General features: G+C 56.3%; 57 protein-coding genes and 1 pseudogene (2 of these 58 running past the window's edge). 34 read left to right on the forward strand and 24 right to left on the reverse strand.

Annotated elements, in window-relative coordinates; all coding sequences use genetic code 11:
• The 3 genes in view from FBX99_RS03590 to FBX99_RS03600 are tightly spaced (each overlapping or abutting the next) and all read left to right on the forward strand, a layout consistent with a single transcriptional unit that may run on beyond the window.
• Positions 1-789, forward strand: partial view of a CitMHS family transporter gene (locus FBX99_RS03590; RefSeq protein ID WP_144922273.1) — the 3' portion only. It extends 504 nt beyond the left edge of the window; only the last 789 of its 1,293 coding nucleotides appear in the window; its start codon lies beyond the left edge, outside the window; its stop codon occupies positions 787-789.
• Positions 790-2,154, forward strand: coding sequence for an acyclic terpene utilization AtuA family protein (locus FBX99_RS03595; RefSeq protein WP_144922276.1), 1,365 nt, complete (start codon positions 790-792; stop codon positions 2,152-2,154).
• Positions 2,151-2,477, forward strand: a complete 327-nt coding sequence (locus FBX99_RS03600) for a hypothetical protein (RefSeq protein ID WP_144922279.1) — start codon at positions 2,151-2,153, stop codon at positions 2,475-2,477. The genes FBX99_RS03595 and FBX99_RS03600 overlap by 4 nt, the downstream gene beginning before the upstream one ends.
• A gap of 607 nt (positions 2,478-3,084) precedes the next feature.
• Here FBX99_RS03600 and FBX99_RS03605 read toward each other — a convergent pair.
• The gene (locus tag FBX99_RS03605) at positions 3,085-3,570 is read right to left on the reverse strand and encodes a hypothetical protein (protein ID WP_256662446.1); all 486 of its coding nucleotides are present in this window, start codon (positions 3,568-3,570) and stop codon (positions 3,085-3,087) included.
• Positions 3,571-3,941: 371 nt separating this feature from the next.
• Between FBX99_RS03605 and FBX99_RS03610 the strand changes: the two are divergent.
• The 20 genes and pseudogenes from FBX99_RS03610 to FBX99_RS03705 all read left to right on the forward strand — a co-directional run.
• A pseudogene (locus tag FBX99_RS03610) lies at positions 3,942-4,363 on the forward strand (DDE-type integrase/transposase/recombinase); the annotation flags it as partial.
• A 124-nt stretch (positions 4,364-4,487) separates the two neighbouring features.
• On the forward strand, positions 4,488-4,793 hold the full coding sequence (locus FBX99_RS03615) for a hypothetical protein (RefSeq protein ID WP_144922282.1): 306 nt from the start codon (positions 4,488-4,490) through the stop codon (positions 4,791-4,793).
• Positions 4,774-6,084: a diaminopimelate decarboxylase gene (locus FBX99_RS03620; protein ID WP_145130637.1), complete on the forward strand. Its 1,311-nt coding sequence runs from the start codon at positions 4,774-4,776 to the stop codon at positions 6,082-6,084. Before FBX99_RS03615 ends, FBX99_RS03620 begins: the two co-directional genes overlap by 20 nt.
• Positions 6,085-6,094: 10 nt before the next feature.
• Entirely contained in the window at positions 6,095-7,003 is a 909-nt protein-coding gene (locus FBX99_RS03625) for a hypothetical protein (protein ID WP_145130640.1), read from the forward strand.
• Positions 7,004-7,005: 2 nt separating this feature from the next.
• Positions 7,006-7,983: a 3-oxoacyl-ACP synthase gene (locus FBX99_RS03630; protein ID WP_145130642.1), complete on the forward strand. Its 978-nt coding sequence runs from the start codon at positions 7,006-7,008 to the stop codon at positions 7,981-7,983.
• Positions 7,980-9,590 carry a class I adenylate-forming enzyme family protein gene (locus FBX99_RS03635; protein WP_144922294.1) on the forward strand — a complete coding sequence of 537 codons (1,611 nt, stop codon included), beginning with the start codon at positions 7,980-7,982 and terminating at the stop codon, positions 9,588-9,590. The genes FBX99_RS03630 and FBX99_RS03635 overlap by 4 nt, the downstream gene beginning before the upstream one ends.
• Positions 9,568-9,822: a phosphopantetheine-binding protein gene (locus tag FBX99_RS03640; RefSeq protein ID WP_144922297.1), complete on the forward strand. Its 255-nt coding sequence runs from the start codon at positions 9,568-9,570 to the stop codon at positions 9,820-9,822. Before FBX99_RS03635 ends, FBX99_RS03640 begins: the two co-directional genes overlap by 23 nt.
• Positions 9,823-11,376 (forward strand): AMP-binding protein, encoded by a 1,554-nt coding sequence (locus tag FBX99_RS03645; protein WP_144922300.1) that lies wholly within the window; start codon positions 9,823-9,825, stop codon positions 11,374-11,376. It abuts the gene before it with no gap.
• On the forward strand, positions 11,345-12,862 hold the full coding sequence (locus FBX99_RS03650; RefSeq protein WP_144922303.1) for an AMP-binding protein: 1,518 nt from the start codon (positions 11,345-11,347) through the stop codon (positions 12,860-12,862). The genes FBX99_RS03645 and FBX99_RS03650 overlap by 32 nt, the downstream gene beginning before the upstream one ends.
• Positions 12,863-12,958: 96 nt before the next feature.
• Positions 12,959-13,390 carry a VOC family protein gene (locus FBX99_RS03655; protein ID WP_256662448.1) on the forward strand — a complete coding sequence of 144 codons (432 nt, stop codon included), beginning with the start codon at positions 12,959-12,961 and terminating at the stop codon, positions 13,388-13,390.
• Positions 13,387-14,514 carry an acyl-CoA dehydrogenase family protein gene (locus tag FBX99_RS03660; RefSeq protein ID WP_145130644.1) on the forward strand — a complete coding sequence of 376 codons (1,128 nt, stop codon included), beginning with the start codon at positions 13,387-13,389 and terminating at the stop codon, positions 14,512-14,514. Before FBX99_RS03655 ends, FBX99_RS03660 begins: the two co-directional genes overlap by 4 nt.
• A complete protein-coding gene (locus FBX99_RS03665) occupies positions 14,511-14,999 on the forward strand; it encodes a hypothetical protein (RefSeq protein WP_144922308.1) in 489 nt (162 codons plus the stop codon). The genes FBX99_RS03660 and FBX99_RS03665 overlap by 4 nt, the downstream gene beginning before the upstream one ends.
• Complete coding sequence (locus tag FBX99_RS03670) at positions 15,000-15,821, forward strand: alpha/beta fold hydrolase (protein WP_144922311.1); 822 nt, start codon at positions 15,000-15,002, stop codon at positions 15,819-15,821. It begins immediately after the preceding gene.
• Positions 15,805-16,803, forward strand: coding sequence for a 3-oxoacyl-[acyl-carrier-protein] synthase III C-terminal domain-containing protein (locus FBX99_RS03675; RefSeq protein ID WP_144922314.1), 999 nt, complete (start codon positions 15,805-15,807; stop codon positions 16,801-16,803). Before FBX99_RS03670 ends, FBX99_RS03675 begins: the two co-directional genes overlap by 17 nt.
• A gap of 28 nt (positions 16,804-16,831) precedes the next feature.
• Positions 16,832-17,950 (forward strand): acyl-CoA dehydrogenase family protein, encoded by a 1,119-nt coding sequence (locus FBX99_RS03680; protein ID WP_145130646.1) that lies wholly within the window; start codon positions 16,832-16,834, stop codon positions 17,948-17,950.
• Positions 17,947-18,801 (forward strand): hypothetical protein, encoded by an 855-nt coding sequence (locus tag FBX99_RS03685; RefSeq protein ID WP_145130647.1) that lies wholly within the window; start codon positions 17,947-17,949, stop codon positions 18,799-18,801. The genes FBX99_RS03680 and FBX99_RS03685 overlap by 4 nt, the downstream gene beginning before the upstream one ends.
• On the forward strand, positions 18,798-19,745 hold the full coding sequence (locus FBX99_RS03690) for a 3-oxoacyl-ACP synthase (protein WP_144922323.1): 948 nt from the start codon (positions 18,798-18,800) through the stop codon (positions 19,743-19,745). Before FBX99_RS03685 ends, FBX99_RS03690 begins: the two co-directional genes overlap by 4 nt.
• Complete coding sequence (locus FBX99_RS03695) at positions 19,735-21,042, forward strand: cytochrome P450 (protein ID WP_144922326.1); 1,308 nt, start codon at positions 19,735-19,737, stop codon at positions 21,040-21,042. Before FBX99_RS03690 ends, FBX99_RS03695 begins: the two co-directional genes overlap by 11 nt.
• Complete coding sequence (locus tag FBX99_RS03700) at positions 21,026-22,096, forward strand: MupA/Atu3671 family FMN-dependent luciferase-like monooxygenase (RefSeq protein WP_144922329.1); 1,071 nt, start codon at positions 21,026-21,028, stop codon at positions 22,094-22,096. Before FBX99_RS03695 ends, FBX99_RS03700 begins: the two co-directional genes overlap by 17 nt.
• Positions 22,097-22,110: 14 nt before the next feature.
• Positions 22,111-22,767 (forward strand): GIN domain-containing protein, encoded by a 657-nt coding sequence (locus FBX99_RS03705; protein ID WP_144922331.1) that lies wholly within the window; start codon positions 22,111-22,113, stop codon positions 22,765-22,767.
• A 55-nt stretch (positions 22,768-22,822) separates the two neighbouring features.
• Here the strand turns inward: FBX99_RS03705 and FBX99_RS03710 are convergent, their stop codons facing one another.
• From FBX99_RS03710 to FBX99_RS03735, 6 genes are read right to left on the reverse strand one after another with little or no spacing between them, the layout of a single operon-like run.
• Positions 22,823-23,506 (reverse strand): 4'-phosphopantetheinyl transferase superfamily protein, encoded by a 684-nt coding sequence (locus FBX99_RS03710; RefSeq protein WP_256662449.1) that lies wholly within the window; start codon positions 23,504-23,506, stop codon positions 22,823-22,825.
• The gene (locus tag FBX99_RS03715; RefSeq protein ID WP_144922335.1) at positions 23,451-24,776 is read right to left on the reverse strand and encodes a PAS domain-containing sensor histidine kinase; all 1,326 of its coding nucleotides are present in this window, start codon (positions 24,774-24,776) and stop codon (positions 23,451-23,453) included. The genes FBX99_RS03710 and FBX99_RS03715 overlap by 56 nt, the downstream gene beginning before the upstream one ends.
• Entirely contained in the window at positions 24,769-26,235 is a 1,467-nt protein-coding gene (locus tag FBX99_RS03720) for a sigma-54 dependent transcriptional regulator (protein WP_306085245.1), read from the reverse strand. Before FBX99_RS03720 ends, FBX99_RS03715 begins: the two co-directional genes overlap by 8 nt.
• Entirely contained in the window at positions 26,232-28,661 is a 2,430-nt protein-coding gene (locus FBX99_RS03725; protein ID WP_145130649.1) for an ABC transporter permease, read from the reverse strand. Before FBX99_RS03725 ends, FBX99_RS03720 begins: the two co-directional genes overlap by 4 nt.
• Position 28,662: 1 nt before the next feature.
• Positions 28,663-29,454: an ABC transporter ATP-binding protein gene (locus tag FBX99_RS03730; RefSeq protein ID WP_256664006.1), complete on the reverse strand. Its 792-nt coding sequence runs from the start codon at positions 29,452-29,454 to the stop codon at positions 28,663-28,665.
• The gene (locus FBX99_RS03735; protein ID WP_144922341.1) at positions 29,426-30,676 is read right to left on the reverse strand and encodes an efflux RND transporter periplasmic adaptor subunit; all 1,251 of its coding nucleotides are present in this window, start codon (positions 30,674-30,676) and stop codon (positions 29,426-29,428) included. Before FBX99_RS03735 ends, FBX99_RS03730 begins: the two co-directional genes overlap by 29 nt.
• A gap of 428 nt (positions 30,677-31,104) precedes the next feature.
• On the opposite strand from FBX99_RS03735, the gene FBX99_RS03740 reads away from it, so the two are divergent.
• Entirely contained in the window at positions 31,105-31,650 is a 546-nt protein-coding gene (locus tag FBX99_RS03740; protein WP_144922345.1) for an AraC family transcriptional regulator, read from the forward strand.
• A 213-nt stretch (positions 31,651-31,863) separates the two neighbouring features.
• Here the strand turns inward: FBX99_RS03740 and FBX99_RS03745 are convergent, their stop codons facing one another.
• From FBX99_RS03745 to FBX99_RS03765, 5 genes are read right to left on the reverse strand one after another with little or no spacing between them, the layout of a single operon-like run.
• Complete coding sequence (locus FBX99_RS03745; protein ID WP_144922348.1) at positions 31,864-32,919, reverse strand: alpha/beta fold hydrolase; 1,056 nt, start codon at positions 32,917-32,919, stop codon at positions 31,864-31,866.
• The gene (locus FBX99_RS03750; RefSeq protein ID WP_144922351.1) at positions 32,909-34,261 is read right to left on the reverse strand and encodes an MATE family efflux transporter; all 1,353 of its coding nucleotides are present in this window, start codon (positions 34,259-34,261) and stop codon (positions 32,909-32,911) included. Before FBX99_RS03750 ends, FBX99_RS03745 begins: the two co-directional genes overlap by 11 nt.
• On the reverse strand, positions 34,258-34,902 hold the full coding sequence (locus tag FBX99_RS03755; protein WP_145130651.1) for a hypothetical protein: 645 nt from the start codon (positions 34,900-34,902) through the stop codon (positions 34,258-34,260). Before FBX99_RS03755 ends, FBX99_RS03750 begins: the two co-directional genes overlap by 4 nt.
• Entirely contained in the window at positions 34,895-35,155 is a 261-nt protein-coding gene (locus FBX99_RS03760) for an acyl carrier protein (RefSeq protein WP_144922357.1), read from the reverse strand. The genes FBX99_RS03755 and FBX99_RS03760 overlap by 8 nt, the downstream gene beginning before the upstream one ends.
• Positions 35,130-36,197: a 3-oxoacyl-[acyl-carrier-protein] synthase III C-terminal domain-containing protein gene (locus FBX99_RS03765; protein WP_256664005.1), complete on the reverse strand. Its 1,068-nt coding sequence runs from the start codon at positions 36,195-36,197 to the stop codon at positions 35,130-35,132. The genes FBX99_RS03760 and FBX99_RS03765 overlap by 26 nt, the downstream gene beginning before the upstream one ends.
• Before the next feature lie 633 nt (positions 36,198-36,830).
• On the opposite strand from FBX99_RS03765, the gene FBX99_RS03775 reads away from it, so the two are divergent.
• Complete coding sequence (locus FBX99_RS03775) at positions 36,831-38,003, forward strand: Bd3614 family nucleic acid deaminase (RefSeq protein WP_144922360.1); 1,173 nt, start codon at positions 36,831-36,833, stop codon at positions 38,001-38,003.
• An 88-nt stretch (positions 38,004-38,091) separates the two neighbouring features.
• Here the strand turns inward: FBX99_RS03775 and FBX99_RS03780 are convergent, their stop codons facing one another.
• Complete coding sequence (locus FBX99_RS03780) at positions 38,092-38,562, reverse strand: Lrp/AsnC family transcriptional regulator (protein WP_024777205.1); 471 nt, start codon at positions 38,560-38,562, stop codon at positions 38,092-38,094.
• A gap of 124 nt (positions 38,563-38,686) precedes the next feature.
• Here FBX99_RS03780 and FBX99_RS03785 point away from each other — a divergent pair, with 124 nt between their 5' ends.
• Positions 38,687-39,895 (forward strand): methionine gamma-lyase, encoded by a 1,209-nt coding sequence (locus FBX99_RS03785; RefSeq protein WP_144922363.1) that lies wholly within the window; start codon positions 38,687-38,689, stop codon positions 39,893-39,895.
• A 371-nt stretch (positions 39,896-40,266) separates the two neighbouring features.
• A complete protein-coding gene (dapA, locus tag FBX99_RS03795) occupies positions 40,267-41,142 on the forward strand; it encodes a 4-hydroxy-tetrahydrodipicolinate synthase (RefSeq protein WP_145130653.1) in 876 nt (291 codons plus the stop codon).
• Between the two features lie 86 nt (positions 41,143-41,228).
• Here the strand turns inward: dapA and FBX99_RS03800 are convergent, their stop codons facing one another.
• Positions 41,229-41,453 carry a DUF2188 domain-containing protein gene (locus FBX99_RS03800; protein ID WP_144922372.1) on the reverse strand — a complete coding sequence of 75 codons (225 nt, stop codon included), beginning with the start codon at positions 41,451-41,453 and terminating at the stop codon, positions 41,229-41,231.
• A 17-nt stretch (positions 41,454-41,470) separates the two neighbouring features.
• Positions 41,471-41,629 (reverse strand): hypothetical protein, encoded by a 159-nt coding sequence (locus FBX99_RS28830; RefSeq protein WP_178111852.1) that lies wholly within the window; start codon positions 41,627-41,629, stop codon positions 41,471-41,473.
• Between the two features lie 276 nt (positions 41,630-41,905).
• On the opposite strand from FBX99_RS28830, the gene FBX99_RS03805 reads away from it, so the two are divergent.
• Positions 41,906-43,189 carry an OprD family porin gene (locus FBX99_RS03805; RefSeq protein WP_145130655.1) on the forward strand — a complete coding sequence of 428 codons (1,284 nt, stop codon included), beginning with the start codon at positions 41,906-41,908 and terminating at the stop codon, positions 43,187-43,189.
• Here the strand turns inward: FBX99_RS03805 and FBX99_RS03810 are convergent.
• Both FBX99_RS03810 and FBX99_RS03815 read right to left on the reverse strand, forming a co-directional pair.
• Positions 43,186-43,383, reverse strand: coding sequence for a hypothetical protein (locus FBX99_RS03810; protein ID WP_144922377.1), 198 nt, complete (start codon positions 43,381-43,383; stop codon positions 43,186-43,188). The two genes, FBX99_RS03805 and FBX99_RS03810, sit on opposite strands and share 4 nt — an antisense overlap.
• Before the next feature lie 2 nt (positions 43,384-43,385).
• Positions 43,386-44,432, reverse strand: coding sequence for a DNA-binding protein (locus FBX99_RS03815; protein WP_145130657.1), 1,047 nt, complete (start codon positions 44,430-44,432; stop codon positions 43,386-43,388).
• A gap of 196 nt (positions 44,433-44,628) precedes the next feature.
• On the opposite strand from FBX99_RS03815, the gene FBX99_RS03820 reads away from it, so the two are divergent.
• Positions 44,629-45,639 carry a tyrosine-type recombinase/integrase gene (locus tag FBX99_RS03820; protein WP_145130659.1) on the forward strand — a complete coding sequence of 337 codons (1,011 nt, stop codon included), beginning with the start codon at positions 44,629-44,631 and terminating at the stop codon, positions 45,637-45,639.
• 100 nt (positions 45,640-45,739) lie between these two features.
• Here the strand turns inward: FBX99_RS03820 and FBX99_RS03825 are convergent, their stop codons facing one another.
• The 3 genes from FBX99_RS03825 to FBX99_RS03835 all read right to left on the reverse strand — a co-directional run bounded on the left by FBX99_RS03825 (position 45,740) and on the right by FBX99_RS03835 (position 48,005).
• Entirely contained in the window at positions 45,740-46,105 is a 366-nt protein-coding gene (locus FBX99_RS03825; protein WP_144922386.1) for a DUF5329 domain-containing protein, read from the reverse strand.
• A 126-nt stretch (positions 46,106-46,231) separates the two neighbouring features.
• Positions 46,232-46,912 carry an HNH endonuclease gene (locus FBX99_RS03830; RefSeq protein WP_144922389.1) on the reverse strand — a complete coding sequence of 227 codons (681 nt, stop codon included), beginning with the start codon at positions 46,910-46,912 and terminating at the stop codon, positions 46,232-46,234.
• 301 nt (positions 46,913-47,213) lie between these two features.
• Positions 47,214-48,005, reverse strand: coding sequence for a LuxR C-terminal-related transcriptional regulator (locus FBX99_RS03835; RefSeq protein WP_145130661.1), 792 nt, complete (start codon positions 48,003-48,005; stop codon positions 47,214-47,216).
• A gap of 136 nt (positions 48,006-48,141) precedes the next feature.
• Here FBX99_RS03835 and FBX99_RS03840 point away from each other — a divergent pair, with 136 nt between their 5' ends.
• From FBX99_RS03840 to FBX99_RS03855, 4 genes are all read left to right on the forward strand, one after another.
• Complete coding sequence (locus FBX99_RS03840; RefSeq protein WP_145130663.1) at positions 48,142-49,245, forward strand: polyamine ABC transporter substrate-binding protein; 1,104 nt, start codon at positions 48,142-48,144, stop codon at positions 49,243-49,245.
• A gap of 95 nt (positions 49,246-49,340) precedes the next feature.
• Positions 49,341-49,631, forward strand: coding sequence for a hypothetical protein (locus FBX99_RS03845; protein WP_145130665.1), 291 nt, complete (start codon positions 49,341-49,343; stop codon positions 49,629-49,631).
• Positions 49,576-50,016, forward strand: coding sequence for a c-type cytochrome (locus FBX99_RS03850; protein WP_145130667.1), 441 nt, complete (start codon positions 49,576-49,578; stop codon positions 50,014-50,016). The genes FBX99_RS03845 and FBX99_RS03850 overlap by 56 nt, the downstream gene beginning before the upstream one ends.
• Before the next feature lie 101 nt (positions 50,017-50,117).
• Complete coding sequence (locus FBX99_RS03855) at positions 50,118-51,362, forward strand: hypothetical protein (RefSeq protein WP_145130669.1); 1,245 nt, start codon at positions 50,118-50,120, stop codon at positions 51,360-51,362.
• A gap of 167 nt (positions 51,363-51,529) precedes the next feature.
• Here FBX99_RS03855 and FBX99_RS03860 read toward each other — a convergent pair whose 3' ends face one another.
• From FBX99_RS03860 to FBX99_RS03875, 4 genes are read right to left on the reverse strand one after another with little or no spacing between them, the layout of a single operon-like run.
• A complete protein-coding gene (locus FBX99_RS03860; RefSeq protein WP_145130671.1) occupies positions 51,530-52,363 on the reverse strand; it encodes a hypothetical protein in 834 nt (277 codons plus the stop codon).
• A 32-nt stretch (positions 52,364-52,395) separates the two neighbouring features.
• The gene (locus FBX99_RS03865; protein ID WP_144922404.1) at positions 52,396-53,385 is read right to left on the reverse strand and encodes a PAAR-like domain-containing protein; all 990 of its coding nucleotides are present in this window, start codon (positions 53,383-53,385) and stop codon (positions 52,396-52,398) included.
• A gap of 1 nt (position 53,386) precedes the next feature.
• Positions 53,387-54,418, reverse strand: coding sequence for a hypothetical protein (locus tag FBX99_RS03870; RefSeq protein WP_145130673.1), 1,032 nt, complete (start codon positions 54,416-54,418; stop codon positions 53,387-53,389).
• Positions 54,415-55,509, reverse strand: a complete 1,095-nt coding sequence (locus tag FBX99_RS03875) for a DUF2169 domain-containing protein (protein ID WP_178111850.1) — start codon at positions 55,507-55,509, stop codon at positions 54,415-54,417. The genes FBX99_RS03870 and FBX99_RS03875 overlap by 4 nt, the downstream gene beginning before the upstream one ends.
• Before the next feature lie 365 nt (positions 55,510-55,874).
• Between FBX99_RS03875 and FBX99_RS03880 the strand changes: the two genes are divergently transcribed.
• Positions 55,875-56,578, forward strand: the start of a protein-coding gene (locus FBX99_RS03880) for a type VI secretion system Vgr family protein (protein ID WP_144922413.1). 1,498 nt of this gene lie beyond the right edge of the window; 704 of the gene's 2,202 nt are visible here — the first part of the coding sequence; the start codon lies at positions 55,875-55,877; its stop codon lies off the right edge, out of view.

The raw sequence follows: 56,578 nt of genomic DNA on the forward strand, positions 1-56,578 counted from the left end.
GTGGCCGACTTGTTCCAGCCGCTGATTCCGGTGCAGATCGTTGGCCTGACGTTCGTCTTTGCTTGCGCCTGGTTCCTCGGCCGTCGCGAAGAAAAACGCCTGGGGTTAGGCGCCGGGGCAGGGGTTGAGGTGATACCGCAGCGGGTATTGTCCGAGGCCGAAATCGCCTTGCGCAAACCACGGCTGTTCTGGATCAACCTGATACTGACCGTGGTGGTGATGGGCGTGATGATTGCCGGCGTGGTGGATCCGGTGGTGATGTTCATGCTCGGCACGGTGCTGGCGCTGTGCATCAACTATCCCAACGTCGACGCCCAACGGGCACGCATCGACGCCCATGCGAAAACCGCCCTGACGATGGCCAGCATTCTCCTGGCCGCCGGGGTCTTCACCGGCATCATGCAGGGCAGCGGCATGCTCAAGGCCATGGCCGAGGTGGCCGTGGCGCAGATTCCCGCCGGGCACGGCAAGTTGATTCCGATGGTCGTGGGGTTCATCTCCATGCCGCTGAGCCTGCTGTTCGATCCCGACTCCTTCTACTTTGGCGTGATGCCGGTAATAGCCGAAGTCGGCCGTGCCCTGGGTGTCGATCCCCTGCAAGTGGCCCAGGCGTCGCTGCTGGGTGTTCACACCACCGGGTTCCCGGTCAGCCCACTGACCCCGGCGACCTTCTTGTTGGTGGGGCTGTGCAAGATCGAACTGGCCGATCATCAACGTTTCACCATTCCTTTTCTGTTCGCCGCCTCGGTGCTGATGACGGTGACGGCGCAGCTCATTGGAGTCTTTTGAATGAAAACCTTACGCATCGGCTCCGGTGCCGGCTACTCCGGGGATCGCATCGAGCCGGCGATTGAACTGGCCGAGCATGGCGAGCTGGATTATCTGGTGTTCGAATGCCTGGCCGAACGTACCATTGCCCTGGCGCAACAAGCGCGATTGCTCGATCCGCAGGCCGGCTTCGATCCGCTGTTGAGCGAGCGTATGTATCGGGTGCTGCCCTTTGTCGGTCGTGGTGCCGATGGCCGGCGCCGGCGCTTGCGTGTGATCACCAACATGGGCGCGGCCAACCCATTGGGCGCGGCGCGGGAAGTGCGGCGCATTGCCGAACGACTGGGGTTATCCGGGCTTAAAGTCGTTGCGGTCAGCGGCGACGATGTGCTCGCGACCCTACTGGCCGATCCAGCCCGGACGCTGGACAACGGCATGATCCTGGCTTCATTGGGCGATCGCCTGATCTCGGCCAATGCTTACCTGGGCGTGGAAGGCATCATCGCGGCTTTGCAGGCCGATGCCGACGTGGTCATCACCGGTCGAGTGGCAGATCCATCACTGTTCCTCGCGCCGCAGATGTTCGAGTTCGGTTGGGCCGCGGACGACTGGTCACGATTGGGCCGCGGCACCTTGGTCGGGCACTTGCTCGAATGCGCAGGCCAGATCAGCGGTGGCTACTTTGCCGATCCTGGGTTCAAGGATGTGCCGGACCTGGCACGACTGGGATTTCCCTTCGCCGAAGTGGACGCGACAGGCCATGCGGTGATCAGCAAAGTCCCAGGTTCAGGCGGGCGCATCGATACCGCGACCTGCACCGAACAGATGATCTATGAAGTGCACGACCCCGCGGCATACCTCACACCGGACGTCACTGCGGACTTTTCCGAAGTGTCGTTTACCCTCCAAGGACCGGATCGGGTGCAGGTCCAGGGCGCCGATGGCCGGGAGCGACCTTCATCGCTCAAAGTGTCAGCGGGTTATCTCGACGGGTGGATCGGCGAAGGCCAGATGTCCTATGGCGGACCGGGTGCCTTGGCGCGAGGCAGATTGGCGCGGGAAATCGTGCTGGAACGCTTGAAGCTGACGGGCGTGGTCTATGAGGAAATCCGCGCCGAGTTGATCGGCGTCGATGCCTTGCACGGCACTGAGCTGGGTTCCCGACTGGACGGTGAGCCTTGGGAGGTACGCCTGCGGGTCGCGGCCCGTTGTACCGATCGCGCCGAGGCCGTGCGGATCGGCAACGAAGTGGAAACCCTCTACACCAACGGCCCTTACGGCGGTGGCGGAGCGAGCAAATCCGTGCGTGAAGTGGTAGCAGTGGCTTCGCTGTTGCTGCCACGGGACGCCGTCAGCGTACAGATTCATTCGGAGGACGCACAATGAGTCGTCTTAAACTGCGTGACCTGGCCCATTCCCGTACGGGAGATAAGGGCGACACGTCCAATATTTCCGTGATCGCGTTCCACGCCGAAGATTATCCACGCCTGTGCGAATGGCTGACGGCGGAGCGGGTGGCCGAGCATTTCGCAGAACTGCTACCCCCCCATGGACCAGCGATACAGCGCTATGAACTTCATCGGGTGTACGCGCTCAACTTCGTCTTGCCCGGTGTCTTGCGCGGTGGTGTCACCCGTTCGTTGGCACTCGATGCCCATGGGAAGGCGTTGGGGGCGGCGCTGCTCGACTTGGATATGCCGAGCGGTTGAGCCGGTTTTCAAGGTTGTCGCTTGGCGTCTGTCGAGACAACGCTGTCCAAGGTATCCGCACCGGGAACCTTGCTCGGCCCCCACGACCGCTCGCTGCGACATTTGAACTTCACACCCTTACGGGGCGTTATGTCCCTGGCTTTCGCCATACACAACTCTTTAGTGGCATAGGTCGGCTCCGTTTTACGCACGTCCACGCAGCCTTCGTCACCCCTGCAGAGGGTCATAACCATAACGTATACGGTCATCATCCTGATGTTGCTCCCATAGAAGCAATGCAATTGAAGTGTCTTGCAAAAGCCCGGGAAGGCTTAAGCGAGTAGCAGTGACAAGCGGATGATGATCCTTCCTTCGAATCTCCAGCAACGGCGTTTTAATACCTTCCGTCGGGAAAACGTCACTTTTTCGAGCACTGATGATTGTGGACGAAACAGGCGCCATTATGTTGGCGTTTTTCTACAGGCGAGCGGTTAACTGCTATGGGGAATCTGCAGCCATGCCTGGCATCTCGTGATCGCACAACTCTCTGTATCCGAAGGAAAACCCAGGCAATTCGGGGCAGGGTAGAAGGACTGCAGAACTCGTTTCCGCGCGCAGTCAGCCAGCGTTAGGGCGCCTCAAAGTTTTCGTAGGCCAGGGAGATCGAATCGCTCCTTGGGTAGCTGACATACACCATCTCGCCATAATTGCTGGCAACCAGTACATAGGGCCACTTGCCGTTTGCCTTTCGCAGTTGCTCGTACAAAGGGTAAAAGAAATCCTTGGTCTGACCCTGCGGATCGTACGGGACTTCACCCAGAAAGATCGGATAGCGCCCACCATTGCATAGCTGGACCCGTTCCAGCTTGATACCGTTTTTTTCCAGCACGGTTCGCGCTGGATGCTGCCAGATGTTGAGGTCGACATCCTCACAGTTGCTGGCTTTTTGAGTGTAGAGCTCAGTGTCCTCGAGGGCTGGGTACGCCATGGCCTGGCTGCACAAGAGGAATAAAGCCAGGGGCAAGAAACGCTGCATCATGATGGTCCGAATGAAGGAAACGATTGTAGGTGCTTTTTGCCGGTTCCAAGGTTCAAAGCTGGACAAGGCTTGCACGGACTTTCTCGCCGAACAAGAGCTGAGCCGGTAGCGTGTGAGTTGAATCTCAAATGTAGCGACATGTCGAGGTACTCGGCGTTCTGAATGGAAATCCAGCTAATGCTGGGACGATGGAGGCTCATATAGGGTCGGGGTTGGTAATATCTTGTTACGCATAATGTATATTATGTTAAACCAGATGCTATGTCAGATATGTTCATGACTTGTCCACTTCCACTAACCCCCGGTCGGTTTTGCACAAAACCCCGGACGGTGAAAAATCAGCCTCTTGCGTTACCATCCTCACATCCTTCCTTAGAGGTGGTCGAGTCTGCATTACGTCGCTGGGTTAACCAACTCCAGCAGGAGCGCAACGGCGTGACTCCGCAGCGACGGTGGAGCGGCCTGACATTCCGAACATCTTGAATCGAGAGTTTGATGTTCCGGCACCGAATCAAGTCTGGTGTGGCGACATCACCTACATCTGGGCCCAACGGAAATGGCATTACCTGGCTGTCGTTCTGGATCTCTACGCACGCCGAATTGTGGGTTGGGCGCTGTCAAACAAGCCGGATGCGGATCTGGTCATCAAGGCGTTGGATATGGCTTACGAACAGCGTGGCAGGCCTCAAGCATGACGGCCCGAGAAGCGCACCAAGACTTCAGCCATTATCTGATGCATCGGTACAACTGGATTCGGCCACATCAATTCAACAGACTAAATCTTAGAATCATTCAAGTCAGCTCTGGCAGAACGAATACAGAAAGTGTCAGGTCTCCTTCCCTTCTTGATTCCTATCCCCTCCTCTGACGTCGACCAATAGCCAAAGATACCCGCAAGAGTCCAAGGCAGATTCCCACTGCAATCTCAAGCAAATCCCACTACCCGCCAAAGATATGATCACTCTTACGACGTTTAAAGGGTTGATCATTTCATGAGCGTTCCATCAGAAACGACACGGGCATTCATACTTTCCTCGCTGCAAAACATCGGAGTCGCTCAGGACAAGCTCCAAGCCATCAATCACGGTGCGGAAATCTACGGACCGCAGGGGTTATTGGACTCCATACATCTAGTTGGCCTTATTTCAGCCATTGGTGAATGGGTCGACAATTGCGAAGGCAATGCCGAGAGTTTCTTTGATATTCTCGATGATGATCTGTTCGATAACTTTAAAGATATCAATCGAATCGAGTCGTTATTGAATGGAAAATTCGGCCATGTCAGCTTTAGCTCCTGATAGTCAGTACATTCACACCGACAAGATCGAAGGCGTGCCCTATCAGCTTCTGGCGGACAAGGTGCCCACGCCTTTCTATGCGTACAGCGCCACGCAGATAAAAACGGATTTTGCCGAGCTTAAACGCATCCTTCCCCAAGGCATCGATTATTTCTATTCCCTCAAGGCCAACCCGAATAAAACGTTGGTTGCTCTATTGCATCAGGCCGGGACGGGTTGTGAAGTGTGTTCCCTGGTGGAACTGGAGATTGCATTGCGCCAGGGTGTGGCCCCCGGCGATATTATTTTCGTCGGGCCGGGCAAGCACATCAATGAACTAACGCAATGCTGCCTTGCCGGCATTAAAGCGGTGGTGGTCGAATCCATCGAAGAAATGCATTTACTCAATGATATTGCCGCTGGCCTGGGCGTGGTCCAGAACATTGCACTGCGTATCAACCCCGACTTCACCGGCGAAAAAGCCAAGTTGGTGATGAGCGGCAAGCCCCGGCAATTTGGTATCGATGAACAACTGCTGCCGCAGGCATTTGCTGTTCTCGGGAAACTTGTGCAACTGCGCCTGGCGGGGATTCATATTTATCTTGGCACCCGTATTCTTGACTGGCAGGCTCTGGCTAACAACACGCAAAACATCCTGGCACTGGCCGCCACGCTTCAGCAGGATTATGGAATAGACCTCGACTTCGTGGACGTCGGTGGTGGCTTTGGCGTGCGTTATTTCGACAAAGAAAAGGCACTTGACCTGGCCGCCTTGGGTGAGGCACTGCTCCCTGTGGTGAATAACTACCGCCAACGTTTTCCGCGCTGCAAGATCGTTATCGAGCTGGGCCGCTTCCTGATTGCGCGCGCAGGTATCTTTGTCACTCGGGTCAACTACCTCAAGCCATCCCGTGATGAGTGGTTTGCGGTGTGTGACGGCGGTGCCAACTGCCACGGCAGTGCGGCTGGCATCAATTCCTTGATCCGCCGGAACTTTCCGATGGCGCGCCTTGGCCCGCCTCGGCGGAACAATGATCAGCATCGCTACCAAGTGACCGGCCCCCTGTGCACGCCCACTGATCTATTGGGCGAAAACGTCCTGCTGGCCGAACTTCGTTCGGGGGATTTGATCGGTATCGGGCATTCCGGCGCCTACGGTGCCAGCGCATCACCCGTGAGCTTTTTAAGTTTCGGGCATCCGGCAGAAGTACTTGTCGAAAATGACCAGGCTTTTCTGATCCGCGCGGCGGACAGCGTAGACACCCTGCTGGCTCCCCAGGTGTACCAATGTTTATCCCTGGCCCACGGTTGAAGGAATCGCCATGTCTCTGGAGTTCGCGACTTCCCATATCCTGTGGCGCCAGTTTGAAAGAAAAAACGATGCACCTGCCGTAGACGATGGGCAATTGAACGTAGTGAAAGACTTCGTCAACGCTTTTTTTCGCTCTCATGGTCACTCGGGTCAGGCCCAGGACGCCCATGCCCTGCGCTGGTACGCCGCGCAAGACTTGACGTTCAGGACGATGCTCAAGCAACTGGTCAAAGAACTGGATAACCACGTCGTGCTCAATGACCTGGATCTGGTGGTGTTGACCCACTGGACGCCGGACGTAGAGGTCGGCTGCTCAGTGACCAATGCCATTATTCATGAGACGGGCGCCCACGACGCCTTCGGTATGGCCATCAGCGATCATGGCCTGAGCGGTACGTTCCTGGCACTGCAAGTCATCGAGGATTACCTCGGCGACATGAACCATGGCAGCCAGGGGAAAAGGGCTCTGCTGCTGATCGCTGACCAGGATGCCATCCTGTATGACAGCCCCGCCCTGGCCCGTTTAAATCCTGCGCCCAGTGCCTGCGTCGTGATGTTGCGCAGCCTGCCAGGCGAACGTACCGACGGCCAGCCCGCAAGCATCGTGTTCAAACATTATCGAAAAATCGTTTTTCCAGGCACGCATCCGACACTGGATACCCTGCTCGTCACATTGGATATGTTCACCTCCGGGGAAAATCTCCTTCCCCTGCTGATCCTAACCACGCCGTGTTTTGCCGAGCAATTGCGTCAACATGCGCAGCTGGCAACTCACCGCATCGAGACCTGGGATGAGACGCTGCTCTCTTCGGCCCCCTGGGTCCGCACAAAAGAGCTTGCGACGAGCAGCCAACGCATTTTATGGCTGCTGCCGGAGGGCAAACATCTCGTCTGCGCAGGCTTCGTGGCGGAGGCTTGAGCATGTATATCCATACGATAACCAGCCTGGTCGCTGCGAGTCTCACGCCCCTGCCCGCCCTGGCGGAGAAATATGCCTGGGGTGAGCGCAACAGCAAGATCTTTGGTCGTTTTCATCGGATGGAATCGGCCAGCCTGTTTGAGCGCGAGGCGTTGCCTGAGCTGATCATGCAGCTGTTGCAAAGGTTCCGGGCCGAATGTCCCCCGGCATTGTTCGAGAAAATTGGCTATGTGGCCTGGGCGCATTCTCTGAATGGCCCCAGCCCTTTTGACCAGGTCCCCAGCCTGGCAAGCGATATGCGGACATTTCTGGGGCGCCCGCAGATTGAGTTTTTCTCCATCACCCAAGCGTCGTGCGCATCGGCGCTGGTTGGGTTGAAGTTTCTCGACGCCAAGCTCGCTGCGGCACACACACGGCAGGATAACGTTTGTGGGTTATTGATCACTGGGGAGAAATGCTTCCACGACACGGTGCAATACGCCAATCAAAATGGCTATTTCGGCGAAGCATTTTGCGCCACCCTGCTCAGCGCGACGCCTTCGCCCGGCGCGTTGCGCCTGAGCGCTGTGCACGTCCAGCAACTGGCCGCCTATGGTACGCGCATGCGGGCGACGGATCGCGAGCGTGAGAATGCCTATGATCACGCCTTCATCCCCACCATGCTCGAGACCGTCCACACCGCGCTGCGGCACGCAGGACGGCGTCCTGAAGAGCTGCGTACGCTGATCCCGTACCACATTAGCCCACCGACCTTTGACAGGATCGCCGACGGTGCCGGCTTTGCCCGGAACATCATTTTCCGTCGTCATCTCTACCAATTGGGACACTGCTTTTGCAGCGATGCGTTCGTCAATTTGAAAAGTCTCCTGACGCACCGCGATGACGCCACCGCCGTGGCCCCCATTCTGGCCTTGGCGTCCGGCGTCGCCGGCACTTTTGCAGCCATCGTTCTTGAACTGAATCACGAGGATGAGACATGAGCACGAACCATTTGACCCAATGGCTGGCGCTGGCTGCGCACCAGTTTCCTGAAAAAACGGCGCTGATCGAAGGTGAACAGGCGGTGACTTGGGCCTCACTCCACCAACGCGTGATCAACACCGCTGCCTACTTGCGCCAGCAACAGGTTGAGCGCGGCGACAGGGTATTGGTATGGCTGCCAAGCGGGGTCGATTTCGTCGTCTGCTTCTGGGCAGTGCAATATTTGCAGGCTGTGTTCGTTCCGGTAAATCCGGAGACACCGTTGGCGCGGGTCGCCTGGCTGCTCGATAACGCCGCGTCGCGTTTATTGATCGCCCAGACCGGGCAGGCCGCGGCGTTGGCAGCGGCACCAGGCAACCCCGGCCTGCAGGTGTTGTTCGATAAAGCATCCGATGCGCAAGAGAGCGGTTCGTCACTCCTGTCTCTGCAACAGATAGCGACACAGGATCTGGCAACGCCGTTGCCTGTGCAAGACGCGTTGGATATCGACCTGGCGTGCCTGATCTACACCTCGGGCTCCACAGGCGACCCCAAAGGGGTCATGTTGACCCAGCGCAATATGCTCAGCGCGGCAGACTCTGTCGCCACCTATTTGCAATTGGCGCAAAGCGACCGGATTTTCTGCACGATTCCCATGAGCTTCGACTACGGGCTGTATCAAGCGATCATGACCGCCAAGGTTGGCGCAACGCTGATTATCGAGAAGGATTTCAGCCGCCCGCTTTTTGCCCTTAAACAGCTGGTCAAGCACAAAGCCACCGTGCTGCCGATCGTCCCCACGCTGCTGGCGCTCATCGCACCATTGGCCAAGCGCTATGACTTCTCCTCCCTGCGCAAAATCACCAACACCGCGGCGGCCCTGCACCCCAGCGACATCGACCTGTTGCTTTCGCTCTTCCCTCAGGCCGAGATTTTCTCGATGTACGGGCTGACCGAATGCCACCGCTGTACCTGGCTGCCTCCTGCGCTGCTGGCCAAACACAAAGACAGCGTGGGCTACGCCATCCCGAACACCGAACTCTGGGTCGTGGACGATGACGGCGTGGCACACCGTAGCAACGCCACCGGTGAATTGGTGATCCGCGGCGCTACGGTAATGCGCGGCTATTGGCGCAACCCGGAGCAGACCGCGAACAAATTGCGGCCGGGCCCACTGCCTGGCGAGTCGGTCCTGTACACCGGCGACGTGTGCCGGCTGGATGAGCAGGGCTTGCTTTATTTCTTGTCGCGCAAAGATGACATGCTCAAGACCCATGGCGAAAAAGTCGCCCCCAGGGAAGTCGAGGGTGTGCTCAAACGAATCCCGGGCGTGTTGCAGGTTGCCGTCATTGGCGTCCCCCACCCTATTCATGGCGATGAGATCGTGGCCTGCATCGAGTGCGTCGAGCCTTTGGACATCGCGCCACTCAAAGCCTTTTGCCAGGCCCATCTTGAAGCCTACAAACGGCCACACCGCTACTACTTCAGTGATGCGTTACCCAAAAACAACAATGGGAAAGTTGACCGAGGCCAATTAGCCATTCTCCTGCCGCGCCAGGAAAAAAACCTCAACGTCGGGTGCACACAACACACAGGGAGTCATCATGCATACGTCCACCATTATTGAAGCCATTGGATTGGTTCTGGAGTCCTCGAATCTCTCGGAACTGAGCGCCCGAACCCATCTTGAACGTGACCTGGGATTTGAAAGCGGCCTGTATATCGAACTGATCATGTACCTTGAGGAGCGCATCGAGGACCTGGTACTCGACCCGGCCACGCTGGAGTTCCAGCACTTCGAAACCGTGGGCAGTTTGTCGAACTTCATTGAGCTTCAGCTCGCCAACCGGGCGGCGTGAATGGACGCCTGGTCTGAGCTCATCACGGTGTTCATGCGCTTTGAGGATCAGGCGCAGACCGCCTGGTGCCACCACTCACGGACGTACAGCTATGGTGCGCTCAGCCAGCGTGCGCAGGCGATCGCCGCTGAGATAGTCCGGCAGCAGCCTGTCAGCGAAAGTCCCCTGGCGCCGGTGCTGGTTTATGGCCACAAGTCCTTCGACTTCCTGGCGGCCTGGTGGGCCTGCATTCTGTGTGGTTGTCCGATTGTGCCGGTTGAATCCGATAACGCTCCCGAGCGTCTGGAGCGCATTGTTCAGACGGTTGGTGCACGCCTGATCCTGAACACCGACGCGCTCCCCCTGTTCGTCGCGAGTGCCAAGACCATTGCCCTCGCCGCCCTGCCCTGGCGGCGCCATGAAGACGACGTATTGCAATCTTTACTGGAGGCGACCCGGAGGCGGTTCGATAACGCGAGCGCAATCCCGTTGGCGTACATTATGTTTTCCTCGGGCACCACCGGGGAGCCCAAGGGCATTCAAATCAGCTTGTCCAATCTGGTCGATTTCCTGGCCTGGATACGCCGCGACTTTGCGCTCGACGGGGCTATCACCGGAAATGTGCGGTACTGCTTCGATGTTTCGCTGTTTGAAATCTGGCTCGCCTGGCAGTTCCTGCAACCCCTGTCGGTGCTCGACCATCGCGATTTGATCAACACCCGCAAGGTGATCGCCCAACACGCGCAAATGGCACTGACCTGCTGGGTCTCCACACCGTCGATGGTCCGTCTCTATCTGCTGGACCCGACCTTCAATGCCCAGGCACTGACGCACTTGCAGCGTTTTATCTTTTGCGGCGAAACGCTGCCCAAAGCGATCGTTACCCAGTTATGGGCGCGTTTTCCAGGCTGCCAAGTGATCAATACATACGGCCCTACCGAATGTACCGTGGCGGTTTCACGGGTGGTGATCACCCCGGACATGCTGGCTTCGCCCCTGCCCTTGCCGATAGGCAACGCCAGGCCGGGAGCGGCACTGCGCCTGGCCGACCCCGTGGACGCATGCGGCCGGGGGCAACTGCTGATCAGTGGTGAGTGCGTCGGCCCAGGCTATCTCAATGCGGCGCCTGCGCGTCAGGCCAGTTTCAGCCGGCAGGATGGACAAGCCACGTACGCCACGGGTGATATCGGTCTGTTCGATGGCATCTGGTACTACTTCCTGGGGCGCGAAGATGGCGAGGTCAAAATCCAGGGACACCGCATTGACCTGCATGAAATCGAACACTTCCTGCGCGATCGTAACCTGGTCGTTGACGTGGTGGTCGAACCCTATTGGCGCAAGGGCAATGCCGAGGCGATCCAGGCCTGCGTGATCCTCAATCCAGGTTGCGAGTTGTCGCAGCTTGGCAACGCCATGCAGGCCCATTTCCCCCCGTGGGCTATTCCGCGTTATTGGTACAGCACCCCCCGCACCGTACTGAATCATAACGGCAAACTGGATCGTTCAGTCGCCCGGCAACTGGCTATGGATAAAGGAGAGAAGTATGTTTTTATCGCAAATCAAACCACTGTTTGAGCGGTTGAAATATCAGGACAGCGCGACCGCGCTGATCAACCAGGAAGGTATCTACAGCTTTGCCGAACTGGGCCTGCGCACCGCCGCGATTGCCCGATTGTTAGCGCCATGGGCGGGCCGTAACGTACTGGTCCATGGTCATAAGCAACTGGATGCCGTGGCCGCAATGCTGGCCTGCATCAGCCAGGGATGCTGCTTTACTTTTGTCGATCAATCCAACCCTGTAGCGCGGGTTGAAAAGATTGCCAACCTGATCCGCGCCGAACTGATCCTCACGGCCACGACACACCCAGTGGAGGGCCTGGACCGCTGGCCGCAACGAGTCCTGTCGACTCTGGAAAATGGCGACCCGGCCTCGTTGCCACTTGAACCGGAACTGACTCAGCCAGCGTTCTATATCCTTCCGACGTCGGGCAGTACCGGTGAGCCGAAGGGCGTGATCGTCAGCTATGAGAACTTCGCCGCCTTCTCGAGCTGGTACAGCCCGCTGATTGCCGACGGCATCTCTCACGGATGCCATGTGAGCCATGCCTGCTTCTCTTTCGACATGGGCCTGCTGGACCTCTTCCCGGTGCTTAGCCAAGGTCGGGCCCTGCTGATGCTGGACCATCGACACAATATGCTGCCCCGACAAAATATCCGCCTGATGTCGCGTCACCCGCAGTGCCCGGTCACCAGCTGGTTTTCTACACCAAGCTTTATCGATTTGATGCTGAAAGATCCGTTGTTCAGTCGGGAGCAGTTGCCAGATCTGAAGAGATTCTTCGTGGCTGGCGAACGCGCTGCGCTGGGCTTGGTGCACCAGTTGCAGGCTCGCTTCCCAGGCCTGGAGGTGATGCATGGTTATGGCCCGACCGAAACCACCGGCATGACTCACACTTTTGCGCTCGGCCAGCCGCCCGAACACAGCGCGGGCCTGCTGTCCCTTGGTCCGGTTTGCGGGTTGACCCGGGTCAGGATTGTCGATGCCGACGGCGACAGCGTGCCACCTGGCGAAATGGGTGAGGTGCGCTTGTACGGCCCGCAAGTCGCGTTGGGCTATCAGCCTGAAGACGACCCGCGTAACGACGCCTTCGGTCAAGACGAGTTCGGACGTTACTACGCGACTGGCGACCGGGGGTTCATGGACGAAAATCAATCCCTGTTTATCCACGGCCGGGATGACAACCAACTCAAGCTGCACGGTAATCGGGTCGAACTGGCTGAAATTGAAAGCAGCGTGTGCCGCTGTGTGGAGGTCATCCAATGTTGCGCGGTACCGATAAAGGACGACGGTAAGGTCATCGACCTGCAACTTTTCGTTCAATTGCGCGAGGACAATGCGACCCACCGCGAAGCACTGCGCCGCTTTCTGGCAGAACAGCTACCCGCCTACATGATCCCGAAATCCATGTACTTCTGTCAGACCTTCCCCGTGACGCTGCATGGAAAGATCGACCGCCAGCAACTGGTGCAACAACACAAAGCGCTGTCAGCCGCGACTTGATGGCTATCTGCAAGCACGTATAAAAATCGGCTCGTCATGGCAGTGACAATGCCCGTTACTTTGTGCACCGGCGCCGGACGGGTGCCAGCGTAAAACGTGTTCTTCGAGAAAAAAGGCGGCACGATGCGTTTCAGTCATATTGGTTATGTGGTTTGCGACAGCGATGCAACCGCTGTCGCGGTTAAACCGTTTTTCCCCGTTGTCGTCCGATACAAAGAATATGTGGCCGCACAAAAAGTGTTCATCACGCTGCTGGCGACGACTGAAGGGAACAGCCAGATAGAATTGGTAGAACCGCTGGAAAACAATCTCCCCTTGCGCGAGTTGTTGGCTAAATCCGGTAAGTCGTCGCTGCCTTACCATATCTGCTTCGAAGTCGAGGACTTTGACGAGCAACTCAAAACGATGAAGGCCACGGGTTGGATCGTATTGACGCGACCCTTCAATGCCTTCGATGTCAATCACCGTTCCAGCCACCTCTATCACCCTGACGCCGGGGTTATCGAAATCATGTCAGGCCCGCTATGAGTCAACTCTACGATGATGCTTTCGCCGGACGATCTTGCCTGCTGGGCTCAGACGCCCAGCAGGTTGCCGACCAACTGCGCAATTTCGGCGATACACGACAGGTCTTGGGCCAGTGGTCGTTCGCCCCGGCCATGAATCATCTTGGCGTGCCACCACGGTACCTGGACACGGCGAGTCATCAGGTGAACAGCCTGGCCACGCGCTATGAGCTCTATGAACAGGTGGGTTTCGTTTCCCCGGCGCTGATGTTCAGTGCGCCGGGCCCGAGCATGTCGGCCTATGTCGTCGCCGGGCTGGGTAATGAACAGCAGCAGGATGCCTTCTTCGGCCAGTTTCTGGAGACATTGTGCTGGTCGTGCTTCGCAATGACCGAGCCGGCACGGGGCAGCGATGCCGGTGCCATGCAAACCACGGCGACGCGGGTCGACGGTGGGTACCTCATTTCTGGGCAAAAAATGTTTATTGGAAACGGAATAGTCGCCGAAACCGGTGTGCTCTTTGCGCGTACCGCCCCAGGTCAATTGGGAATCAACGCTTTTCTATTTTCGCCGCAAAACCCGGCCATCACCCGTCAACGCCTGGCATTGACTGGGCTTGAAGGCACAAACCTGGCGCATATGCAGTTCAACGATATGTTTATCCCAACAGCCGATGTACTCGGACTGCATTTAAAACCGACCCAGCGTTTTGCGCGGTCGGCGATGGCCACATTCGATGCGCTGCGCCCCTGTGTGGGCGCCCTGGCACTGGGTGTGGCGCGACGCGCATTGCACGAGTGGCAAGCTTGCGTCACGCCTGACCCAGCGCAACGGCAACAGTTGTCGCGATTAAAGCGGCGCTGGCATACCGCTTACCACGAGGCGCTGACGCTCTGTCAGCAGGCGGATAAGCAGCAAGCCCCGGCAAAAAGCCCTGGCATGGTGAAGACCACCAGCGTGATGATTGCCGAGGAGATTGTCAGTCAACTGATCCATGCCTTCCCTGCAGACCAAGGGCCGTTACCGACCGGTCTATGGCAGGCCTTTCGTGATGTAAAGGCCTTTGAATACACAGAGGGAACGCGACAGATCCATCGATTGGGCCAGAGTTTTTCACCCCGACTAGCCAGCCAGGAGTGCCGATGACCATTGCCCTTTTGACACAGGGTCAACTGAGCATCGTCAGTACCTGTGAAGCCATTGTTCCTGATAGCCGACATTTTATTGCCACGCAGCCACCATCATCCCAAACTCATTGGTACCAGCACTGGCCACAAGACGATTGTGGCGAGCGCCTGCACGCCAGGGCCACCGTGGAGCTGTGTCGCAGCGTCGGCAGCGAACCTCATCCCACACAGTTGGTCTACGACAGCCTTTACCCCCCCGCACGCGGCGCCACTCCCCTGCTGCAAAGCCTATTAGCGCAATGCCCGGCGTTTATCGAGACCTGGGGCATCTGCAGTGGGCAATTCGATCCGCAGTACGCAGGTTCGTTGGCAACTCAGGTGCTGCAACCCGGGCAACGGCTGCTTTACCTGTATGACCCATTGCAGCGCCTCAATGGTGATCCCGCGCCTCAACAGCTGACACTGCACTACCTGATTTTTTCCGCACAACCCTTGGGGGTGTGAATGGATATCCAGCTTGCGTCCCTGATCGAGCGCCTGGCACAGCCTTGCGTGATGCCGATGCGTACGGCCGAGTCGTGCCAATTGGCGGCCCTGAAAACCGAGGTGATAACCTGCGGCCCCTACCGCAGCCGAGTGCTGGTCAAGGAGCAGCAGGATCCACACGCCAAAAGCGCGCTGTTGCTGCACGGCTGGGGCGGCCATCCCATGATGCTGTACGAGGCGCAAACGCTAATGCACGCCGGCGGATACAGGGTCTACACGCCCTTCCTGCTGGGCCATGATCCTCACTTCCCTGCCGGATGTGATTTGCCCGGGCAAAGCCCGTTGTTGTTGGCGATGCAGGCCACCTACGGCCCATTTGATAGCGTGGTGGCCCATTCGGCCGGCGGGATTATCACGGCGATGGCCCACTGGCTGGGTTTTACCCTGGACCGGGTTGCATTGCTTTGTGCCCCGGCCTCGCTGTCCAGTCTGTTACAGCACTCCCTCGCGCAGCTACGGGTATCGGCACAGCACCTGCCGCAGCTCAAGGCCTATTACCAAAGCCGCTATCCCCTGCCGGCCGCATTGCAAACCGCACAGCCGTACGCGTTGCGCGGGGCCCGTGCGCTCATCCTGCATGGTTCAAAGGACCAGCGAGTCGACCCTGCCGACGCCAGGCAAATCCAGGCGCAATGGCCGGACAGCCAGTTGCATATGATCGAAGGCACAGGTCACCTGGGTATTCTTTCGCACCCCCATACCCTGCAGGCGCTGACCAGGTTTCTCTGTGCTCAAAACGCCGACCATGAAAAAAGGAATCATCATGTTGGGGCATATTGAATCCATCACCCTGCACATCCCCGAGCAACGCAAGTCACTGGCCGAGGCCGCCCTCTCCCTTGGGCTGAGTGCACTGGACGTCAGGATGTTTTCAAGGTTCTACGGCCTGGAAAGCTTTCCGCGTCAACCTGGCACGGTAGATGATCTGATACGTGCGCTCCTGGAGCAGTTCGTCGCGGCTCATCCTGATATCGTCACGCGCATCCGGCACGTGGTGCATGCGCACACCGTACCAACCCTGCGCCCTTTTCACGAGACAGGCAGGACACTGCTCGACGCCTGCGGATTTGCCGACGACACCGAGTACTGCAGCCTGACGATGGGCCATTGTGCAACCTCGTTGCCTGCCGTGGAGTATGCATGCAGCCGCCTCAGGGACGGGGAATATGCGCTGCTGCTGGTCGGTGAAAAGGCCTTTCATCCAAAAGTAGAATTGCTCGATGACACCACCATCATGGGAGAAGCCGCGTGCGCCGTACTGCTCAGCCGGTCGGGAGCGCACGCCCAGGTCACCGCCCGGTACAGTGTGCAAGCCGGTGAATTCAGTGAACAAAAGGGGAATGAGCCGAAAACCAACCCGGCATTCGCCGAGGCCTATTTCGGGTTTGTCTGCAATGCCATGCGCAGCGCCATGGAATATTTCGATTGCGCCCCGGACGCCCTGGGGTGGATAGCCCCGCATAACGTCAACCTTTCCTCCTGGCAAAAAATCGCCGATGAGCTCGAGATCCCCCGTAGCATGATTTTTCTACAGAATGTGCCCCGCTACGGCCACTGTTTCGGTGCCGACCCCTACCTCAACCTGGCCGCACTTATCCGGGATCAACAGCTTTCTCTCGGCGATAAGGTCATGCTGGTCAGCGTCGGCATGGGCGCGACCTTTTCTTCACTGTTGCTTGAATTGCCCGCAGGCAATGAAATCCCAGTCTTTTGCAACCTCAAGCAATACCCGGATACGAGGCCGAATAAAGTGAGTGCTTAGTTCTTTCTCTACGTGAACGCAACCACTCATGAGCGATATTACCCGCTGCTATCCACAACTTTATGCGCTGTCAGAGCGACTTCTTGCTGCCGGACAGCTCGCGGAACACAACCTCGTCCAGGCGATCGCCTATCTAGATCACCCGGAGCTCCACAGCCTGGCCTGTATTGGCATCCCCTCACGGTTCAATCCGTGGGAAACGCCGACATTTTCCAATGTCAGCTATTCCCGGCACCTGCAGATCATCGAGTACCTGAGCCGAACGGACGCCAGCGCCATGATGCTCTTGCCCGGCGCGTCCCTCAGCACTCGCGCCGTCCTGACCCTGGGTGACGAGCAGCAACAGGCGCGTTTTTTTGCCTGCTTTGCCGAGCGCCCTGCCTGGACATTCTTTGCTATCACGGAGCCCGAAATTGGTTCCGATGCCAGCGCTATCTCCACTGAACTCACGCGCGGTGACCAGGGCTGGCGGCTCAATGGCACCAAGATGCTGATTGGGGGCGCCCTGCTGGCGAGCGTCGGCCTTGTGTTTGCGCGTTATCAACACAGCCGGCGATTGGTGATGGTCTTCCCGGATGACACCGAGCCGACTTTGCAACGTGAGTCATTGGACACGGTCGGCTTGGCCGGTGCCGGGTTGTCGCGCCTGACGTTCAAGGATCATAGCGTAAAGGAAGAGGACATCCTGGGGCACGAGCGCCGCGAACTGCTCCAGGGGCTCAACGCCCTGAGTCAGGTATTCGAACGTCATCGTCCCATGGTGGCGGCCATGGCATTGGGCACGGCGTTCGGCCTGCTCACCGCCCTCGACATCCGCCTCTTGCCAACCGCGGCGCGACGCTGGGTCGGCCGGCAATGGCGAAAGTATCACGCGATCTATCAACAGATGCTTACCGCGGCGGAGGGCTACAGCAATGGCCGGCACCAGTATGCCCTCACCAGTCAGCTCAAACGCAATGCCACCCGCCTGGTCGAGGAAACAGCGTGCCAGCTGCCCCATTTGCTGGACCGCGACGACTGGCTGGACGATCGCCTACTGCGCAAGCGCTATCGCGACAGTTTTTCGTTCGAATACATGGAAGGCACCAGTAATGTCCATCTTCTCAACAGCTTCCGCGCGCCTGCAGCCCAAGGGATAAGCCTGTGACACTCTGCCTCGATCCTACCGATATCGTGTTCCAATCGTTTGATCACACTGAAGTGCCCCAACCCGAGTGGGACACGGATATTCCCCACTGGCGTTCTTATGCGCAGCACCTCTTCCAGGCCAACGGAGAGACACTCAGCCCGCAGCACGACCAAGTGCAGGCCTGGGTCACCAGCCCGGAGCGCGCCTCCTTCAGCGACATGATCACCGCGCTATTGCCCCGGTTGGCCGCGGTCATCGAACCTGGGCGAGTGAAAACCGTGCTGATGGCGCATTGGACGCCAGACCTGCACATGGGCAGTTCGGTGGTGAATGCGGCCATCCATCAATTGGGGCTTTCCGCCTGTCTGGCATTGGCCATCAGCGACCGAGGACCGGACGCTGGCCTGTTCGCGTTGGACGGCCTCAATGACTGCCTGGCCGGTAAGGACGAGGATGGTCTCTTATTGATCGCCGAGCAGAAGAACCTGATGTACTTCTCGCCGTTGATGGCAGCTCTGCAACCGGAAAATAACGCCTGCGTGTGCCTGCTGAATAAGCAGCAGCGCGGGTTGCGCTACCAAGGGTTCAGGCGGACACCCGTGGATCAATGGTCCAGTGAGTCGCTCCTGCGGGCGATCGAGCAACTGGGACTGGTCAAGGAGCGCCTGGTCTTGATTGGCCCGGCCCGGTTACTGGAGATCGCGCCTGTCGGCACCCAGTCGTTCGCCGTCAACCCCCGTTTGCTGTGCGCAGCGCCTTTCGTTGCCTTGCGCGCCCTCTGGCAGCCGCAATGCGACTACCTGCTGATCAGCGAAAACGACAACGGAATCAGCCTGTGCGGGCTCGCCGCCGAGGAAGGTCCACGATGAACATCGCTTCGCTGGCCACTTATATTCCACCCGCCAGGGTGCACATCGACCAGATTGTCGCTCACCGTGGCGGGAGTCCGTCGGAGGCCCGTACATTTACCCAACTGTTCGGTATGGGGGAGGCGTCAACCCTGGCAAATGAAGAAAGCGCCGAAGGCTGTTTCCATACCGCCCTGCAACAGTTGGGTGAAAGCCTGGATGACGGAGAGAAAATTGACGCGCTCATACTGGTCCAGGGCCTGCCCGCTCGATCCTCTCGCCAAAGCGTCAACCTGTCGACCCTGCGCCAACAGTCACGCTTTGTCACGGCGGACGCGTCCCTGCTGACCCTCAACCAACAGAACTGCGCCACTGTCTTCTGGGGATTACGCCTGGCCAAACGATTGCTGGCGAGCGGCAAGCACCGCTGCGTAGCGCTGCTGGTGGGCGACACACTGGCTGACTTCGATCTGGCCGAGCGCTATATCCCAGGCTGCACATTAATTGGCGACGCCTTCGTGGCCGCCCTGCTCAAGCCCGGTGGCGGTCAACGCAGGGTGTCGGGCATCCAATGTTTCTATCATCCCGGGTTCTGGCAAGGGCTGGATGGCAGCCGTGAGGATACCAAGCGCTTCTACCAGTCCCACAACCACCTGGTTGCGCACGCGCTGGGACACTACCCCGAGGACCTGCGCAAGCAGGCCTGGCTGCTACCGCACAATATCAACCGCCTCAGTTGGCAGACCTGGCTGCGTCTTCCGGACAACCGTCATCAACAGGTCGCCACGGACCTGCTGAGCCAGTGTGGGCATTGCTTCAGTGCCGATCCCCTGCTCCTGCTCGATCGCTATCCTCCTCAAGAGACCGGACGCCCTGCCCTGCTGCTATCGGTGGGCCTGGGCGGCTGGGTAGGCTGCGCCGCCATCACTTCAGACACCTTGGCGGAGACCGCCCATGCCCAATAACCCCGGCACTATTGCGACCGTCAAGCCGTCCGCCGCCAAGTACGCGCAGCTGGGCTTCCTGAAAATTGCCGAAAGTGCCTGTCGCCAGCACGGGGATAAAGTCTGGATCGGTGAGGAGGAGCATGCTGTATTGCTGCTGGCCGGCGCTCGACATCTGCGGTTCTTTCTCGAGAACGAAAGCAGCTTTCATAAGGAACTCGACAATGGCGCTTCAGTCAGGCGCTTACTGCTGGGTCAATCGCTGATCACCGCGCGTGAAGGTGAAGAGTGGCTCCTGGCTAGAAAGCTGACGACACCGCTGGTCAATCCAAAATCAGCACTGCTGAAACAGGGTACTCGACTCTCCGCCCAGTGGCTGGTCGACACGCTCCATGACCCGGAAAAAAACTCAATGCAGGAAATCTGCCTGCAATGGGCGCTGATGTGCGTCGCGCAAGGCTTCGTCGGCGCAAGGCTTGGCTATCAACAGCTTGATGAGCTGATCAATCACTTCCGCCGGATCTACCTGCAACTGATTGTCGCCGAGCCAACCGAAGATTACGCCGTGTTAAGCCAGCACCCTGCCCTCATCGCGTTCCGTGAGACGCTTGAATCGATGATCGGGCCGTTGGTGACGGGCGCGGGCGATGGGGAGGTCGACATGTTGGTGCGCTTTTGCCAGGCGCTGGATGTCAGCGCCCACCCTCAGGAACGCGAACGGGCGATCAGCCTGTTGCTGGGTAACCTGGTCGCCAGCGTGGATAACACCGGGATCGCGCTGTTGTGGTGCCTGGCTCACCTGTCGCAGCATCGCCACTATCAGGATCAGGTCCGGGAAGAGTCCCGCCAGGGCAAACGCGACATGGCCATCGCCATCGTCAAGGAATCGCTGCGTATCACGCCGGTGACGGCCTTCTTCGAGCGCGGCACCCTGGATCCGCTGGAGATTGACGGCGTGGGAATTGCGGCCGGCACCAAAGTGCTGTTTTCCCCCTGGTTGGTGCATCGCAATGCCGCCTATTGGCCCGAACCGCTGAGCTTCAGGCCCGAACGTTTTCTTGAAGGCCGGAAAATTCCACGCGAGCACTTTGTACCCTTCAGCATGGGCAAGCGAAACTGCGTGGGCATGGCGCTCGCACTCGACCAACTCACGACGGCCGTTGAAGCACTGTGCGGCCATTGTCGTTTCTCCCTGGCGCCATCGACCGCACCCGCGGCACTCACACCGCTGTATGGGCTGAATGTAATGCCCAGAGGGCCCATTTGTTTCACCATCGAATCCGTTGACAGGGTCAGCCAGCATGAATGCATCGCCTAACGTGGCGGGAGACGCCATCCCGCAACTCAGTGTGTTTTGTTTTTCGGACGTGGCCCGAGACAGCTTTGCCGAAAAGTATGAACAGTTACTGAGTACCGCCAGGCTGGCGGATGAACTCAACTTTCATGCGATCTGGACGCCTGAGCGTCATTTCCACACGTTCGGCGGGATGTTTCCCAATCCTTCCATCATCAGCGCCGCACTGGCCGCCTGCACCCGGCGTATAGGGATCCGTGCAGGCAGCGTGGTGCTCCCCTTGCACGATCCGCTGCGCGTCGCTGAAGAGTGGGCGCTGGTGGATAATCTTTCTCGTGGCCGGGTCGGCATCGCGTTCTCCGCGGGCTGGCAACGTAACGATTTTGTGCTCAACGCGCAGAATTACCGCCAACGTCATGAGGTGCTGTTTACTTCCCTGGAGCAGGTCCAGTCATTGTGGCGGGGTGAATCCGTGACGCGTCACGATCTCTCCCTGCCAGGACACCCGGAGCCGGTGACGTTGCAAACCTGGCCACCCGCTTATCAAGACACAATTGGCGTTTGGATCACGACGGGGAGCAATCCGTTGTTGTTCAGCGAGGCCGGAAAACGCGGCCTGAACGTGTTGACCCATTTGATAGCGCAAACCCGTGAACAACTGCAGGAAAACTGCGCCAGCTATCGCCTTGCACGCCAGGTTGCCGGGTTGGACCCAGCGGCCGGCAAAATCACGCTAATGATGCATACCCAGGCCGGAGAGGACCGGCAAGCGCTGTTGCCACGCTTGCGGCCGGCCCTCACCGGCTACCTGCAAGCGTTCATGCAGTTGTCTGAGAACCTCCATGAACCCTCTACGCTGGCTCGGGAGGCCAGTGATAAGAAACGGGCCTACACACTCAAATTGGGGGTGGAAAAGTACCTCAGCCACTACGGCTTGTTTGGCTCTGCCGCAGAGTGCCTGGAGCAGTTGAGGCAGCTCAAGCGTGAGGGCATCGATGAAGTAGCAGGGTTAGTGGACTTTGGCATGTCTCAGGACAGCGTGGAAACAACGCTGCGTACACTCGCGACATTACTGTGAAATAAGGAGATTGTATGAACACGATGAAGATGGTGTTGGCACTGCTGGCCGGCGCGACCAGTTACACGGCATTGGCCGCCGAAAAAACCGTTCCGCTGAACGCCTTCAACAGCGTTGAAGTCCGCCAGGGCATCAACTTGACGATCAAATGCGCGGCCACCTCGTCCATGGTGGTATCAGGCTCTGCCGATACGCTGGGCAAGCTCCAGGTGACGACCAACGATAAGGCGTTATTGCTCGTGAATGATGCCGCGAAAAATGATCGCTTGGTCTCCCATACGCTGGATATCACGCTGTATACCAGCGCGCCGCTGACCGGGCTGACAGGCACGGCCGGGGTCAAGATCGTGGCGCCTGCCTGTGCTGTCGATCAATCCAGGCTGGCGGTCGCCGGCAGCATGGGTGCAGACATCCAGATCGAGGGCAAGACCGGTGAGCTGGTGCTTGACCTGGCAATGGGTGGCACCTTCAACAAAAAGCCGCAGCCGTTTACGGCGGATGTGGCCAATGTGCGCATGAGCATGGGGGCGGAATCGTCCCTGTGCGACATTCCGAAGATCAATGGCAGCCTGTCTGCTGGTGCCCGGATATCGGTCAGCCCATCGGCTCAGGTCGATACGGGGGCCACGGGCAGTTTCGCCAGCGAAGTTTCAACCTCAGGTTGTTCGTGATCGCTCGGGAAACCTGCCAAGCTCAGTTCTCCAGCCGTGAGAACTGAGCTTGCTATCAGGGGCAATGTAGCTGCCATTGAACCAACGGTTGTTGCGGGCCGACGATCGCCCCATACGCCAGACAAAAACGCCCGTCCCCTTGTACCTGGCAATAATGAATCTGCCCGCTACTGGCTGGGGGGGCGACCATAACCCGTGCCATCCCGCTCGCCCCCGCCTGCGGGATGACAGAAAAACTCCCGAGCGGTTGCGTCAGCCCCGTACCCCGGGCTTTCAGCCAGGCCTCCTTGATACTCCAGAGCTGGGTAAACCGAGTGACGTAATTGGCTTCGTCAAGCGCCAGCCAGCGTTGCTCATCCGGGTGAAAAAAACGCTGGGCAATCGCCTTTTTTACCGCGACCTTTCCGCTGACGCGTTCCAGATCAACTCCGACCTCATGCTCCCGGCATAGGGCGATTGCGGCCGAGTGAGCGCTGTGGCTCAGGTTGAAATGCAGCCAGGTGTGTTCTGGCAGCCACGGTTTGCCGGTGGCTGTCCTGGCGATGCGCACCTGATCGACCGGGATCGCCAGGTAGGCCGCGAGCACCTGATGCAACCAACGTTGCGCCTGTTGGCGAACCGTCATTTGCGGCAGCGCATCGTTAAAGTGCTGCAGCAGGCAGACACCCTGGCCGTCGATCAACTCAGGCAGGAGATTGCAGCGGTAAATTGATGGTGACTTTGCAACCGGTCTGCTCATGGCGATTTTCCAGGGACAAGTAACCGCCATGGCTTTCGGCAATTTGCCGGCACAGGATCAGGCCGATGCCGGTGCCATTGGGTTTGGTGGTGTAGAAAGGTACGAACAGATTCTTCGGATTCGTCAAGCCTACGCCTCGATCGAGGACAGTGATCAGTAAGCGCCCTTTCTCCTCGGCCCATTCGATATCGATACTGTCGGTGCTACTGCCCATCGACTCATCGGCGTTCTTGATCAGGTTGATCAGTAACTGGTGAATCTGTACCCGGTCGAGGTGAGCCATCAACGGACGCGGTCCGCTCAGGGTAATCACACGGTGGGAAAACAGCAGCGGCAGCTCCGCCACCAGGGCCGTCAAATCCACCCGTTCCTTCAGCGCCGGCGCCAGTTTGCTCAACTGCCGGTAGCTGCTGATGAACGCGATCAGTTCGCGGGCCCGCCGGTTAATCAGATCGATGCCCTCAGTAAACCCCGCAGGCAAGTTGTCTGAATGATGCCGATAGTGCTGTTGCAGCATCTGACTGATGGAGGCGATCGGGCTGAGGGAGTTGTTGATTTCGTGGCTTATCACGCGGAGCAGATCCTGCCAGGCTTTCTGCTCCTCCTGACGCAACATGTCGTCGACATCACTGACAAACAGCAACACGTTCTGCACACCGTCCACCATGTAGGTGTCACTGGTCACTTTGTACCGACCCGGCCGCCCCTCATGATCGGACACGACGGGCTGATCCGTATTGGCATTTTGCAAAAGATTGTCCAGTTGCCAGGCGCTGGCCGTATCGCCAATCAACTTGTCCAGTGAGGTGCCGAGCATCCGCGAGGCCGCATCATTGCACCAGATCAGCCGATGACTGCCGTCCAGGGCATAGATGGCAACCGTGATGTTGGAAATCACCTTCTGCAGCAGGAAATCCATTTCCCGCTGCTGTTGGCGGTGGCGCGACAACTGGCAGGAAATGTCATTGATCTGCTCAATGACACCCTCGAAAACCCCCGTTCCGTTGGTCACCCCACGCAGGCTGAAATCTTCCTGCTCCACCGCTTCCAGCAAATTGGATATGACGTTGATTTTGTAGATCAACTGCTGAAAAAAGTGATAGCAGAAATACACCGTCGTCACACACAGCACGAACAAGGTGAAAAGCTTGAGGTAAACGGACTGGTCAGGAAAAAACCAAAGCAGCAGGTAGGCAACGATTGCGCCGATCGGTGCCAGGCTGCACAGCAACAGGTGGCGTACTTCAAATGACTGAAAAAACTTACGCATGACAGATTTTTAGTTTTTCCAGCCGGCGATAAAAAGCGCTGCGACTAAGCCCCAGTGATTCCGCGGCCTTGACCGCATTGCCGTCATACTGGCGCAGACGCTGTAGCAGTAAGGTTTCTTCGGCTTCGGCCAGGGTGCACGCGTCCGTCAACCCTAACGACGATTCATTGGCCGGACGTACTTCGCTGCGCGATGATACCGAAGACGGCAGGCAGAGGTCTTCGGCGTCAATCACATTGGCGCGACATAGCAACACAGCGCGTTCCAACAAGTGACTCAGCTCCCGGATATTCCCGGGCCATGAATACTCCAACAGCGCCTGGCGCGCCTGCGGTAACAAGGCTGGCCGGGGTTTGTTGTATTTACGCGCAAAACGTATCAGGAAGCGCTCAGTCAGCGGCTCGATATCTTCCAGCCGTTCGCGAAGCGGCGGCAGTTGGATTTGAATCAGGTTCATGCGATATAGCAGGTCCTGACGGAACCGCCCCTCCGCCACGGCCTTGTCCAGGTCAGAGTTGGTGGCGGCGATGATCCTGCATTGGGTGGTCTGGGTGCGCGAAGACCCGACACGCTCAAATTTCCGCTCTTCCAGCACCCGCAGCAATTTCACCTGCTGTGTCAGGGGCAAGTTACCGATTTCATCAAGGAACAACGTCCCCTTGTCTGCCAGTTCGAAACGACCGATACGATTCTCCCGCGCATCGGTAAAGGCACCTTTTACGTGGCCAAACATCTCGCTTTCAAATAACTGCTCGTTGATACACCCCATGTTCACTTCGACGATGCTGTGTTCGGCACGCGAGGAAATCTGGTGAATGTAACGCGCCAGCAGGCTTTTACCGGTGCCGTTTTCTCCCAGGATCAGAACGCTGGTGTCGGTGCCCGCCACCTTTTCCACCAGGCTGATCAAGCGCTTCATCGCTGGCGAGCGGACCACCCATTGGCTGTCCATGTCATCTTCGAGTGCCAGCTTGAGCAGCTTGTTTTCTTCCCGCAGGCAGTTGCCTGAACGACGCGCTTGGCTCATCGAAATCTGTTGCTGAACGATGCTCAGCAGGCGCTCGTTATCCCAAGGCTTTTGAATGAAGTCGGCCGCGCCCCCTCGCATGGCATTGACGATGATGTCGACACTTCCCCACCCCGTCATCGCGACGGCCGGCAGGCAATCATCGAACTTCTTCATCTCGGCCAGCAACTGCAAACCTTCCATGCCTGAGGTGGTGTCTTTCTGAAAGTTCATGTCCATCAAGACCAGATCGACAGGCTTGGCGGACAAATGCGCAAGCAGGCGATCGGCTTGGGTTTCCAGGGTCACGTCGTACCCTTGCATGCGCAATAAGATATCGAGGCTGGTCAGGATTCCCGTGTCATCGTCGATAACAAGGATATGTTTCTTATCATTCATCTCAAGCATCCTGCTTAGAGCGCCTTGCCCCTGGGGAGCAAGGCAGTCGTTCATTCATAACGAATCGCGTCGGCGGGCGACATATTGGTCGCCCGTCGGGACGGAACCCAGACCGCCAGGGCCACCACCAGCGTAATCATCAGCGCCACCATCCAGAACAGAAGCACAAAAGGCGTGTTTCCGTTACCCAGGACACGGGTCAGTTTGGGCGCGACGAAAAATGCCAGCGGCAAGCCGATGATCAGACCGGTCAATAACTGCTTACCGCCCTGGACCATCAGCATACGTAACAAATTACCTTCAGTGGCCCCCATGGCCATGCGCAAGCCGATTTCCTGGGTACGCTGATTGATCAAGTTGCACATCACCGCATAAATCCCCGTTGCCGCCAGTATCATCGCTACCAGGCCAAACAACATGAAAAGATTGGCAATAAAATGCAAGCCGGCTGTATTACGGGCCAAGCGCTCACCCAACGTCTGGATCTGATTGACAGAAAGATCGCTGTCCACCTGACGAACCGCGTTGACCAGGGCGGGCCCGATCGTTTCCGCGTGCTGGGATCGTAGCACCAGCATCAATGAGGGGGCGGACTGCTGTTCCAGAGAGCGATACACCGTGGTGCGGTGGCGGAATGCGCTGAAAGGTCGACCATGAATAACACTGGGCGCCACACCGACTACGGTGTACCAGCGCTGGTCATCGGTATCGCGAAAACGCAGGCGCTTGCCAATCACATCACGCTCGCCCGGCCAGAACTGCTCGGCAAAGGACTGGCTGACGACGACCACCTGTTGTGAGTCCTGGGTATCCCCATGGACAAACTCCCGCCCCGCCTTAGGCGTAATCCCCATCGCCGACAAGCTACCCGGCATCACCTGCACATCGTTGACCATCGGGTAAGACCAGCGCTCGTTCCTATTGTTGGTCGATGCGTCGACTTCTACCTGGCGCGGTACGGTGAACTGACCCACGGCACTGGTGGTCAACGCTGCGCTTTCAACGCCGGGGATCGCCGCGACAGCGTCCTGCAAGCGCTGGTAGAACAGGATACGGCTTGCATCATCAGGGTAACTGTTCGCGTTGAGATGGATTTGTGCAGTCAGGTAGTCACGGGGGTCGACACCGTAATCAGCGCGGGTCGCCTGGTAGACCAAGAGTGCGAACAACGCACTGATACACAGGATCGAGCAAGAGAGCCCCACTTCAACGATCACCAGGATCCGGGAAACCCGACCTGCGCCACGGCTCTGCGCACCACGGGTGCCATCTCGCAGCACCTCATTGAAGTTGCCACGGACGATTTTCCAGGCCGGCAATGCACTGGTAAGTACGGCGGTGATAACCACCAGGACAAGCGCATTAAGGACCAATACATTATCGAGTGACAGCTGCCACCAGAAAGGAATCTTATTCGGCACGAAACCCGGCAGTATCGAATTGGTGATTTCCAACCCCCATGCGGCCAGCAGGACTGCCACGACACCCGATAGCAAACAGATAAACAAGCTCTCCAGCATCATTTGCAGGACAAGACGCCCTGCGGGAGACCCCAGCGCGACCCGGATGGCGATCTCTTTGGCTCGCTCGGTCGTCCTGGCCAACAATAAATTCCCGACATTGCAGCACGCCAGCAACAGCACAAAGCAGACGGCAAACAGCATCACGATGAAGATTGGCGTGGTCTCTTCACCCATGAAGTTTTCCTGGAACGTCAATGCCTGGGCGGAAAGCCCTTTATTGCTTTCCGGGTACTCCGACGCCAATGCCTGCATCACTCTGTTGAGGTCGCGGTTGGCATCCCCAAGGCTCACTCCCGGCTTCAAACGTGCGTACACCGACACTTCCGGCGCACCTTTACGCTCCAGGTACTGCGAGGGAGCAAGCTGGGAAGGCAACCACAGATCATGGAAGAAGGGAAAGGCAAAGTTTTGCGGCATGATGCCGACGATGCGGGTATGTATGCCATTGATCCGGATATCGCGGCCAATCAGTTGCTCGTCGGAAGCGAAGTAGTTTTGCCACATGGCATAGCTGATCACCGCGACAGGCTCAGCCCCCGCCTGAACGTCCTCTTGATTGAGCAAACGTCCTCGAAATGGCTGGACAGCGGTATAGGAAAACAGCTCTGCGGTGTTCCTGATGGCCATGTACGAAACAGCCTTGCTGCCATCGCTGATATCCGCGCGCTCGGCATAGAAATAACCCATGTCCTCGAATTGGGTGGAGCGCGCCTTGAGATCGCCGTAGTCCATGAAGTTCAGCCCGGAATCACTCAGGCTGACACCGTTCACGGTCGGATTGATCAACACCATACTTTTCCCATCAGGATAAGGAAGCGCGGTGAACATGATGGTGTTGATTACTGAAAACATATACAGGGTCAGTGCCAGGCCACAGGACATGATAAGCACGGTCACAAACGTGAAGCCGGGGCTTTTCAGGAGCAGGCGCAAGGCATAGCGAATATCGAAAAGCATTTTATGCTTCCTTCACCAGGGTCAGTTGGCGCGCCTGTTCTCCATCGCCGACGACCTTTCCGTCGGACAGGACAATATTGCGCTGCGCACGCTCAGCCGAACGAGGGTCGTGGGTCACGATGCAGATCGTGGCCCCTTCTTCATGCAACTTGTCGAGGATATTCAGTACCGCTTCTGCATTGTTCGAATCGAGGTTACCGGTGGGTTCGTCCGCCAGAAGGATGGACGGGTTACCCACGATGGCCCGGGCGACAGCGACGCGCTGCTGCTGGCCGCCTGAAAGCTGTGAAGGATAGTGACAACTGCGGTGGGACATGTTGACCTTGGCCAGGGCCTCGGCCACCCGCTGTTGGCGTTCGGTGTTGGAAATATCACCGCGGTACGTCAGCGGCAGCGCGACATTTTCTTCGATCGTCAGATCGCTGATGAGGTTGAACGACTGAAAGATGAAGCCAATGTCCCGGTTACGCACCTGCGCACGCTGTTTCTTGGAAATGTTGTCGACATTTTGCCCTGCCAACTGATAAGTGCCGCTCGAAGCCGTATCCAGCAACCCGAGGACTGAAAGCAGCGTCGACTTCCCACAACCGGAGGGGCCCGATATGGCCACGTACTCACCCTTGGAAATGGTCAGCGTGATTTTGCTGAGCGCATGGGTTTCAATTTCATCGGTGAGGAAAATCTTGTTTAGGTCAGTCAGTTCTACCAAAGGTTCCATCATTACTGTCTCCAGGGCATTGTTCCGGTAGCCGGCGTGAGCTGCATCAGTTGGCAATTTGAATCTGTTCGGCACCCTGCCAGGCGGTGCTGTCACTGAGAATTATTCTGTCGCCAGCTTTAAGCCCGCTGGTGATCTGGATGTAGTCAGCAGAACCCTGCCCGAAATCCACTTTCAATTTGGTCGCTGAACGATCTTTTTCATCCAGCCGGTAGAGCGTAGAAGGCAGGTTATTCTGCGCGAACGGTGGGCGCTCGACATACAACGAATTATTGATTTTCGTCACCGCGATCAATCCATCCACGCTCAGGTCGGGACGTGCCTCCTGTGGCAGCGGCTGATCGAACGTCACATCGACCTTGACCGTACCGTTGATCACCGCGGGATCAACCCGCGATAACACACCCGGGAACCGGCTCCGGCCCGTGTTGATCGTGACGGCCTGGCCGACCGCCAGATCGCGCGACTGCAACTCGGGCACTTTGAGCTCGGCGTATAACTCCTTCTCTTTAGCCAGGCGAGCGATATCACTGCCGACCGTTACCCGCTGGCCAACCTGAACTTTCACGTCTTGCAAAATGCCATCTATCGGCGATTTAACCTTGAGCGAATCAACCTCCTGCTGACTCAATGCAACCAACGACTCCATTTTGTTAAGGCGGATAATATTAGCCTTTATTTCTGCCTCGACGCTGAGTCTAAGCGTCTTTAGCCGTCGTTCTTCGAAACTTACTTGCTGAGTATACTGCTCCGTCAGAATACGCGTGGTTTCATACTCCAATCTGGGCACCGCCAAAATATACTTTGTCTGGGCAGCGAGGCGCAGTGAAGAACTAAGTAGCCGGCTCTTCACGTCCAACATCAACGCCTCTTGATTTAGCGTTTTATTTTGCAGCTCGGCGTTTTTGGCCTCGGTTTCTGCTCGAAGTGCCTTAAGCTCCAGTTGCCGCTCCTGAAGTTGCTGCTCCAACGTCGGGTTACTCATGACCACCAGCAACTCGTCCTTGCTGACCTTCATCCCCGCCTTATAAATGACTCGCTCCACCCGAGCGTCAACGTTCGCCGCCACCCAATTGATGTCCAAAGGTAAAAGTACACCATTGCCCCGCACCTCGATGGCAAAGTCACCGAACTTAACCTCGGCAACCGTGACGCTGCTGCGAGCAATTTGGTAAGGCGAAAACTGATAGTTGTAGATCACCAGCAGAAGGATCAACAACAAGACACCACCCACCATGGCGTTCCTGTGCTTCTTGAGTACACGCTTTTTTCCCTGTTGCGGGATAGAGATATCCATAAAAAACACCAATATTAGCCACTTGGATTGTTTACAGCACATTCCATGCCAAGAGTAGGGAGTGATCATAACCTCTTGATATCCATTGAATAAAATTCTCGGAAAGACGAGAGCAAGTGAAGACCGAGGCCGCGACGTCTCATTTTCGAAACGGCAGCGAAACGTGCACTACGGATTGGCTGTTATTTATGGGAAAGCCGCATGAAAATCAAAATCCCAATAATGGAACGCAAGGTAATACCCCGCAAAAAAAGTATCCCGAAAATGGGACTTCAATTTCCCTAAATCGAGAGCAGCACAAAAAGCCCTTAATAAACAGTTGGTTATGATGACGCAAAAACTGGCATGGCAATTGCCATTGCGTGAGGGAGTCACAGCCTATCCGATAATAAAAAACTTCACCATTGGGCCTGCAGAACGGAGTCTGTATGTGGGACGTTAAAATCTCGAATGCTGAGAAGACCCTCTTTACGCAAAAAATAATGGATGACCTGTACACACGTCATTTTCAAATCTATGGCAAGCATGCACATACGGAAAAGGCGCTGTGCATTGTCACGGTGATCAATTACATGGTCGAAAATATTTCGGAGGAAATCACCTTGGAAGACCTGGAGAAAATCTGTGGTAAAACCCGATTCGATATTTGTCGCGTGTTCAATCTATTTTATGAGGTCACCCCGATAAAATGGATGTGGAAGGTCCGCCTGGCGTTAGCAAAAGAGTTCATCAACCTGGCCCCGGAATGGTCATTGACCGACATCAGCTACGCCTGTGGCTTTTCGTCCCTGCCGCATTTTTCTCGAAGCTTCAGCAAGGCCTACAACGAAACGCCACTGAGATTCAAACAGGACGTAATGAAATCGACCGGCCAGAAAGTGAAGAAAGAATCCTCCGAATATGATTTTATTTTTGGCATTCAACGAAATGGTTTCTCACGCAATATGCTGCTCAACAACATAAATTCATTGTAAGTAATAAGTCCCGCTGGATCCGCCTCCCTCAGTCACTCGCACAACCGCAGATATGAAAACTCAGCGTCATGGCGCAACGGATCTCCCCTTGTCGGGAGAAAGCAAAAACCGTGGTCGAGGCGACAGTCACTTGCGGTTGAAAGAATAGCGAGTGCTTGGGGGACGGCAGGAAAAGTACGCGGGCGATCTGAGTCGCTCGGTTATCAGTGGCAATCAGCGCCCTGTACGTTTGATACCTATACGAAAACCGCTGCGCAGACACAGCGCCGGATCAACCATGGCGAAATAATCTTCCTGCGCGGTATTGTCCAGAAATCTGGAAATACGATTGAACACCGTCGGATCGCGCAGGGCTCCATTGTGGCCCTTTCCTTCGGTTATGATCAGCTTGCTTTTATCCAGTGCGTAGTTAAGTACCATGGCTTCTTCCAAGTCGATACTCACGTCTCCCTTATCATGCAATATCAGCACCGGCTGTTTAATTTTTGCAATGAGCTCCGGCCCGATTTTATCCGGGTGTACGCCGTACCGTAGCTGATAGAGCCTTTTCATCGACATCGCAATGTTGCGCGGTAGTTTATTGTTAAGCACATAATTATCCAGGACCTCACCAAAACTGCAGGGGCTACTGATCAAGATCATTCTCTTGAGTAACAATCCCTGGAGTGCGGCCATGCACCCTACCAACCCGCCGGAGGAGTGCCCGACCACCACCGAGAAAGGACCGTATTGTCGCTCGATATCGATGACCGCCCTGGAGAGATCGTAGAAAGACACACCCTTGCCCGGGGATACGCCATGGGCTGGCAGATCAGGCACAAAAACACTGTACCCCTTTGCCTGCAAGCGCTGGGCAAGGTGCCTGAGCATGATGCCTCGCCCATCCCAGCCATGCAGTAGCAAGACTTTCTCTGCTTGCTTCGCGGATTGAGGGTAAATGAACATTTTTACGAAGGTCTGCCGCCAAGTGAAATTTTCCTGTTGGCATTGGCTGAGCAGTATCATCTCGGCGGGTTTATAGGGCAACGGTCGGGTCTTTTCAAACAGGCGCAATGCGCACATCGCTGAAAGATAAGAAGACATCATGTTCAACGAGTAGAGATCGAACAACCTTATTAAACGGCACACACGAACATAGTGAGTCGTTGGCCGGACACGGGCCTTCATCAACAATTTCGGCCGACGTCGCAATACCACCAGCACGCGAAAGTAATTTTGGTGAATCAGCGACACTATCAGCAACAACGGATAGATCGCGCTAAATAACATGTTCGCTCCCGATTTTATTTGCCAGCCGCCAGTATTCGTTGGCAAAGGCCAAGAAATTAATCGCACTGAACGTGATGATGATACTCATGATGGCATTCAAGCTAGAGAAGCGATCCCAACCGACCAATAAAACGATCACCATGAGCAACTCGATGATCACCGTCAGAATCAGCACCCGACGCGCCTGGTCAAGTTGCTCAAGTAAAGCTTGCAACGACGCCACGAATGCCGTGAGGAAGAACGTCGGTAATAAAATCAGCATCATCTGTTGACTGGCGTCCCTGATCGTCCCGTTGCCTGAAAGAATGCCGATCAACGCGTCCTCACTCAGGTAGACCCCGACGGTGAGCACGGCATAAAGCCCGCCAATGAACATCAGTCCGCGATGCAAGAGTCGCCTCAAGCCCTCGCCGCTACTGATTGTCAGACGCTGGTTTACCAAAATCGCCAGAGCAGAGCCGCATGCCACGGCGGGAATGACAATGAACATCCTGATCTTGGTAATGATCAGGAACGCGGCGACATATTGCTCACCCAATGTTCCAATCAGGGGAAACACCAGCAATGAACTGAAGAACACCACGATAAAAGATACGAAGATCGGCAGGCCAACCAACTGAAGCAGCCCTTTCAATCGGGCAAGGAACGCATGCGGACGATCGTCCTGCTGCTGACGACCGACACGCCACACCAGCAATGTCGCAACGGGCATCAACAGGCCGGACGCCAAGGCATTGGCCACGATGATGGAATAGAAGCCCAAGCCGTAGACGTGGTAACTGATGTAGCAAATACCGGCGTTCAGGACAATATAGGCAATGACTAGAAACATGCTCAACGTGCTCTTGCCCTGCCCTCGCAAGGCGCTGTTGCACATTTCCAGATGAATGAACGGCAAGATCGAAAGGAAGTAGAGGGGAAGCGCTTCCTGATAAAAGCCCCCACCGGATACAGGCAGCAGCTTCTCCAGCCAAGGTGCGCAGAGTGCGATCGCACCACTGAGCAAGGCCACGACCAAGATACCCAGCACAGACAAAATGGACGTGGCTACCAGTACTTTCTGCCTTGACCAAAGGTTCAGCGACCTTGCACTGAATACCTGGTTAGTGATCGCCAGGCACTCGAGAATAGCCAGGAACAAAAAGCTGAATGGTTGGATCATCGACAACCAGTAAATCGACGTTGTCTCGGCGCCATGCCCCAAAATAGCGGTTTGGATGTTCTGTGAAAAAGACACAGCGACGGCAACGACAATCATTGGCCAGGCAAGCTTGAGCAGGTCCGCAATATCCCTGCTTGCTCCCTGGCGCTGCGACAGGGTCAGGTCCGGTGATGTGTTCACAGGGCCTCCCCCACGCTTGCGTGCCGTGGCAGGGTGTAATGCCTCGTCGTTTTACCATGCAGGCTGTAAATCATCATCGAGAGATAAGACAGCGTGTGCGTCGCGCCCAACAAATAGCCGTGGCCTCCCATCAGTTTTTCCGCCCTGTTGGCCAACTGGGTGATTTGCCACTGGTCTTGTTCGGCGTCTTGAAAGTCCTGCGCGGCGATGCGCATTTCCCATTGCAACATCAGTAGGCTGCACTGGCTGCTCACGTCGGCAAACTCGGCCTTAATCAACTGATGCTGGGTGGTTTTCACACCAAAGCTGCGGCGCGCTGACAGATGCGTCCAACTCATGCCCAACATGCGCGTCAGCAGTCCCAAGCGGGCCGCGACGGAGATAATCAGGCAAGTGTCATCGACGACCGTTGCCTGCTCCGCTCCCAGGTATCGAAGATCCAGGCCAAGCGAGGCAAGTACCCGATCTGCCGGCCCGGACTGGCCGGCAGCGTCATCCCGCTCGAACGGCATGAGTTGATATCCTTGGCTGAATACCGGCTTGGTCTGATCGGGTAAGCCAACGCGCAATAGCCGCAAGGCTTCTGCGGGCTCATGGTCCGCAAACAGCTGATAAGTTCGGTTAAACGGCCCATCAGGCATACGCACTCTCCAGCTGCAGGTGCTGCCCAATCCAACTGATCAACTTGCCAACGGTGGTAAATGCATCCTGATTGATCTGATCCGGATCAAACATCAGCCCAGGGACTTTTTCCTCAAGCGTCAGTAAAAACTGAACGAACAATACCGAATCCAGGTCCAGGTCTTCGTTGAAATCCGTTTCCAGCCCAACCGACACGGTCGAAGACATGACATCATTGAGCGCTTCATTAACTGCTGACAGAAGATTTGACATGTAGAACCTCGCTATTTTCATTTTTCTCAATTAAAACGCATGAAAGCGTAACCCCCATGCCCATGGTCAGGCAGAGAATTTTCTTTCCCGTGAAGTCTTCCAACAAGCCAGACAAGTTAAATAGAACGTCTGAGCAATAAGCATGTCCGTACTCAGCGACATGCCTGGTAAACAGGATGCCTTTGAAATTCAATTTTTCGACAACTCTTTCAAGCATCGGCAAGTCCAGATTGCACGGAACGATGGCATCGATGCTATCAGCGGGAATGTTGAACTTATCCAGCACGGAGAGGTAAAAATCATGATATTCCTGCTCCAGCGATGCATATAATTCGCGCCGGCGCGCGGCAGATTCATGCCGATGATTGTCATAAAATGAGGACATGTGTTTTACCGCCGTATGGGTCAAATACCATTGGGCGGGACCCGCATTGAGCAGCATCGCAGCCGGTATTTCAGCCAATACACTGTTATCCAGTCGATTGACAGCACTGTGAAAAGCCTTTTCCCCCGTAAGAAGAATCATTGGCTCGCCGCGCTTGCTCGAACTGTTTTTTAATAAATGAATCGCTGACAGGGCAGATGAGCAATGATTCAAACTCACACTGAGTACTTCCCAGTGCCCTATCCCGCACGCTTCGGCAACATTCTCCAGCCAGCGATCATCAAAGAATGTGTTATGCGTTTGTGTTTTGGCATACACCAGGCAACCTTTGACCTCTTTCACCTGTGGGTTTGCAATAACCAATGCGCACAGCGTATCCACAAGCATCTCGGCGTGGGTTCCGGAAGACATTCCGACGGAGTGCAAAGAATAATAACGCTGTAGTACCTTGCAGGCCCCAGATTTTAAACCATGAGACTGCTCAAGCGTGCTGAGAGGCTCTAGTGAAATACGACCCGGCAACCAGCATAAATAATTAAGTGGCAGCATAACGTTCCCGCAAAGAATATTTTCAGTGCCTGCATCAATTAGCCACATCGTCCCAGAAACGGATCGGGCTTTTTGCCTAAAATTGCTTAAAGAGGATGTTTTTCCCATTTGCAGGTCCCACAAATGGGATTTCTACCGGCGTTCAACGGGGTTTAGGGGGGGACGAAAAGTCACCGGTGCGCGCTGAGCTGGAAGAACCGGTACTGTGGCGCCGCAATCGCGACATGACGATCACAGTGCGTTCCGACGTGAAGGATGGAGAACAGAACCGGGTGTATCGGCGACGCGGCAAATCCGGCCGTTACTCAAGGAGGTCGAAGCCAAACTGCCGACCGGTTATCGCATCGACGCGGGTGGCGCGGTTGCAGAACTTTCCCGCATGTGGATGATGACGCCGACGGCGCTTGCCACTGTGCTTTCGATCCCGCTCACACGCAGGGTGTTCTGGGGCCCGATGGCAATTGCGATCACCGCCTCCCTGCGAATCCAGTTCCAGAGAGCACGATGCAAAACCTCCACTCCTTATGCATGTCGCGACTGATCGCGAAAAAGCAGATCGATGTCTATGATGTAAAACTATGAAGTCCTCCTAACTGCAGGACCTCATGTCGAAGGAGTTTCAGTGATCGTGGTGCTGATGACGTCGAGCTGCCGGTCGTGGTCGGAGATCGCATCATCCAACGCAAAACGTTATAGCCATAAAGCTACACCTGGAGATGCAGAAATAGAAGGAGCTTGCCGATGAACTTGCAGGAATGGAAAAACTGGCTTGCATTATGTAAATTTTATTATCTGGGAACTGATCAGAATTTCGCCTGCAGCAAGGCAGAAGATCGCACAGCCTATAGAGTCATTCAACTTCACAAACTGAAATATTTTGAGATTCTTGCTGCTTTGGGGAGCGTGATAAGGCCTAACATGAGTACTGATCTGGACTTGCTGGTGCATGATGCCACCGCAAATCCCAACATCCCTCCTCTCCTGGGGTTGTACAATTTTGTAGGGCGAGTAGTTCTATTTGGGAAAACCTTGCACGTACAAACGTACGCCCCTGCATCGGAGGGGCACCTGAAGAGCAAGTTTTTTATTCCTTCGACAAAAACAGAAAATATCGTACAAGCGCTTCCTATTCCTACACATAAAAAGCTTGAAATCAATTCTTCTTTTTCAATGATGGATCTCGCCAGCACGGATGAGAGCTATGTAAATGTACCTCGCCTTTACATGTGCGCGGCTTTTGCACTTCTTCATAACCAGACTAAACTGGGCGGCAAACTGGGTGACTACAACGTAGCTGCGCTACTGGTGGCGAAAAATGGAGAAATCATAAGCTATGGTTTGAATAAATCCGGCACCAACAGGCTTTTTCATGCCGAGGTGTGCTGTCTATACAACTATTTTGTGAATTCTTCAGTCGAAATCCCGGACGACAGCCACTTATTCGTCACTTTAAAACCCTGCTTAATGTGCGCTAGCTTCTTGGCGCATTATGCAAAAAATGTCAGGGGATTCAAAATATATTATGCGCACACCGATCCAGGGGCAAACGAGACCTGCCTCGAAAGAGCGAATATGTTTGTAGAAAAGCTCGGAAACAACGGCGGCAAGCCATTGAAATTAATAAAAAAAGATTTTTCTAGCGGCAAAATTATCAAATACAGCGTGAGCGATCATCTAGACGCCAACATCAAAACAAAAATCATAACATCGCTTCGGAATTACAGTTGGCTGTACAAGAACTGTAATGACCTGCTTATAGCCAAGAAGGCAAAATACGATAGCGACTCATCATTAAAGCCGGTGGCAATGGCTTTAAAACAAATAAATGATTTCCTCGCCTTTTTGCAGATAGATAATTTCAACTCAAATTGGCATGATTTTTTGAACATTGATTGGGGCGATATGGATATCTGACCGGTAGTCAACAGGTGCGCAATTAGATCCGAACGGGCTGCTCAGATAACGCGCCCGCCCGGCCCGATAGACAAAGGTAATACCGCGCTCAGCCCAGCACCGGGATCACTCGCGAGGGCTTGACCGATTTGAACGAAAAACTTGAATAGATCTCTTTGACCGCCGGCAAGGTTTGCAGCACCTCTCGCGCAAATTCGCCGAAAGACTCCAGGTCTTTCGCCACCACTTCCAGTAGAAAATCGTAGCGTCCGGAAACGTTGTGACAGGCGACGATCTCCGGGATTTCCAATAGGCGCTGTTCGAAGGATCGGGCCATTTCCTGACTGTGGGACTCCATCATCACGCTGACAAATGCGGTGACGCCGTAGCCGAGCGCCTTTGGCGAAAGAATCGCCTGGTAGCCGGTAATCACTGCGTTTTCTTCGAGAATTTTCACCCGTCGCCAACACGGCGAAGTGGTCAGGGCCACATGTTCGGCCAGTTCGGCGATGGTCAGCCGGGCGTTGCCTTGCAGGGCCGCGAGTAGGGCCTTGTCGGTACGATCCAGTTCGCCGGGCATGTCTTGCCTCCAAATTGTGTTTTTCGGAGCGTTTATTCCAATTGATTGGTTATTTGTGGGCCAATTTGGAATTTTTCTTGTAGAGATTGAGCATAGCATTGTAGGAAACACAGGAGCGCTCAACATGAACAATAAAAAAAATGAACTGGGCTTTTCCACCCGCGCCATCCATCACGGCTATAACCCGCTGGACAACAACGGCGCACTGATCCCGCCGATCTACCTGACCTCCACCTTCGCCTTCCCTACCGTCGAGTACGGCGCCGGTTGTTTCGCCGGCGAAGAATCCGGGCATTTTTACACGCGGATCTCCAACCCCACATTGGCTCTGTTGGAGTCACGCATGGCGGCTTTGGAAAACGGCGAGGCGGCGGTGGCCTTCAGCTCCGGCATGGGAGCCATTGCCGCGACCTTTTGGACCCTGCTGCGCCCCGGTGACGAGATCATCCTCAACCGTACGTTGTACGGTTGCACCTTCGCCTTGCTGCACCACGGTATCGGCGAGTTTGGCGTCAAGGTGCGCCACGTTGACATGTCCAACCTGGCCGAACTGCGCGATGCCATCAGTCCTTCGACGCGCATGATCTACTTCGAATCCCCGGCCAATCCGAACATGCAGTTGGTCGACATCTGCGCGGTGGCTAAGATTGCCCACCATCACCGGAATGTCACCGTCGTGGTCGATAACACCTACTGCACTCCATACCTGCAACGTCCCTTGGAAATGGGTGCGGATGTCGTAGTGCATTCGGCCACCAAGTACCTCAGTGGCCATGGCGATATCACGGCCGGCATCGTGGTTACCAGTCATTCACTGGCGGACCGCATTCGCCTGCAAGGCCTCAAGGACCTGACCGGTGCGGTAATGTCGCCTCAGGACGCTTTTCTGCTGATGCGCGGGCTCAAGACCCTGTCACTGCGCATGGAGCGCCATTGCAGCAACGCCCAGGTGATCGCCGAGTACTTACAAGCGCACCCGGCCGTCGAATGGGTCACTTACCCCGGCCTGCCCTCCTTTGCTCAGTACGACCTGGCGTCGAGGCAGATGAAGTTGCCCGGGGGCATGATCGCCTTCGAACTCAAGGGCGGCCTGACCACCGGCCGGCGTTTCATGAACGCACTGGAGTTGTTCGCCCGCGCGGTCAGCCTGGGAGACGCCGAGTCCCTGGCCCAACATCCAGCCAGCATGACCCATTCCACCTACACGCCTGAAGAGCGTGTGCACCACGGGATTTCCGAGGGGTTGGTGCGTTTGTCGGTGGGCCTTGAAGACATCGCGGACCTGCTAGCCGACATCGCCCAAGCGCTGGATGCCTGTGCTCAAGGAGGTTGAACATGCCCCACCGCTTATCCCCCTCGTGGACTATCACGCCGTTGAGCATGGCGCCCCACCAAACTGCGTGATCAATTTTCCGCTGCATAGTTGACCAAGGCACCGCACCCTGTGCACTATCGAGCAGTTCCTCTTCGCAACGGATCAACCATGATTCTCACCACTGACCACATGCTGTTTGCCAAGGGCCTCTGCGCCCAGGCATGCGCATGCGTGTCCGTTGCCAAGAAATCCAAGAAACAGCCGCTCATTTGACCGGGGCGCTGTCCCGTCAGATGAGCTGACAGGACAGATAGCGCCAGGCCTCCTCCCCGCTTGATTCCCATCCCCTCCTCTGACGTCGACTAATCGGTCTGCCTGAGGAGTAATGCATGTCTAATTTTCGCGGTATCTGGGTTGCACTGGCCACGCCTTTTCATTCGGGACACGTCGACTTCGACGCGCTCGAAGGTTTGGTGAAAACGCTCCTTTCTGGAGGCGTGAGGGGGCTGGTCGTATGCGGCACCACTGGCGAAGCCGCAGCGATGAACAAGGATGAACGACTCGAGGTACTGGATGCAGTTCTGCAGATCGCTCGACCTGACCAGGTGATCATGGGGCTGTCGGCCAACAACCTGCAGGAAGCCCTGGCGTTCCAGCAAAAGATCCAGAGCCGTGACATTGCCGGCGTTCTGGTTCCGGCGCCCTACTACATCCGGCCTTCGCAGCAAGGCATCGAATCATTTTTCCAAACAGTCGCTGATGCCTCATCTGTCCCAGTAGTCCTTTACGACATCCCCTACCGAACGGGCGTGAGGATCGAACGAGAGACGCTGAGAAGGATCGTGCGCCACCCAAAAATCGCAGCGGTCAAGGACTGCGGTGGTGATGTCGAAACCACCATGGCCTTGATCAAGGACGGCAATGCAGAGATTCTGACCGGCGAGGATATCCAGATCTTCACAAACCTCGCCCTGGGCGGGGCCGGCGCCATTTCAGCCTCGGCACACATCCGTCCAGATCTGTATGTCCAGATGATGCAGGAGATGGATAGAGGCGATGTCATAGGCGCCCGGGCTACTTTTTACCGCCTCCTGCCTTGGATAAGGATGGCGTTCGCTGAGCCCAACCCGGCTGTCATCAAAGCAGCTCTGAGCATCCACGGCCTGATCAGCAACGAGCTTCGTGAGCCCATGCAAACTTGCTCATCAACGACGATGGAGCGACTCAGATCTGTGCTTTCAGGTTTGACCTGTCAAAGCGCATAGGTCGGGCGGCGATCTCATGGGTGTGGTGCTATGCCCAAGAACCACCACACCCTAAGCGTCGTTTCGACGAGATCTTCGAATTGGGGTCACCCCTTCGACCGCCTGGGGTCAGCGGAACGCGGATAGGTGCGTTCCTCCTCAATGGAGCCGTCGGCCCTGTGAATCTTCACCGAGGCAGTTTTGCCATCAAAGAAATCTGTCAGAGCGTTCATCAGCTCCTGCTTAGTGGCCGCTTTTTTAGAGGCACGCTCTGCGCCGGCTTTCTTAAGTTCCCAGCCATCCGCAGACGGGCTCAGGTGATAGTTGTCCATTGCCTTGCTCCTCACATTCAAATGGATTCTGCTTCGTCCTGAATATCTTCCTCCGCCTCGGCGGCATCAGTGGCGTCGGCATCGTTCAAGGGCGGTGACGTGGGCTTTTCCGGATCGTTTATGTAAGGCACGCGGCTAGGGCCGTGCTCTTCAAGTCCTTCAGTCTCAGGCTGCATGCTGGTTCTCCTTCTTCTTTGCGATAGTGATTGGAGGACAGCCGTTGCGAGGCGTTCAATGCCATACGAGTTTGCGCCAGCGTTAGCCGATGAGTCGTACCCACTCAGAATTAACAACGTTTAACTCACCAGCCAGAGCCCTGCGGCCAATAATCGGCCCCTCGTCACCGAACTGGCTCCAGCATGCGCACCGCAACTCAAGCACTGACCCCCCGCATCCTTTGCAGCAATAAAACTCGCGCCCAACAATGGCCACGATCCAGGCTCTGGTTATCCATGTTGCTAATCGGTACCTGCGGCACCGCCCTGGCTGCCGAGCCATCGGCACAAGGCTTTATGGACGGCTCAACCCTGGATGTGTTGAGCCGCAACTTCTTCCTGCAGAATGACTACCGATCCCCCTCCCCGGCGAACAAAAACTATAAGCAGGAGTGGGCTCAAGGTTTCATCGCCTCATTTGCCTCCGGTTTTACCCCCGGCAACGTCGGGTTTGGTATCGACGCCCATGGTTTTCTCGGTGTGAAACTGGATGGCGGCAGGGGGCATTCCGGTACGGGATTGCTGCCGCTGGATTCGGATGGCCGCAGTGAGAGCGACTTTTCCAGTGCCGGCGGTGCGTTGAAACTGCGTATGTCCCAAACCACCTTGGCCTACGGTGAGATGACCGTGGAAACACCGGTGTTCGACACCGCCGATAAACGCCTACAACCTGAATACGCCACGGGGTTTCTGCTCGACAGCCGGGAGTTCGACGACGTGCATTTGCAGGCCGGACGTTTCACCGCGTACAAGAATCAGGATGCCTCGACCCGCAGAGGGGATTTCACCGGTTATGGAGTGAGCACCGAGACCGGCAGCATCAGTTTCCTCGGTGCCCAATTGTTCGAGGATCAGCCGCTGGGCGGTGCTCTCTATGCATCCGAGCTGAGCGACACCTGGCGTCAGTACTACGCCAACCTGCATCTGAAGCAATCCGGGTTCTTTCTGGACGGCAACGTTTACCACACCCAGGATTACGGCGACGCCGAGGCCGGCGCAATTGATAACACCGCCTATAGCCTGTCTGGCAAATACACCGTCGGCGCCCAGGGATTCACTCTGGCTTATCAGAAGATCCATGGCGACATGCCCTTCGACTTTGTGGGCGGCGACTCGATCTACCTCGCCAACTCCATCAAATACGCCGATTTCAACGGTGCCGGCGAACGCTCGTGGCAGGCGCGCTACGACCTCAACCTGGGTGCTTTCGGCGTCCCCGGATTGAAATTCATGGCCCGCTACGTCACCGGCCGCGGCATCGATGGCACCCATGCCCCCCAAGGTGGGGCGTACAATCCATTTGACCCGGACGCCGGCCAGTTTGTCCCGCAACAAGGGGACGGCGGACGCCATTGGGAGCGGGATATCGATCTGCACTACACCGTGCAATCGGGGCCGGCCAAGGATTTGTCCATGCAGGTGTCCCATGTGACCCATCGGGCCAACAGCGCTCAGGGCGGGGATGACATCGACCGGGTTTACATCGTGGTCGAGTACCCCCTCAAGCTGGGACGTTTTTAACCGGTCTGCCTCCCGCTGACTTTGAATATCGTCCGGTGATCTCTGTTGCCGGCGGCATCCAGCTTCATGATCGGAATCAAAGGGCCAAATGACTCAAACCGGCCCATGAGGATTTGGGAAAGTCGCTGATGAGCGAATTTCCACGCTGACGAGCCTTCATCATGGCCCTGCGGATTTCCTGCGATCTGATTCATGCTTATCTCCTGGGTCGTTTCGAAGGCTTGGTGTGCGTCTCTGCCCCCGAGGAGGTATCGCTACCCTCCTCCGGGCTTGTCTCAACCTGCCGAAGTTGCTCATTCTCTTTCTGAAGCGAAGCGATCAGCGCCGTGGTTTCCCGCTCACGCAGCTCGGCTACAGCGGTGGCTTTGTGAAGCGCCTTTACCTCCTCATGCAGAGTCGAGATCTGTTCCATGAGGTGTTCAGTCACCCCAGCGGTCCTGGCCTCACCCTGGCGCAGCGCCGCAATTTGGGTGTTGAGCGACTGAACCAGGGCTTCCTGGGTATGCAGGGCCTTGGTTTGCTGCCTGGCTTCAGCGAGCAGGCGTTCATTGTCGCGATTCAGTCGGGTCAGGTCGTCCTGTTTTACGGCGATGGTTTCTCGCAGCTTGCGCTGTTCAACCTGCATCTCGTGCAGTTGAGCCTCGTGTTTGCGCTGATCCTGATGACGCTGCTCCTTCGCCGCCTCTCGATAGTGCTCGAGCGCCCCACGGGCCTGGACATGCTTTTCCTCCAGCGATTGGATGTGCTTGTCCTTTTCAGCAACCAGGGATTCCAGGTCGGTGCAGCGCTGGCTGAGGCGTGCGTTGCGCGTCAACTCAGCCTGGAGCGAGGACTGGGCGGTTGTGAGTTCCGCGTTCTGCGTGTCTATCGCGGCCTGTTGGGTAGCCAATTGTCGTTGAGCGGTAGCCAGCTCTGATCCGAGCTCGATGAGCTGGTTTTCCAACGCGGCCCGTTGCTGCTCAAAAGCCGCAGAGGCCTGGGAGATGACCTCCTGGCCCTCCTCCATCAGTTGATCCAGCAGCGTCTGCACCATGCCGTTGAGCGTTTCACTCATGCGCTCACGTGAGGTCACAGGCTCTGAATTGGATGGTTCAAGTTCTTTTAGATAGCGGGAAATCGTGGTTTTAGAACCCGTATTTCCAAGCTCGACGCGCACGGCGTCAATGCTGGGGTTGGCGCCCCTGGCGAGCAGCGCCTGACGTGCCTTTTGCACTACAGCCTTGTTGATCCCGCCTCGTGCCATAAAGCCTCCTATGATTTCGTACTGTATTACATGTCATGTAAATACATACTGGAATTGACGAACCTTACACCCTTTCATGTTGACTTTCTACAAGCCCATAATAGTGCTTTATGGCTTCTTGACTCGTCGCTACGCCCGGAACACCTCCCAGCGGCGTATGCAGATAGCAATGCTCCGATTTTGAAGGCGGCAAACAATGGAAAAGGCAGATCGATATCTCAGTGCCGGCACCCGAGAGAACACACGGAAAAGCTACCGGGCGGCGATCGAACACTTCGAAGTCACCTGGGGTGGATATCTGCCCACGACTGGCACAGGCGTGGTTCGGTACCTGGCGGAGTACGCTGACAAGCTCTCGATCAATACCCTGAAGCAGCGCCTGGCGGCCCTGGCCCAGTGGCACATCTCCCAGGGCTTCCCTGACCCGACCAAAACGCCTGACGTCCGCCAGATGATCAAAGGCATCAGGGTCGTGCACCCTGCACAGGTCAGACAGGCCGCCCCGCTGCTGCTGAAGCACCTGGAGCAAGCAGTCGCCTGGCTTGAAGGGCAAGCCACTGCCGCGCTTGAACGCGGAGACTACAAATCGCTGGTGCGTCATCGTCGTTCGGTGGCGATTATCTTGATCGGGTTCTGGCGTGGTTTTCGAGGCGATGAGTTGACCAGGCTGACGGTGGAGAACACGAAAGCCATCAGCGGTGAAGGGATTACCTTTTTCCTGCCCTACACCAAGGGCGACCGCCAGTATGAAGGAGCGACCTTCCAGACGCCGGCGCTCACCATGCTCTGTCCCGTGGAGGCCTACATCAACTGGATAACAGTTGCCGGGATTGCAAAGGGCCCGGTGTTCCAGCGAATTGATCGCTGGGGCAACCTGTCAGGCAAAGCCATGCAACCGCATAGCTTGATTCCCGTGTTGCGCCGCATTTTCAAAGAAGCAGGCTTGCCTGCGGAGCTGTACAGCAGTCACTCGATGCGGCGCGGCTTTGCGACCTGGGCATCTGCGAATGGTTGGGACATCAAGGGATTGATGGGATATGTGGGCTGGAAGGACATGAAATCGGCGTTGCGTTATGTGGATGCCAGCGTGTCCTTTGGCGGAATGGCTCTGCGCGCTGCCCAGCATGCGCCCGTGCTGGAGAAAAAAGGGGACGGCCGGCGATCCCCAAACGCAGACCTACCCGGCACGCTTCAAACACTCTTTTAGACAATGAAAAGCGTATCGAAGAGTCCCCGGCTCAATACGCTATTGTTGTTGAATAAAAGCAAGCAAGAACCAGAACCGCTATATTCGTCTTGAGGCAAAATCAATGAAGCTGCCGTTGTCTCTGTAGTTCCCGCTTGAGCCAGGTACTTGCAGGCTGTACGCCTTCTGGACATCGCACCTCATAGTCGCGACCACTCATGCTGCTTTTCGTGGCAGCAAGATCGATGAAGTCTTCTGCACTGTTCACCTTATTCTTGTCCTTCAGGTAATCCAGCTTTTTCTCCAGGTGCATACGAGCCTCGGACCCTGGGAACGCCTCTCCGTTACGCACGAATTGGCATTCACTGTGCTCGACAAAGTCCAGCAGACCCCTTATCTCTTGAGTGGCTTGAGGTGTGGTTTGAGCTTGGGCGTTGGTTACAATTGCGATAAGGCAAATACCCGTTGCCATCATCCACATCCGCATGATTTTTCCTCGTATTGGCACTGTTGCGATTCGCTCTTCGACAACAGAGGGCAAGAAGCCGGTTTTGGTAGAAATGGAGCCGGCGCCAGGGGTGCAGGCGGGATGGCTCCCGTGAGCATACACTGATTATTTAGCTGCCTTGCCTTGAACGTATTGGCGCAAAGCCTCCGTTCGATGCAGTGACTCCGATGTATGAGCGAGCCTGTGGCAATTCGCGCATAGCAACGCCAGATCCTGCGCTTTGGTTTTCCCTTTATGGTCTCCATGAGACAGCGGGACCTGGTGATGGCACTCAATGATCCGAAAGCCCGCCGCTCCGTAAAGCCCGTAGAAATCGACGCCACACGCCTCACACTCAAGTTTTTTCGTTTGAAAAAAACGCTCGTTCTTCAGCCGCAGAGAAACACCTTTGGCTCGCTCGCGCCGACGATGCTGGGTCATTTGTAAAGACCCTTCCGCATATTCCGAAGCGACCAGGCTTTCCATTGCTTTCAGGAATTTGGAATGAAGCGCAGACACTGCCTTCGATTGGACGGTTAAATGCGGTAAATCGGCTTGGTTGTAAAAATCAAAGTTCTGCAGGACATGCACGAAGACCTTGGAGGAGTCTTTATCCAATGGGGCCCGTCTCCAATCATCAGAGCAGACTTTCTCTGCCGGCCCATGGCCGACACACCGACTTGAATAGGGACAGGTGGACAAACACTCCAGATCACTCGGCGTGTGCCATCCCTCCTGCCCAGGCATCAGAGAATCCAGAATGCGTTGATCCTCCTCAGTAAAGCTCACGGCCTCTTGCACCAGCATTCAAATACTCCTTCAAGAACAAGCGATAAGAAGCTTTCGGCTGGCTCGGCCATTATGTGAGCAATCGTAAGGGTCACTTTTTCTGATGGCGGATGGAATACCGAAGAGCATGACGTTGGTGGCGGGCAGCACTGCTATGTGGGCGCTCTCGCCTACCACGACTGGCGCGGCGAACCCCGGACCCACGACGCCGCCCTGGCCCGCATCACGCAGCTCAACCGTACCCCGCTCACCCTTTACGACCAGCCGTTGTGGAGCATGGAGTCGTGCTTGAGGCCGAGTGACCGGCCAGGACGCAGGTTCAACTCGACGTAAGGGCATCCTGCTTCGACGTAAAGAACCGAGCGAACAGTTCTGACTGTGACTTGATATTCAGTTTCGAGTAGATGTTGCGACGGTGCACTTTTATCGTTTCGGCTGACAGAGAAAGTTTTCCCGCGACTTCCTTATTGGAAAACCCGCTCAACAATAATTTGAGCACATCATTTTCCCGCATCGTTAACGGTGCGCCAAGCGAGGTCGTTGTCTCCGGCCATGGGGCTTGTGCGGTAAATTCCTTCGCGACGTCGTCCTCGAAATTCATGCGCTGATGCATGAGTGCCGTCACCCACGGCTTGATAAGATCAAGTGTGGTTATCTGCTCCTGACTGAATCGGATATGACTTCCGAAAGAAACGCACAAGGTTCTTTCAGCGTCGAGCCTGACGTTGTATTGCGCCTCATCCACCGAAATATACTGTTCAAAGTACTGATGGTAATACTCGGTCTCGAGAAAGTGCTCAGGTGCGACATCCAGCATATGAAAGAAGCCGCTTTGAGGGTTTTCCCGATCTGCTATATAGAACGGGTCCAGCATGTACAGCCCCTTCACATAGCGATGGATAAACGCATCGACTTCTTCTGTGTCGGCCACTTCAGGAAGACTGACAACTTGCACTTGTTGATTGCTGAAAATCAATACGACCCAGTTGTCGACCTGCACATATTCATTCAACAAACGAACAAGTGAGCTCCAGAATTCTGGACGGTTCAACCGCATGATCAATTGTCCAATCGATCGATGCCAAGCCAGGCTATGGAGGTCGAGAGGCATTGTCTACCCCTTTTGGGTTAGGGATTCGTCGGGCGCGGCTAAGTATTCGTAGGTATTTACTATTCGTCAATGCCCGGTATATTCGCTACCGGGTTACGAGGACCATGAAGGCCCTCGTCTTGACAAGGATAGTTGTATGAGCAAGTCGCGTCTGCGCAGCATATTTTCAGCCTCGCTTCTTTGTATCGGGATAAGTAGCTCGGTGGGAGCTGTGGAACCCGGCCTGCACCTGTACAACTGGTTTGGGTTTATTGCCCCACAAACCCCGAAGGAGTTCGAGCAGGAAACCGGCACCCGCTTCCACATGGATGCGTTCGACAGCGCCGAAATCATGCAGAGCAAGGTGATGGCTGGGCGCACGGGATACGACGTGGTTGTCGCCACATCCAATGTCTTGCCAAGCCTGATCCAGGCTGGCGTGCTTGAGCCCCTGGATCGCAATCAGCTAAGCAACTTATCCCATATCGATCCGGACATCTTGTCTCAACTTGCCGTCAACGATCCTGGTAATCGTTATGCCGTACCCTATCTTTGGGGCACCACCGGCATTGGCTATGACGTCGATAAAGTCAAGGCCGCACTGGGCGATAACGCTCCGGTCGACAGCTGGGACCTGATATTCAAAGAAGAAAACATCAGTAAACTGAAGTCCTGTGGCGTGGCGATGCTGGATTCACCCAGCGAGATCATTTCGATTGCTTTGCATTATCTGGGGCTGCCGAGCAACAGCAAGAATCCGGATGACTACAAGAAGGCCCAGGCGCTGCTGTTGAAAATCCGTCCCTACGTCCTCTATTTCGACTCCTCCCGAATTGACGCCGACCTTGCCGATGGCAACATCTGTGCCGTAGTGGGATGGGCCAATGGTGCTCTTGCTGCGCAGGCCATCAACGAGAAAAACCAAACCGGGCGCAAGATTGCCTACAGCCTCCCGCGCGAGGGTGCGCTGGTCTGGTCGGAAAATCTGGTTTTGTTGAAAGATGCTCCCCATGCGAAAGAAGGCATGGCGTTTATCAATTACATGCTGCGCCCTGAAATCATCGCCAAGACTTCAAATCACACCCTGTATCCCAACGCTAACAAAGACGCCACTGAGTTTGTCGAGCAACATTTGCGCGACAACCCCTGGATTTATCCAGACAAGAAAACAGTTGCATCACTTGTCCCTCTAGAACCTTTGCCATTGGCCTTGGAACGAATTCGCACCCGCGTCTGGACCAAAGTGAAGAGCGGCATTTAATCCACTGTTTTTTGCCTGTCGTAATTAAAACTACATAGGGAAGGCAGTCCTCACTAAAGGGGGACTGTCATAGGGTCTTAGGAAGGGATAGGATCATGTGCCAAGGTGATTACCAAGCCTGCTTGAACTCGGACGAACGCAAAGCCTATAACGAGATTGAAGAACAAATCATTCATTGCACTCCCGAACAAGCCTGGGCGATGTACTCCATTTCGACTGGAGTGGTGCGTGTGAACATCTCCCAGGTAGTGCAAAAACTCATCATCGGCGGAAATAAGGCGTTGCTGATGGAGTTTCCCGAATTTGCCCCAGCCGAAAAGGACGTTCGTCATGCCATGGATCGTGATTCCGGCACAGGCCGGCAACATAGCGACCCTCACCCGTAAAATCGGCAATCACCTGGGCTTGCCGCTTTTGCTAGGGTGCTTATCACTCACTCAAACATCCCTAACCTTGGCGGACAACACTAACGGCAAAAATCTCTACCTCCAGAGATGCGCCCTGTGCCACGGGTCTGACATCAAAGGCACAGGACCCTTGGCTAACAGAAGCAATCCTCCTACCCCTGACCTGACCACCGCCGCGTTCAAGAAACGACTCAATGATTATCCCGGCGTAATCGTCTCATCGGTCATTCTCCGTCCTAATGGAAACCTGATTCCAAAGACCCTGCGAGAGAACGGTGTAAAACTGCCGCCCCACGCTTGGAGCGTTCAGGATCTGCGGGATTTGAATCAATACATGAGTGGTCTGATTTCAAAAAGTCGCTGATCTCACCAAGGCCCCCTCCTAAATGAGTTCGGACAAAACGACTTGTATTTTAGCTACCGTCTCCTAGCATGATATTAAAATACCATCAAAGCAGGGACGCCATGGAATACCCCAAGCTGATTGCCGCTCTTTTCGTTGCCGGGGAGTGCGCCCTTTCCTCGCCTGCAACCTGGGGGTTTGAAATTAACCCCTGCCTCAGGGTGCTGGTCTACAACACTTATTACCTTGATCAAGCGCCGACCAGGGACTGGAATCTTTGCAAGAAAACAGACCTGATCGCGGGGTATGCCAATGGCAAATATTCAAAAGGGACCGTCCATGAGCATATGACCAATTTCGCCATTGACGAGTACCGCGGCGCCGACTTTGAAGGTTTCCTGGTCCGCAAGAGACAGACTGACAATTCCAAGCCCAGACAACTCATTTTTGAATACATGAATGACCCAGAGTGGGCCAAGTCGCCAAGCAGGACTCCTCACAACACCTTTGCAATCATCTATGGCAGTTGGTGGAACGATGATCCTTTGATGTATACGTGGGGTGAAAGTAAAGACTTCAGAAATGGGCTGTGGAATCTAAATGGCCAGTTCAAGCCAGAATCTAAAAAGTACGCTGGGGGCCGCGAAGATTGTGAGGTTGAGGGGACAAATCATCTTGGTTGGAACTCTCACTATGGAAATCTCCAATACCTCCACTTCATGTCTAGCCAAATGCTCAAGGAGGCCAATGAAGAGGCGCGATTAGAAGAAACCACAAGGCTGGCTCTCGTGTGGATCAAGTTCGCTTATGACGTGGCGACGGGCGATACGCCATTCGACGCACCTCTCACACCTCAAATCGAAGCCAGCTTGAGGCTCCCCTCGATAGCTCTAAATCAATGCGTTAAGCAAGAAAACGTAAAAATTCGGACGCTCTTTGCCCGCTCTGGCGTTCCCATCGATGATCGAAACAAGCGCACACCTGATGTGGCGCTCGGCAGCATATTTCATATTTTCCAGGACTCATTCTCCCCTGCTCACACCTGCCGCAAGGAGGAAGTTGTCGACGGTAGTCATTACGCCGTCCTGACTCAAGCCTACAACTATCGGGTGCAGGCTAAGGACAAGCATGGTGGTGACGAGCACAGCTTCAACGACAAATATCCGGGCTGGCTTTTGACCTATGCCCGGGATGGAAATCACGTGTATGCCAATGATCCTGTGGTGGTTGGGGCTTGGATGCTAAGCGCCGTGGATACAAAGGCACCTTGGGAATCTGTGGAGAAGCATCTTCGCGAAACCATTTTTAGAAAGCGCTCCGCCGGTGTCGCTGACCAATCCCCTTGCATAGGAAAACGCTCCTTATGAGGCTGAAGATATGGTCAGCGCGGCTCAGCAGGAAGCTGCGACGTTCGTTGGTATGGCACGCAGACAACTCAGGTCCTGCGCGATCAGATGTTCCGGCTCTGCGAGGCGCGCAGGAATGGCGCCATTAGCGATGTGGAGCACCAGATGCTGCTGACTCGAAATCAGCGTTAATCCGGAATGCGATGCCCAAAGAAATAACGGACGCCACTTTCGAATCCACTGGCATGTGAGTCTTCGAGAAAAGCTTCCAGAAGGGCTGAGGCCTGCATCGGTCTGAACACCCGATCATGGTAGAAGGAAGAGCAGTCGATGCCGGTCGCACATTCGAAGCGCCGGCGCAGTTCGAATGGGAAGCAAGGTTCTCGCAGGCGCCGTAGAATCCGCTGGGCCAGGCCAATCACGCTCAGCGGTTCACCGCCGTCGACACAGACCTGATCCGTACCGAATCTACCCGCCAGTTCGGCGCATCTGTTCAACACCGCGTTGCGATAGCTGTCCAGTGAATCATAGTCCTGATGGTCGCAAAGTTCGTATCCCGTCTCCAGGCAAGCCGAGAGATGTACTGGCAGTATCTCGGCGTCGCTGATGGTCGCGACCCGTTCGAATGCAGCGAGAACAATGGGCATGTCGGCCAGCTTTCCGCGCCGCGTGAGCACTGCGCCCCAGGCCAGCGTGAGCTCAAGACCCACTTCTTCGGATGCCAGTCGTACTGCGAGAGTGTCGACAGTATAAGTCGGTCCGGCATCGCCTAACAGTTCCGCGCATAGGCGTCGGTTGACCGGATGGGTGTCCCCGCTGCCCAACTCGACGAGCCCTGGCAGTAGACTGAAATCGCCAAGTTTTGCCCGCCGCAAGGCTTCCAACCACTGAAAGTAGTCACCCTCCTGCGGCAACTGCCCGACTTCCCTTCCGGGAGGCATGGTCACTGCGTCAGGGTAGGCAAAATATCCCCGCCCCTGCCAGTCGACCATTTCGGGGTTGCCATAACGACTCCACTCCATTGTCACTCCTCACAATCGTCGCTTGCGTCGTTTCAGGCTTTTGAGGCCAATGACTGCAGCGTACCAAAGCGCTTGTCCAGATTCCGACATACAGGACACAAGTCGCCGTTTTTCTCAAGATTACCTTCACCGACGGGACAGCCGCCGGCCGCAGCCTTGGGAACCAGGTGATTGACCTGACGCTCGTCCTGAATCTCGGCCTGCACCGGCGCGCGCCCCAGCTTCGGCGTCAAATTTGCAATCACTTGTGCTTCGCTCGGTACGTTGAAAACCCCTTGGTACGTGTCACGCAGGCTGTTCCAGGCACTTTTGTTCGCCTGCCGTTCCGCTGGTGTCACGGGTCGCCTGAATACGTTGCAAGGCGCAGACGGAACGAGCCGGCTGCTGCAGGTGCAAGGCGGCGTTGCCGTCTTGCGATTGTTCACGTCGTTCATCAAGGCGGTGTATGCAGCCGCATGGGGGGCCACATTGCCGGCAGAGTCTTTCATGTACCAATCGTCCATCGTCATCGGTTTACCGGCGGAATGACGAGGCCCATTGCAACACGCGCATTTGTAAGGCCTTTCATCTTCCAATTCGCCCCAACCCACTGCTTCAAGATTCGGATTGGGAGCCCCCACACCAGGCGCGCTGGCATGATTGCTGGTGGTGATGTCGCAGTGTCGGCAGACATACTTGCCCTCGATCTGAACATCCATCGACCAGGCCTGGAAGTAGGTCTTGCCCGTAATCTGGTGCGTGATCACCGACATTCCCCAGGCCCGGGTTGCCGCTTCGTCACCAAGCATGGAAGGCTGGTAATAGGACTGTTGTGACAACGCTGCCGGCTTACGTTGCAGCATGACCGTCCTGGAGCCCTGTTTAAGCGCCGACGAGAAGGAAGTGTCCGGATAAGGAATCGGAATCGGCCCGGCAGGAGGCCCTGGCGGCGAAAGGCAGACATCGGGAAACGAGGCGATCACTTTGCCCATGCCGGCTTTTCCGGCGATCTCATTGCTGTTGGCATAAACCTCGTGCGACATGTCAGCGCTCCCTCACTGTGCCACTGATAACGGCTGCTGCGCGGGCACCGTTCGCTGACGAGCTGTGTACCAGTGCAATCGGACCGGGGGCGTAGCCACGCGCAAACGCTTGTTCAAGCCAAGCGATTTGTATCGCTCCCAACGCCGCTCCACAATCGCCAACATAGCTCGCCGGATGCCATAGATCCTGGGTCGGGCGGGTTTGCCGCATCAGGCGAGACTGGACCAGGGCCAGGTCCTCGAACCCATAGGCTTCGCCCGACACATCGCTCAAACGCCAAGCGATGTCGTGCATGGCAACGCCTGCTTGTGCGATGGCCGCTGCGACAGCCGTGGTCATCCCCAGGCCCAGTTGCGGCTCGTCATTGAGCACTGTGGCGGCATCGTTGCCAGTACCCAAGCCACGAACGACCAAGGGCGCGGCACTCATCGGCTTGCGACTGACGAGCAGCACCGCAGCGCCTTCCCCCGGAATCACGCCATCCGAGCGTAGCGTGGTCTTGAGCCGGCCGCTGTGCTCCAACCAGAGCAAACAGCGGGGATCGGCGAGGGAATCGACCGCCACGATCAGGCAGGCGTCACGGTCGGCCTGGTCCATGGCGCGCTCTGCCAGACTCAACGCTTCGATGCTTGCAACATGCCCAAGGGCCACATGGGCAGCGCCTTTACGTTGCAACAGCCATCCTGATCGCGCCTCGACTTGCGTCACGATGCCGTCGATGCGCGAGCCAGGCCTTTGTGGCTCGGACGTGCAGAGAAGCAGCGGCAGCTCGCTTAGATCCGCACGATCCGCCAATGTGGCACGGCTTTGACCCAACACCTGAATAAGCATTTCGACGAGCCGTGAACGCCCGTGGAGATCCTCCGCCACCGTTGGCACTCTCGCACCCATGATCGGTTCCAGGCCATCTTCGACCCACGGCAATTCGTTGAAGCCGCTGATCCCCGCACGCATTGCTGCAGCGGCGGCCACGGGTGACAGGCCGACTGCGCAGACCAACCCCAGGCAAGACAGGTAGACGGGCTGCATCATGTCTTCGTCTCCCCATGTCCGAATGAGGTGACCAGGTCTGACAGGTTGGCGAAATGCGGTTTACCGTGCGGGTCTGTATAACGGCGCCTGCCGACCTGTATTTCTCTCAGTTGCGCCAGTTTGCGAGGCAGCGACACCGATGTCCTGCCGAGTAACGTAAGCCGGGCACAACCGGGCTCGAGGATAACGGTGTCAGCGTTGATGGCCGCCTGCACCTGGCGATTTTCGAAGAGGAAGGTGATCGGGATGTCGAAGGCCGGCGTTTGAGCGACGAACGACCCACCCGGACTCATATTGGCACAGGTAAAGCGTGTGCCGGCTTCCAGACGATCCAACTGCTGATCGAGCGGTGCCGCCTGGAAATAACGGACGTCGAAATTTTCCGGCAGGAAGGGCCGGCGTGTCTCGAACCAGTGCCGGTCGTATGTCCCGGCAAAACCGATACGCGGGTGCCAGCCCCGGCCGATGGGCGCAAACCCAATGGGTTGCGGCTTATCCGTCCAAGCCCCCGTCAGATCGTCTGGGCGCTCCACGTTTGGCAATCTCGTATTGAGGATGCTGTCGTCCCGGTCATTCAAATGGAAACCAACACCGGTGGGATTGCGAAGATCGCTGCCACGTTTCGTCTCGTCGTCATGGGATTGATCGCTGCCGCCAAAAGCACGATCCCAGGAAAGCGGTATCGAGGTGAAGGGTGACGGCGGCGACGCCACGATCCCGGTAACACCGAGCGTCCAAACGCGATCGCCACTCACCACTGCAAGCTTATGGATACCCGCACCCGCGAAGCCGACGTGTAGCCGGGTCACGGGTTCACCCTTCGGAGAAACAGCCGAGGCGTGGACCAGCACATCGACGCGTGGTTTCACCGGCGCGAAGTCAGACTCGAAACGGACCGATGTCGTGCCGGGATCGCCGTGATGCTGGTCGCAATAGACAAAGGGGATCTGCTCCGATGCAGGCACGCAGCCGCCCTGATCGTTAACGTCAAAGGTCGCCCTGACAACCACAACGCAGTGCTTCTGTCCGCTTTTGTCTGTTGAAACAAAGCGTTCGGCGAGAAACGGAGTGGTATTGCTGGTGATCTGCATAGTGCTCTGGTGACTCGTGCACATAGCCTGGCAACAGTCTTGAGGGCATGAACACCCTATGCTGTGGCGCTACGAGCCCACACCTCCCTTCCTTGGCGCACGCCTGCGTTGTTGTACTGCAACGATAGCATGCCGCTGGTTTGGCGCTTGGCCCGGCTCTTTGACCATAAGACGCGTAACAACCCCTCCATTCCCGTCTACGCTAGCTGAACGAGGCTAACGCGTACGACAACCCCGGTCCGTAGAAAACGGATGGGACTGAGCATCGAATAGACCGATAGGGAGATCAACCTGTGATGGATAGACAGCGCTATGCAGTCAAGACGGCCCACTGACGTCCAGACCCCAGCCAGAGGGCGCCGTTGATGTCACTCACGCAAAACACCCGCCTGGTGCAGGTCGACAGCCCCCTTGGTGATAACGTCCTGCTGCTGCAAAGCATGGACGGCGGTGAAGAATTAGGTCGGTGTTTTCACTACGAACTGGATCTGACCTCCGAGGACCGGGCGATTACCTTCGATCAGTTGTTGGGCAAGCCGATGGGCGTGACCCTGGAACTGTACGAGGGCGGTAAACGCTACTTCCACGGGATTGTCTGCAGTTGCCGTCAGTTGACCGGCCATGGTCAGTTCGCCGGTTACCGTGTCACGCTGCGGCCCTGGTTCTGGTTGCTCACGCGCACCTCGGATTGCCGGATTTTCCAGAACAAGACCGTGCCGGACATCATCAAGCAGGTGTTCCGTGACCTCGGCTTCTCCGACTTCGAAGACAGTCTGAGCGGCAGTTATCGCGAGTGGGAATACTGCGTGCAGTACCGCGAAACCAGCTTCGATTTCATCAGTCGGTTGATGGAACAGGAAGGCATCTACTATTACTTCCGCCATGAAAAGGCCCGCCATGTACTGGTGCTGGCCGATGCCTACGGCGCCCACTCCACGGTGCCGGACTACGCCTGCGTCCCCTTCTACCCACCCGATCGACAGATGCGCGAGCGCGATCACTTCTACGATTGGCAACTGGCGCGAGAAGTCCAACCCGGTTCCCTGGCGCTGAACGACTATGACTTCCA

Origin of the sequence: Pseudomonas sp. SJZ074, assembly GCF_007828215.1 — a bacterium.
In the GTDB taxonomy this organism is placed as follows: domain Bacteria; phylum Pseudomonadota; class Gammaproteobacteria; order Pseudomonadales; family Pseudomonadaceae; genus Aquipseudomonas.

Bases quoted from the DNA above. Each gene is read 5' to 3' on its own strand.
- FBX99_RS03595 (WP_144922276.1), top strand. From the start codon at position 790: ATGAAAACCTTACGCATCGGCTCCGGTGCCGGCTACTCCGGGGATCGC.
- FBX99_RS03600 (WP_144922279.1), top strand. From the start codon at position 2,151: ATGAGTCGTCTTAAACTGCGTGACCTGGCCCATTCCCGTACGGGAGAT.
- FBX99_RS03615 (WP_144922282.1), top strand. From the start codon at position 4,488: ATGAGCGTTCCATCAGAAACGACACGGGCATTCATACTTTCCTCGCTG.
- FBX99_RS03620 (WP_145130637.1), top strand. From the start codon at position 4,774: ATGTCAGCTTTAGCTCCTGATAGTCAGTACATTCACACCGACAAGATC.
- FBX99_RS03625 (WP_145130640.1), top strand. From the start codon at position 6,095: ATGTCTCTGGAGTTCGCGACTTCCCATATCCTGTGGCGCCAGTTTGAA.
- FBX99_RS03630 (WP_145130642.1), top strand. From the start codon at position 7,006: ATGTATATCCATACGATAACCAGCCTGGTCGCTGCGAGTCTCACGCCC.
- FBX99_RS03635 (WP_144922294.1), top strand. From the start codon at position 7,980: ATGAGCACGAACCATTTGACCCAATGGCTGGCGCTGGCTGCGCACCAG.
- FBX99_RS03640 (WP_144922297.1), top strand. From the start codon at position 9,568: ATGCATACGTCCACCATTATTGAAGCCATTGGATTGGTTCTGGAGTCC.
- FBX99_RS03645 (WP_144922300.1), top strand. From the start codon at position 9,823: ATGGACGCCTGGTCTGAGCTCATCACGGTGTTCATGCGCTTTGAGGAT.
- FBX99_RS03650 (WP_144922303.1), top strand. From the start codon at position 11,345: ATGTTTTTATCGCAAATCAAACCACTGTTTGAGCGGTTGAAATATCAG.
- FBX99_RS03660 (WP_145130644.1), top strand. From the start codon at position 13,387: ATGAGTCAACTCTACGATGATGCTTTCGCCGGACGATCTTGCCTGCTG.
- FBX99_RS03665 (WP_144922308.1), top strand. From the start codon at position 14,511: ATGACCATTGCCCTTTTGACACAGGGTCAACTGAGCATCGTCAGTACC.
- FBX99_RS03670 (WP_144922311.1), top strand. From the start codon at position 15,000: ATGGATATCCAGCTTGCGTCCCTGATCGAGCGCCTGGCACAGCCTTGC.
- FBX99_RS03675 (WP_144922314.1), top strand. From the start codon at position 15,805: ATGTTGGGGCATATTGAATCCATCACCCTGCACATCCCCGAGCAACGC.
- FBX99_RS03680 (WP_145130646.1), top strand. From the start codon at position 16,832: ATGAGCGATATTACCCGCTGCTATCCACAACTTTATGCGCTGTCAGAG.
- FBX99_RS03690 (WP_144922323.1), top strand. From the start codon at position 18,798: ATGAACATCGCTTCGCTGGCCACTTATATTCCACCCGCCAGGGTGCAC.
- FBX99_RS03695 (WP_144922326.1), top strand. From the start codon at position 19,735: ATGCCCAATAACCCCGGCACTATTGCGACCGTCAAGCCGTCCGCCGCC.
- FBX99_RS03700 (WP_144922329.1), top strand. From the start codon at position 21,026: ATGAATGCATCGCCTAACGTGGCGGGAGACGCCATCCCGCAACTCAGT.
- FBX99_RS03705 (WP_144922331.1), top strand. From the start codon at position 22,111: ATGAACACGATGAAGATGGTGTTGGCACTGCTGGCCGGCGCGACCAGT.
- FBX99_RS03710 (WP_256662449.1), bottom strand. From the start codon at position 23,506: ATGAGCAGACCGGTTGCAAAGTCACCATCAATTTACCGCTGCAATCTC.
- FBX99_RS03715 (WP_144922335.1), bottom strand. From the start codon at position 24,776: ATGCGTAAGTTTTTTCAGTCATTTGAAGTACGCCACCTGTTGCTGTGC.
- FBX99_RS03720 (WP_306085245.1), bottom strand. From the start codon at position 26,235: ATGAACGACTGCCTTGCTCCCCAGGGGCAAGGCGCTCTAAGCAGGATG.
- FBX99_RS03725 (WP_145130649.1), bottom strand. From the start codon at position 28,661: ATGCTTTTCGATATTCGCTATGCCTTGCGCCTGCTCCTGAAAAGCCCC.
- FBX99_RS03735 (WP_144922341.1), bottom strand. From the start codon at position 30,676: ATGGATATCTCTATCCCGCAACAGGGAAAAAAGCGTGTACTCAAGAAG.
- FBX99_RS03740 (WP_144922345.1), top strand. From the start codon at position 31,105: ATGTGGGACGTTAAAATCTCGAATGCTGAGAAGACCCTCTTTACGCAA.
- FBX99_RS03745 (WP_144922348.1), bottom strand. From the start codon at position 32,919: ATGTTATTTAGCGCGATCTATCCGTTGTTGCTGATAGTGTCGCTGATT.
- FBX99_RS03755 (WP_145130651.1), bottom strand. From the start codon at position 34,902: ATGCCTGATGGGCCGTTTAACCGAACTTATCAGCTGTTTGCGGACCAT.
- FBX99_RS03760 (WP_144922357.1), bottom strand. From the start codon at position 35,155: ATGTCAAATCTTCTGTCAGCAGTTAATGAAGCGCTCAATGATGTCATG.
- FBX99_RS03765 (WP_256664005.1), bottom strand. From the start codon at position 36,197: ATGGGAAAAACATCCTCTTTAAGCAATTTTAGGCAAAAAGCCCGATCC.
- FBX99_RS03775 (WP_144922360.1), top strand. From the start codon at position 36,831: ATGAACTTGCAGGAATGGAAAAACTGGCTTGCATTATGTAAATTTTAT.
- FBX99_RS03780 (WP_024777205.1), bottom strand. From the start codon at position 38,562: ATGCCCGGCGAACTGGATCGTACCGACAAGGCCCTACTCGCGGCCCTG.
- FBX99_RS03785 (WP_144922363.1), top strand. From the start codon at position 38,687: ATGAACAATAAAAAAAATGAACTGGGCTTTTCCACCCGCGCCATCCAT.
- dapA (WP_145130653.1), top strand. From the start codon at position 40,267: ATGTCTAATTTTCGCGGTATCTGGGTTGCACTGGCCACGCCTTTTCAT.
- FBX99_RS03800 (WP_144922372.1), bottom strand. From the start codon at position 41,453: ATGGACAACTATCACCTGAGCCCGTCTGCGGATGGCTGGGAACTTAAG.
- FBX99_RS28830 (WP_178111852.1), bottom strand. From the start codon at position 41,629: ATGCAGCCTGAGACTGAAGGACTTGAAGAGCACGGCCCTAGCCGCGTG.
- FBX99_RS03805 (WP_145130655.1), top strand. From the start codon at position 41,906: ATGTTGCTAATCGGTACCTGCGGCACCGCCCTGGCTGCCGAGCCATCG.
- FBX99_RS03810 (WP_144922377.1), bottom strand. From the start codon at position 43,383: ATGAATCAGATCGCAGGAAATCCGCAGGGCCATGATGAAGGCTCGTCA.
- FBX99_RS03815 (WP_145130657.1), bottom strand. From the start codon at position 44,432: ATGGCACGAGGCGGGATCAACAAGGCTGTAGTGCAAAAGGCACGTCAG.
- FBX99_RS03820 (WP_145130659.1), top strand. From the start codon at position 44,629: ATGGAAAAGGCAGATCGATATCTCAGTGCCGGCACCCGAGAGAACACA.
- FBX99_RS03825 (WP_144922386.1), bottom strand. From the start codon at position 46,105: ATGCGGATGTGGATGATGGCAACGGGTATTTGCCTTATCGCAATTGTA.
- FBX99_RS03830 (WP_144922389.1), bottom strand. From the start codon at position 46,912: ATGCTGGTGCAAGAGGCCGTGAGCTTTACTGAGGAGGATCAACGCATT.
- FBX99_RS03835 (WP_145130661.1), bottom strand. From the start codon at position 48,005: ATGCCTCTCGACCTCCATAGCCTGGCTTGGCATCGATCGATTGGACAA.
- FBX99_RS03840 (WP_145130663.1), top strand. From the start codon at position 48,142: ATGAGCAAGTCGCGTCTGCGCAGCATATTTTCAGCCTCGCTTCTTTGT.
- FBX99_RS03845 (WP_145130665.1), top strand. From the start codon at position 49,341: ATGTGCCAAGGTGATTACCAAGCCTGCTTGAACTCGGACGAACGCAAA.
- FBX99_RS03850 (WP_145130667.1), top strand. From the start codon at position 49,576: ATGCCATGGATCGTGATTCCGGCACAGGCCGGCAACATAGCGACCCTC.
- FBX99_RS03855 (WP_145130669.1), top strand. From the start codon at position 50,118: ATGGAATACCCCAAGCTGATTGCCGCTCTTTTCGTTGCCGGGGAGTGC.
- FBX99_RS03860 (WP_145130671.1), bottom strand. From the start codon at position 52,363: ATGGAGTGGAGTCGTTATGGCAACCCCGAAATGGTCGACTGGCAGGGG.
- FBX99_RS03865 (WP_144922404.1), bottom strand. From the start codon at position 53,385: ATGTCGCACGAGGTTTATGCCAACAGCAATGAGATCGCCGGAAAAGCC.
- FBX99_RS03870 (WP_145130673.1), bottom strand. From the start codon at position 54,418: ATGATGCAGCCCGTCTACCTGTCTTGCCTGGGGTTGGTCTGCGCAGTC.
- FBX99_RS03875 (WP_178111850.1), bottom strand. From the start codon at position 55,509: ATGCAGATCACCAGCAATACCACTCCGTTTCTCGCCGAACGCTTTGTT.